A 56,477-nucleotide genomic window follows, 5' to 3' on the forward strand; every position below is an offset into this window, starting at 1 on the left:
AGCCTGCCGCGCCCCGATGGCAAGAAAACCTTTGAAGTGATCGGCATTCCGCTGCAGAAACCAGGCTTTTACGTGGTCGAGCTGGCCAGCCCCATCCTGGGCAAGGTGCTGCTGGGTAAACCGACCACGGCCTACATCCGTACTGCCGCGCTGGTGACCAACCTGGCGGCCCACTTCAAGCACGGTGCGCAATCGTCACTCGTGTGGGTAACGTCGCTGGACAAGGGCGCGCCTGTTGCGAAAGCACAAGTGGCCGTGCGCGACTGCGCCGGCAAGCTGCTGTGGCAAGGCGCCACGGGCGCGGACGGCGTGGCGCACATCCCCGGCGAGCTGGCCAATTCCAGCTGCAAGAACAATGGCCGCTACTTTATCAGTGCGCGCAGCGGCGGCGACATGACGTTCACCCTGTCGGACTGGGTGGGCGGCATCGAAGCCTGGCGCTTCAATTTGCCCACGGACGACACGCGCGCCGACAACACTTTGCTTGCCACGGTATTTGACCGCACCTTGCTGCGCGCCGGCGAAACCGTGCACATGAAGCATTTCATCCGCAAGCACACGGCCGAGGGCATGAGCCTGGTCGACAGGAAGAACGGCCCCGGCAGCGCCACTTCCGTCGTCATCACGCACCAGGGCAGCGACCAGAATTACCAGCTGCCCCTGCGCTGGTCGGCCAGCGGCACGGCGGAAAGCGACTGGCTCATTCCCGCCGACGCCAAGCAGGGCGAATACAGCGTGACCATGGCGGGCCGCCCGTCCGGCAGTTTCCGTGTGGAAGCGTTCCGCGTGCCCACCATGAAAGCCGTGCTGCAGGGCCCGAAAGCGCCCGCCGTACAGGTGAAACAGCTGGCCCTGGATGCGCAAATCACGTATCTGGCCGGCGGCGCCGCCACCAACGCGCCCGTCAAGCTGCGCACGGTGCTGCAGGACAAGAGCGTGACTTTTCCCGATTATCCCGATGTCAGCTTCAGCAATGGCGATGTGAAAGAAGGCCTGGTGAAACAGGGCACGGGCTATGACGACGACGAGGGCGAATGGCAGGACGAAGGCAATGGCGGGCCAGCGGGCCCCGGCGCCACGGCCGCGCGCACGCAAAGCTTGACCCTGGACAAGGCGGGCGGCGCGCGCATCGTCATCGACCAGCTGCCGCAGCTGTCCGCGCCGCGTGACCTGGTGGCGGAAATGGCTTTCCAGGATGCGAATGGCGAGACGGCGTCCGTCGCCACGCGCGTGCCGCTGTGGCCATCGAACTATGTGATCGGCATCAAGCCAGACGCCTGGGCCTTGAGCAAGGATGCCTTCAAGTTCACAGTGGCCGTGCTGGGCACCAATGGCAAGCCCGTGGCAAACGCGGCCGTGGCCGTCGACTTCTTTCAGCGCAACAGCTATTCGCACCGCCGCCGCCTGATCGGTGGTTTCTATGCGTATGAAAACAGCAGCGAAATCGTCAAGCTGGGTTCCGCCTGCACTGGCAAGACGGACAACAAGGGCTTACTGGTCTGCGACGTGAAGGCACCGGCCAGCGGCAATTTGATTCTGCGCGCCCGCACGCAGGATGCGTCCGGCAACGCGGCAGTCGCCAATCGCGAAACCTGGGTGGCCGGCAGCGGCGACTGGTGGTTCAACGCCAGCGACAATGACCGCATCGACGTTTTGCCTGAAAAGAAACGCTATGAACCGGGCCAGGAAGCGAGCTTGCAAGTGCGCATGCCGTTCCGCTCGGGCACGGCGCTGATCACGGTCGAGCGCGAAGGCATCCTCGACACCTATGTGCGCCAGCTCAATGGCCGGGAACCGGTGGTGAATATCCCGGTCAAACCGAACTACGCGCCAAATGTGTATGTCTCCGTGTTTGTCGTGCGGGGCAGGGTGGATGGCGTGCAGCCGACGGCCCTGGTCGACCTGGGCAAGCCAGCCTACAAGATGGGCATCGCGCCCCTGAACGTGGGGTGGCAGGCGCATGAGCTGAACGTCATGGTGGTGTCCGACAGGGAAGTGTACAAAACGCGCGACAAGGCAGAGGTGTCCGTGCGCGTGCGTCGCGCCGATGGCAAAGCCTTGCCAGCAGGCGCGGAAGTGGCGCTGGCAGCCGTCGATACGGGCTTGCTGGAACTGATGCCCAACGATAGCTGGAAATTGCTCGACACCATGATGGCGCAGCGTAGCCTGCAGGTGGAAACGGCGACGGCGCAGATGCAGGTGATCGGCAAGCGTCACTTCGGCCGCAAGGCCTTCCCGGCCGGCGGTGGCGGCGGCAAGGGCGCCAGCCGCGAACTGTTCGACACCCTGCTGTTCTGGAAAGGTACCGTCAAGCTCGACGCCAAGGGCGAAGCCACGGTGCAAGTGCCGCTGAACGACTCGCTGACGGCGTTTCGCATCGTCGCCATCGCCAGCGCGGGCAAGGAATTGTTTGGCACGGGCAGCACGGATATCCGCAGTTCGCAAGACCTGATCCTGATGTCGGGCTTGCCGACCCTCGTGCGCGAAGGCGACCAGTTGCGCGCAGGATTCACCGTGCGCAACACCTCGGCCGCATCCTTGAGCGTGGAACTCAATGCAACGGCGGCCGGCAAGGCGCAGCCGCGCCAGAACTTGACCTTGGCGGCGGGCGAAGCGCGCGAAGTGGGCTGGGATTACCAGGTGCCGCTGGGCGCGCAAACTGTCGTGTGGGAGATTAGCGCGAAAGCGGGCAGCCATACCGATAAACTGAAAATCACGCAAAAGGTAGGCCAGGCCACGCCCGTGCGCACCTACCAGGCCACCTTGCTGCAGTTAGAGAAGCCGGTGAATATGTCGGTGCAGATGCCGGCCGGTGCCTTGCCTGGCCGGGGCGGTATCCAGACCAGCTTTGTCGCCAAGCTGGGCGGCGAGCTGCCCGGAGTGCGCGAGTACATGGCCGCCTACCCCTACACCTGCTTCGAGCAGAACACCTCGAAAGCCATCGCCCTGCAAGACCAGGACGCGTGGAACAAGCTGGCCGCCAGCTTGCCCGCCTACCTGGACAGCGATGGCATGCTGAAATATTTCCCCATCATGGAGCAGGGCAGTGACAGCCTGACGGCATATGTGCTGTCGGCAAGCAGGGAAGCGGGCTATGCAATTCCCGAGCAGACGAAGAACCGCATGGAAGAAGCCTTGACCGCATTCGTGCAGGGCCGCATCGTGCGCCGTTCCGCGCTGACCACGACCGACCTGGCCGTGCGCAAGCTGGCCGCGCTGGAAGCACTGTCGCGTTCCAACAAAGTGCCACCCGATGCCTTGGAGAGCATCAGCATCAGTCCGAACCTGTGGCCCACTTCCGCTGTCATCGACTGGAGCTTGTTGCTGCAACGCACGCCGAGCCTGGCGCGCCGCGATGCGCTGCTGGCCGAGGCGCAGCAGATTTTGCGTTCGCGCCTGAATTTCCAGGGCACGACCATGGGCTTTTCCACCGAGCGCAAGGATAACTGGTGGTGGCTGATGGTCTCCGGCGACGTCAACGCCAACCGACTGCTGCTGGCCGTGATGGACGACCCGGCGTGGAAGGATGACATCGGCCGCCTCGTGCGCGGCAGCATGGGCCGCCAGAAAAAGGGCCGTTGGGATACCACGGTGGCCAACGCCTGGGGTACTCTGGCGATTGCCAAATTCTCGGCCAAGTTCGAGTCCACGCCCGTGACGGGCGCCAGCGCCGTGAAGCTGGGCAGCGATACGCAAGCGCTCGTGTGGAACGGCGCGGCGAAAGTCGGCCCCGTGCTGCAAGCGTGGCCGAAGGGCTTGGATACCCTGGGCCTGGCCCACAGCGGCACGGGCAAGCCTTGGACCACCGTGCAAAGCCTGGCGGCCATCCCGCTCAAGGCGCCCGTGTCGAGCGGTTACACGATCAAGAAGACCATTACGCCCGTGGAACAGAAAACCTCTGGCGTATGGTCGCGCGGCGATGTGTACCGCGTGCGCCTGGACTTGTCGGCGCAGGCGGACATGAGCTGGGTGGTGGTCGACGACCCGATTCCCGCCAGCGCCACAGTGCTGGGCAATGGCCTGGGGCGCGATTCGCAGCTGATGACGGCCGGCGAAAAATCCGCGGGCTGGGTCTGGCCTACGTTCGAGGAACGGGCCTTCGACGCCTTCCGCGCCTATTACGCCTTCGTGCCGAAGGGTAACTGGAGCGTGGAATACACGGTGCGCCTGAACAATGCGGGCGACTTCAGCCTGCCTGCCACGCGCATCGAAGCCATGTATTCGCCCGAGATGTTTGGCGAGTCGCCGAACGCGAATGTGAAGGTCGGGCAGTGAGAGGTAAGACTGTGAAGCGGTTGATTTTTGTCATGGGTTGCGTGCTGGCCGGCCCGGTATTCGCGCAAGCGGTGCTGACGCCGGCCCAGGTGCAGGCCGCCTACCGCAGTTCGGAAGCGCAGCTGCTGGACCGCAGTGGCGCCCCGCTGCAATCCTTGCGCGTTGACATGAAGGTGCGGCGTTTGCCGTGGGTGCCGCTGGCTGAAATCTCCCCCGCCGTGCAGCAGGCCGTGCTGCTGGCGGAAGACCAGCGCTTCATGCGCCATGGCGGCGTGGATGTGTCCGCGCTGGCCACGGCCGCCTGGGACAATCTGTTTTCAAAAAAGCCCCGGGGCGCCTCGACCATCACCATGCAGCTGGCGGGCCAGCTCGACGCGGACTTGCAGGCTCAAGCGGGCGGGCGCAGCCTGCGCCAGAAATGGGACCAGATGCGCGCGGCGCAAGCCATCGAAGACAGCTGGAGCAAGGCGCAGATTTTCGAGGCTTACCTGAATCTCGTCTCGTTCCGCGGCGAGCTGCAAGGCATCGCGTCCGCCTCGTACAGCCTGTTCGGCAAGGCGCCATCAGGCCTGAACCAGACGGATGGCATCATTCTGGCCAGCCTGGTGCGGGCGCCGAATGCGCCGCCGGCCACTGTCACGCGCCGTGCCTGCGCGCTGGCGAAGGAATGGCGCATGGACAGCAGCTGCCAGCTGATCGGCCAGCGCGTGCAGACGGCCTTGCAGCGCACGGCCCTGTACGCCGACCTCGCACCGGCGCCGCAGGTGGCGCAGCAGCTGCTCAAGCAATCGGGCGCCTCCGTGCGTAGCACCCTCGATGGCCCCTTGCAGCGCTTTGCGCAGGAAAATCTGCGCCAGCAGCTGGCGTCCTTGCGCGAGCGCAATGTCAACGATGGCGCCATCATCGTGCTCGACAACCGCAGCGGAGAAGTCCTTGCGTATGTGGGCAATGCGGGCGGCAGCCATGTCGATGGCGTGACGGCTCTGCGCCAGGCCGGTTCCACTTTGAAACCATTCCTGTATGAACTGGCCATCGAGCGCCGGCTGATGACGGCCGCCTCCGTCATGGACGATTCGCCGCTGGACGTCGCCACGGCGTCCGGCATGTATGCACCGCAAAACTACGACCGCAACTTCAAGGGTTACGTCAGCGCCCGCACCAGCCTGGCCAGTTCGCTCAACATTCCCGCCGTGCGCACGGTGCTGCTGACGGGGCAGGACGGCTTCTACAATCGCCTCAAGGAAGTGGGCCTGTCCAGCCTGACGGAACCGGCCGAATATTACGGCCCTTCGCTGGCGCTGGGCTCGTCGGAAGTGACCCTGCTGGAACTGGCCAATGCCTACCGCGCGCTGGCGAATGGCGGGCGGTACAGCACTGCCAGCCTGCAGCCGGGGCAGGCGGGCAAGGATAGGCGCCGCGTGATGGAGCCGGGCGCCGCCTTCATCGTCGGCGATATCCTGGCAGACCGCGCCGCGCGCAGCATGACCTTTGGCTTGCGCAACGAGCTGGGGACGAATTTCTGGAGCGCCGTCAAGACGGGCACCAGCAAGGACATGCGCGACAACTGGTGCATGGGCTACTCGGAACGCTACACGGTGGGCGTGTGGGTGGGCAACTTCGACGGCAAGCCCATGTGGGACGTCTCGGGCGTGACGGGCGCCGCGCCCGTGTGGCGCGACGTCATGGACTACCTGCACAAGAACGTCCCCAGCCATGCGCCAAAAGCGCCGCCCGGCGTGCTGCAGCAGATGGTGGCGTACCAGCCCGCGTTGGAAGCGCCGCGCCGCGAATGGTTCATCGCTGGTACGGAAAGCCCCGTCATCGCCGTGCTGGGCGGCACAGTGAAGCCAGCCGCCATCGTGTATCCGGCCGAGGACAGCATCCTTGCCATCGACCCCGACATCCCGCCCGCCCTGCAGCGCGTCTTCTTCCAGGCGCAGGGCAGCCATGCCTTGCGCTGGGTGCTCGACGGCAAGGATATGGGCGCCGCTCTTGATAGCATCAGCTGGCGCCCCGTGCCGGGCAAGCACGCACTGGCCCTCGTCGATGATGCCGGCAAGACGGTGGCGCGGGTGGCGTTCCAGGTGCGGGGGAATGCGCTGAGGCAGTTGCTGTAAGCAACGAGGGGGGCAATTGAATATTTCCCGTCACTTGACGATGGGTAAAGATATCTCCCTGACTAGCACTTCAGGGAATGCATTTTTCTTCTTCTTGATATTATCAAAAGCAATCACCCCATTATCTGTCCAGTCCCGTTTCACTCGCTCAAGTACAACAAAATGTTGAAATCCCCAATGCAGAATCGATGGGCATATTAAATCCCGCAGTTCATTGACTTCGCAGGAAATGGTTCTGCCCACCATGCCTAGGGCTGCACCTATATCTCTCACTTACTTCAAGGTCATACATCTGGAGGAAATTTGATATTTTCATCTCAGAAGCGAAATGTCAATATCGGCTACCATTGCTTTGGAGGTAATTGCCAAGAAGGCAAGCCCGCACTCGGATAGTTCTGTTTGACGCACAATAATTACCTTTGCGTATTAGAAATCACTAGTATATTCATGGTTAAATGAGAAACTATCAATTGCTGGAAAGTTTTAGATGGTGGGAAAGAACTTTTAAGAGGATTAATAGAAATTTTCTCTTGAACCTTGCAAGTAACTATTTCCCATATGCATCAAGGTGTCTCGTCACTTGGCAAGTCATTGAATTTTTTATCTCTTGCAATTTTTCCATCATTAGAAATAGTCGCTCTGTAGTTAAATCCAGATGATGGCACTTTCTTGTTAACTTGGAATCCTCGGTAATCAATGTGCAACCCATTACCACAGGATGTTGCAAAATTGCCAAAATACGATCTGTCCAGAAAGAATTTTGCCATTTCAGACTTCGATATATCAATTTCAAGATGAATGCCTTGCTTGATGCTGGTAGTTGAATATTTTACGGCCCCATTTTTTTTGTCTATTTCCAATTTATATATCGAATCTGTGCAGGTTGTTTTGTAAGAAACAATCTCCTCTTTTGCAACTGTGCCGGAAGATATCGTGACAATTTCGCCTGATGACTTTTCACAAAAAAGAAGTGTCAACCAGAGTATGATCGTTATATATTTTTTCATTTTTAAATATCTTTTTATATTGATGATTATCGGATATCGGTTTCGACATCCGATGATGGATTTGTGGATTCAGGGATTTTAAAGTAATTGATCGCAAGAGCACAACTGCGAGCTACGTCATTTTAATTAATTTGCGATTATAGTGTTATTTAATTGTATTTGCAAAAAATAAAAATAGATTATCTTTATAAAAAAACAGTCTTAATTTATGTTTTTTTGAATTTTATTTTGCAATAATTCATATTTATTACTTGATATTGCAAAATCAGCTCATGTTTCCGGAATATTTGGCAGATATTTGCTGCGAATTGGGAAAAGTTTGCATAAATTCGTTCGTTGGATCAAGTTGACGTACTTGTGGAATGTCGCGATTCATACTTTTGATCATGCAAACTTGCTGTTCTGCCACTGACATGCACGGAGGCGATTGATGCGGGGGCCGGGATTTTCTGGCGCATACAACAGCGCTGATTTGACGGAGAACGAAATTACTGTGAAGGGATGGGCTAGGGGCGGGCAGCCTAAATGTGTCAGGTAAGCAGGCAGGCGAGTGATAGGCGCTACGGAGGGGGCATCAGCAAACTGAGAAAATTCAACCGGAATATTGTTAGGCTAAGTTGTTCTTATCGATCCTGATGTTTGCCCGGAAGGACACTACATTCGTATTGATGCTCTATAAATGGCCGGGTATTTATCTGCCAGTAAAGACATGGCAATTTTGACAGTATTTACGAGAGTTGCTGGGAGCGCAGCACCTGAGGAAATTGTCTCCATGGATGGAACGCGGTACGCGATACCTGCATGCTGGCGGACAGTGGCAAGCGGCAAGTGACGCCGTTGACATGCGCAAGCCGTATAAGTGCGCACTTGCGTTCGATCGGCAACATGATTTTCTAATAAGCAGTGTGTCACCGATTCGATCTCTATGCTGTCAAAAATAATTACGGCGCACTGATGATTTTCGTCAATGCGATACGGTAAGCCGGCTGCACATCGCCATCCTGGTCCAGCTTGTCCGTCATGATCACGCCGTAGCCTTGCGCGTACCACACGTATTCGCCGCTTTTGCCTTTGCTTTTGCCACCGACGTCACGCAGTTCGAACTTGCAGGCATCGGGGAAGCGGCGCCCCCCAAGCTCCAGGCGTTCCCAGCCCAGGAAGGTGATGGAGAAATCGCGTTTATCCGTGCGCGTGGAGGTGGTGATTTTGTCGGACAGGCCCGCCAGCGGGTAGTGGGTGCTTGTTTGCGTGTCCGTGAACTGTACGCGCACTTCCTGGCCGGGGCGCATATTGGCGGGGATGGCCGACTGCGGCGCGTAAACGTTCTTGCTGCGCACGCTGCCGTCTTCATTGTAATGGACCGTGCCCGTCAGGAATACCTGGCCGTCGCGGATGTCCTGGTAAGACGTGGCCAGCAGCACGCCGCCGTCGAGGATCAGCTGCGTGCCCTTGAGTTTCTTGCCCTCGAACAGTTCCTCGACGTTGACTTGGGCGTCGCCATTGTTCTTGCTGAACTTGATGCCCGTGGTCAGCTCCATGCACTCGCCCACCGTGGGCGCGGCCTGTGCACCTGCGGCGGCCAGCACGCCTGCCGCAATCATCGTTTTCCATGCTGCTTTCATTGCCATCCTTGTTATTTTTTAAGGATGTGATGATAGCGTGTGGCTACTGTTCATGCGTGCACGATTGCCTTATGCTCGAGCTGCGGGCGGCATCAGGGCCACTTGCGACTGGCATCAGCAGGCCGCGCGTTTCGCGGCATGGATCGTTGCAGGAGTTAACCCATGACATTACGATTATCGATATTGCTGTCCCTGCTGTACGGCGCGCTCGCGCTGCCAGTCGCGCAGGCGGAAGATGCACCCTATGCCATGCGCGCCGCTTCGGCGCCTGTGCAAGGCGTGCTGGATCTGGGCTTCATGAATGAGGCACCCAACCGGAAATTCAAGCGGCGCGTGGACTTGTCCGCCATCACCCGTGCCGACGACCTGGCGGTCGTCAAGGCGGCCATCAATCCTGTCGTGGTTTTTTTCCAGGTAACAGGGGCGGTACGCCAGCCTGCGCATGCGATACGGATGGTGACGACCCGCAACGGCGAACTGGCCTTGCTCAAGCCTCCGCGTATCGATGACTATAATTATCTTCTTGCGCGCCGCTTGTGGAACTGGACCGTGCATGACGCACAGACCATCAGCTTGACGGTCGAGTTCGTGGGACTCAGTAATACTCAGCCCCACTATTTCAACACCTATGTCTTTGTCGAACGCTATGGCACCTGGCTGTTCGACCGTCATGTGCTGTAGTTCAGCGCGTCGTCGCTGGTGGCGATGTGGCCGCTGCGCTGGCTGCCGGGGTGTCCGGCGTGGCGACGGGCTTGCCGCGGCGGCTGCGCTTGTCCGTGCGCGTTTTGCGGGGCTTGCCGTCGTGCACCAGCTTGCCTTTGTTGTCCAGTTTGTCGGACTGATCCGATTTCTGTCCCGGATCATTCGGATTGTTGGTGTGGTTGCCCGTCTGGTTGACATTTGTCGTCGACTGGGCTTGTACCCAGGCGCCGCCGACGGTCATCAGGGTGGCAGCCAGCAAGAGAGCGGCGGTTTTCATGGCAGTGTCCTGTGCAAGTGTTGATTCGAGCTGGCATTGTCACACAGGAGTCCGCCTGCACGGGTAGGACGGCGCCTCATGCTTGTGTCGGTTAGTTGCCAATGATTATCGGAATTGCTCCGTCGAGATATCAAAGCGCTTGAGCTTGTCGTACAGGGTTTTCTTTGGGATATTCAGTGCGGCCGCCGCCTCGATGACGTTGCCATTGTGGCGGCGCAAGGCTTCCTCGATGATGGAAATCTCGAAGGTGTCGACCTGCTCGGCCAGCGACGCTTCGCGGCAGCCGGCCGGGCTCAGGGTGTCGTCGAGCAAGCCCAGCACGAAGCGGTCGGCCACATTGTGCAGCTCGCGCACGTTGCCGGCCCAGCGCTGCGCCATCAGGGACGCGATCAGTTCGCCGCTGACGAGGGCGGCCGGCTGGCCATAGCGCAGCGCCGCCTGCAGCACGAAAAACTCGAACAGCAGGGGGATATCCTCGCGCCGGTTGCGCAGCGCCGGCAGGGTCAGGCTGGCCACGTTCAGGCGGTAATACAGGTCGGGGCGGAACTTGCCCTGTTCCGCCAGCACACTCAAGTCTTCCTTGGCGGCCGCAATCACGCGGAAATTGACGGAAATGAGCTTGTTGGAACCCAGGCGTTCGACTTGCCGTTCCTGCAGCACGCGCAGCAGTTTCACTTGCAGGGCCAGCGGCATGCTTTCGATTTCGTCCAGGAACAAGGTGCCGCCGTTGGCGTACTCGATCTTGCCGATGCGCTGGCGTTGCGCGCCCGTAAATGCACCTTCCTCGTGGCCGAACAGTTCCGATTCAAAAATCGATTCGGGCAGCGCGCCGCAGTTGATCGCCACGAAAGGGTGGTCGCGCCGCTCGCTGAAGTCGTGCAGGCAGCGGGCAATCAGTTCCTTGCCGGTGCCCGTTTCGCCCAGGATGATGATGTCGGCCGACTTCGGCGCCAGGTTCAGCACCAGCTGGCGCACCTTGGCCATGGCCGCGCTGCGCCCCACGATGCGCGCCTCGATGCCCACCCGCTGCTCGAGCTGGCGGCGCAAGTTCATGTTTTCCAGCACCAGATGGCGTTTATCGAGCGCGCGCCGGCACACTTCCACCAGCAAGTCGGCGGAAAACGGCTTTTCGATGAAATCGTAGGCGCCACGGCGCATGGCGCCCACGGCCATCGACACGTCGCCATGACCGGTGACGAGGATGACGGGCAGGCTGGCATCCTGCGCCACGGCGATGTCGAGCAGTTTCAAACCATCCATGCCGGGCAGTTTGATATCGCTCAATAAAATGCCCGCAAATTCGGGCACCAGGTAAGGCAGCGCTTCTTCGGCCGTGGCGACGGCCGTCACTTGCAGCCCTGCCAGTTCCAGCGATTGCCGGGCGCCCTTGCGCACGACGGCATCGTCTTCCACCAGCAGCACTTGCATGCCTTCAAAATTATTCTCGTGCATCAGATGTGTCCTTCGTCTCTCTCCCCCGGGTCGCAGCTCAGGGTGATGGTAAATTGTGCGCCGCCCCCTTCCTGCGCGCTGCGGTTGCGCACGGCCAGTGCGCTGCCGGCCGCGCGCAGTATGCCTGCACTGATCGACAATCCCAAGCCCAGCCCGTGTTCCTTGGTGGTATAAAAAGGGTCGAAGATCTTGTCGAGCGAGGCAAGTGGGATGCCGGGGCCATTATCGGTGATATGCAGCACGGCGAGGTCGCCTTCGCGGCGCACCTGGAACCATATATGCACGGGCTCGCTTTCCGGCACGGCATCCATGGCGTTGGTGATCAGGTTGGTAAACACCTGCTCCAGCCCGATGGCGTTGCACAGCACGATGATGTCGTCCTCAAGCCAGCTTTCATGCAGGGTCAGGCGTTGCGAATGCTTGCGCGTGCGGATTTGCAGCATGGTTTGCGCAAACGCCTGGCGCACGCTGACGGGTTTGCGCGCATCGTCGCTGCGCCGCGCAAAGCCCTTCAGTTGCGAGGTGACATAGCCGAGGCGCTTGACGAGGTCGGAAATGGTGGACAGATTGTCCAGCGCATCGTCGATGCGACCGCGTGCCAAAAAGACTTTGGCATTGTCGGAAAAGGTTTGCAGGGCGGCCAGCGGCTGGTTCAGTTCGTGCGTGACGCCGGCCGCCATCTGCCCGATGGCAGCCAGCTTGCCGCTTTGCACCAGTTCCGCCTGGGCATAGCGCAGGGTCTGTTCAGCCCGCTCGCGTTCGGCCACTTCCGCCTGCAGGCGGCCATTCGCGTGCACCAGGTCGGCCGTGCGCTGTTCGACCTTGATTTCCAGCTGTTCATAGGCGCGCGCCAGGGTTTGTTGCGCATTGAGCTTGTCGGCGATGCGGCGCCGGCGCTGGCGCGCATACATCAGGGCCAGCAGCAGCAAGGCCCAGCCCAGCGCGGCGGCCATGGCCGCGTTGCGCGCCGCCTCGTTGACCTGGTCGAGTTCGGCCAGCACGGTGATTTGCCACTGCAGCGGACCCAGCGAGCGGTTCACGGCCAGGTAGTCGGCGCTGCCGGACAGGGCCGGCGTGTCGCCCGACTGCTGGCGCTCCAGCGTCATGACGCTGGCGCCGTCGGCGAACTGGCGCAGCACCTTGTGCGGCAAAATGGGCAAGTTTTCCTGCAGGAACTGGCGTTGTTCGCTGATATCGTTCTTGGCGGCCGGCGACAGGGGCGCCAGGGTCTTGAACTTGAAGGCTTGCGTGGTGGCCAGGATGATCACGCCATTCGCATCCTTGACCCAGATCTGTTCGCCCGCGCCGGGCGTGCGCCACGATTGCTCTATCCAGTCCAGGTTGACCTTGGCGGCGACGATGCCGATGATGCGCCCGTCGCGCAACACGGGCTGGGAAATGAAATAGCCAGCCTCGAAGGTGGAGAAGCCGATGCCGTAGAAGCGGCCGATGCCGCCCGCAATGGCGTTCTTGAAATAGGGACGGAAGCCGTAGTTGACGCCCACGTAGGAACTGCGGTCTTGCCAGTTGCTTGACGCCAGGGTCGTGCCCTTGTCGTCGAGCACGTAGACGGCAAAGGCGCCCGCGCGGCGGTTCATGTCGACCAGGTAGGCGTTGATCTGCGTGACTTTGTCGGCGCTGGGCTGCTCCAGCAGCTGCGCCACGGCATCGCTCTGGGCTACGGCCAGGGGCAGAAATTCGTATTTGTTGAGGGCGCCGCCGATGGACGCGGCATACAGTTCAGCGCGCGAGTCGAGCGTACGGTGCAATTCATCGAGCTGGCGCTGCTTGACCCAGGCATACGACGCCCATGTCAGCATGACCAGTGAACCCACGGCCAGCAGGGGGGCGAGCGCGGGTCTCAGGGGCCATTTGCCGAATGCCATGGTGCTCCGTGTGTCGGGTTGATCTTGCGTGCGCCGCAAAGTAGGAATGGTAGTGTACGGCGGGATTCACCCGAATGGGTGAATCCTGGTTTACGACTGACATGCAAATTTGCAGTGTCTGACAAAACCGTAGCGAGCGGAAGGAAGAGGTGGCCGAGAAGCGGAACCGTACGCTAGTACGGTGAGCATCGCAGGCCGCCTATACCGACGCGCAGTAGGTTTGGTCAGACACCACTAATCAGCGGTGCTGGCCATCGTTTCTGCATTATGGTGCCTTTGCTGCTCTTCCATCACCATCTCGCCCAGCATGCGCTTGAGGCGGTTGAACTCCGGGTCGCTCGGGTCGCGTGGGCGAGGCAGGTCGATGGCCACGTCGCGCTTGATGGTGCCGGGACGGTAGGTCATGACGATGGTGCGGTCGGCCAGGTAGATCGATTCCTCGATCGAGTGCGTGACGAAGACGATAGTGGTGCCGAAGACTTTCCAGATTTTCAGCAATTCATCTTGCAGGTTGCGCCGCGTCAAGGCGTCCAGTGCGCCAAACGGTTCATCCATCAGCATGATGGGCGAATCGAGGGCCAGCACGCGGGCAATGGCCACGCGCTGGCGCATGCCGCCGGACAAGTCTTTCGGGTAGCGGGCACGGAATTCCGTCAAGCCCAGCATGCTCAGCAGCATGTCGACCCGTTCGCGGATTTCGGCCGGCGTCTTGCCGGCGATTTCCAGGCCGAAGGCGATATTGCTCTCGATGGTCATCCATGGGAATAGCGCGTATTCCTGGAACACCATGCCGCGGTCAGGACCGGGCTCGGTGATCAGCTTGCCGCCGGCCAGGATCTGGCCGGAAGTCGGCTGCGAGAAGCCGGCGATGGCATTGAGCAGGGTCGACTTGCCGCAGCCGGATGGCCCCAGCAGGCAGATGAACTCGCCGCTGGCAATTTCCAGGTTGATATCCTTGAGGGCGATGACGTCGGCGCCGCCCGTGGTGAAGATTTTATTGACTGCATTGATATTGATCGTGGTCATGGCCGTTCCTCTCAGTGTTCCAGGCCGCGGTGCCACTGCAGCAAATGATTATTCAGGGCATTCATGGCCATATCGATGGCCAGGCCGAACAGGCCGATGGTAAACATGCCGGCGATAATTTTGTCAGACCAGAAATACTCGCGCGCTTCCAGGATGCGGAAGCCCAGGCCGCTGTTGACGGCGATCATTTCCGCCACGATCACGACGATAAAGGCCGTGCCCATGCCGATACGCGCGCCGGCCAAAATATACGGCGTGGCCGCTGGCAGGATGACGCGGCGGAACATCGTCATCTGGCTGGCGCCCAGGTTGCGTGCGGCGCGGATATAGATGCCGTCGACCTGGCGCACGCCGGCGATGGTATTCATCAGCACGGGGAAGAAGGAACCGATGCTGATCAGGAAGAAGGCGGGCGGATTGCCCAGGCCGAACCACAAAATCGCCAGCGGGATGTAGGCGATGGGCGGAATCGGGCGCAGCACCTGCACCAGCGGGTCGAACAGTTTATAGATGGTCTTGTTGGTGCCCATCAGCAAGCCCAGCGGCAAGGCCAGGCCGGCGCCGATGGCGAAGCCGCCCAGCACGCGCGAGAGGCTGGCCCACGCGTCGTGCGGCAGTTCGCCGGAGAACATCCACACCAGGTAGTTGCCCGCTTCCGGCGTGTACGCTTGCATGGGAATCAGGTATTCATACCACTTCACCAGTACGGCCACGGGCGAGGGCAGGATTTGCGGATTGATCCAGCCAAACGTGGACAGTGCTTGCCAGAACAGCAACACGACCACGGGCACGATGGCACCGTGCGCGAAGCGTTTCATCATTTGAATATTCATCGTGACACTTTCAGATTAGCGTGGTCGTGTTTAGCGTGCTACGTAGGACTTCTTGGCTTTTTCCAGCAAGTCCAGCTTGACCCAATCTTGGGCGGCAGGCGCCTTGGCCATGCGGCCCACGCCAAATTTCACCATGTAGTCGGTGGTCAGCTGCACGTGGCTTTGCGTGATGTCTTCCGTGAAGATGGCGTTGTCGATGGCATCGCGGTAATCCTCGGACGTGATCTGGTTCTTGAACATCGATTCGCGTACGTATTTTTCCGCCAGTTTCGGGTCGGCCAGGAAGGCGCGGGTGGCGGCGACGAAGCAATCCATGAAGCGCTGGGCCACGGCCGGCTTTTCCTTGTACATCTTTTCCGTCATCACGAGGGCGCGCACGGGCTCGCCCAGCGGCGTGTCATACGGCTTGATGATGGCCGCACCGTATTTCTTGTGGATTGCCTGGGTCGAGTACGGCTCGGACTGGCTCATGACGTCGATATCCTTGGTCAGCAGCGCCTGGTTCAGGTCCGGGTAGCCCATGTACAGGATTTGCACGTCCTTGCCCGGCTTGTCGGACCAGGTCAGCTTGGCCTTGGTGAGTTCGGCAAACAGCAGGATTTCCTGTGGGCCGCCGCGCGTGACGCCGACTTTCTTGCCTTTCAGATCGGCAATGCCCTTGATGTTCAGGTCGGGACGCCCGACGATTTGCACGCCGCCCTTGGCGAAGCCGCCCACCAGGTACACGGGCAAGCCCGTGGCGCGGCCCGTGATGGCCGCTTCCAGCGCGCTGGCGGACACGTCGATTTCGCCGGCGATCATGGCCGGCACGATGTCGAGGCCCTTGGCGAAGATGCGTTCTTCGATCTTCAGGTCGTATTTGGGCGCGATTTCCTTCATGTAGGCGACGGCGCCGTAATGGGCGAATTTCAGGTTGCCCAGGCGTACCAGGTCGGCCGCGTGGACGGCCAGCGGAAATTGTGCGGCCAGTGCGACGGCCACGGCCAGTGCCTTGGTGTTCAGTAAGGACGAGATGCGGAAGGTGCTTGCCATGCTGTTGTCTCCAAAAAGTAGATGGTTTTTATATAGTGGGTCAGGCTGCCGCTCTGGTGGCGGTTATGAAAATATAAAAGCATCTTCCGTGCCAGTGGAGCGCATTTTGGCGTTTATTGCAAGTGATTGTTTATAAAGGTTTAATTTGATTTTATTGAAAGTGGGAAATATGGATATTCCGTCTTTCCGCACGGCGAGGGTAAAGCTCGTGCGGAATGCCGCATTCTTGGCGGGTGGATTTCATGCTGGCCGGTGCTGCGCCTGCCGTGGAACCTTCATGGCGTGACCGACTCCAAACGTAAAAAAACGCGTTGCAAACAGGCTGGCAACGCGTAACTCCCCCGAGGAGTAGGGGCGGCGCCGCGCGGGCGCCTGCGGGATCGCCGTATGGCGGCCCTCGTCTGACTTATTTTGGCGTGGTGGCGGGCGGCAGTGCTGGCGCGGTGGCCGGATCGGTCAGCGGCGCGGGCGGTGTCACGTGGCCTGGACCCGTCTCCGGCATGGCCGGGGTCACGGGAGCAGGCATCACTTGTGGGGCGGACGTGGGGTTGGGCGCCGTTTCGGGGAGCGGCGCTTCTGCCGGTTTTTTACAGGCGGACAGGGTGACGAGCAAGGCGGCGGCCAACAGGGCAGGTATTTTCATGATGTTTCCTTTGCAAGAGTCGAAGGTTCGCGATGCGGGCGGCGGCGCCGCGCGAAGCTTAAATTTATTGCAAGATTGTCGACGCATCTGTTCGCTACTTCACCATGAACGCAGAAATATCACCGTGTTTAGATGCCGTATGGAAATAATTCAGTAGGGAAATATTTTTCACTTTCTTGCTTCTAATGTTCGTTAACGCACAGACCAAGGAAGAGCAGGGTGGCATTCTGTGCCCAGACGCTCAGGATTCGTGGTGTTCTGGTATAAAAATTGCCAAGAACTTAACAATCCGGGCTACCGGCAATCGTTTAAAAGGAGTATTCAAATGCATGCAATGACTCAGTCTCACGTGAAGAGCGAATTAAAGGCAGCGCACCAGGAACTTCGTAGCCCCGAAAAAGGCTCGCAAATGGTAGAACGCGCAGCACCCATCCCCCCGGAGCGCATGAATCCCATTTCCATGGCACCGATAGAGCGCGTGCGTTCGACGTCGGCCACCCTGCGCCGCATCGAAAACATGCAAAAACTGATCGGCGAACTGTCGCTGCACGAGATGCTGGCCGATGAAATCGCCTGGTTCCTCAAGTTTTCGCCATCGGGTGCCCGCAAATACATCCGCGACCTGCGCGAAGCGGGCGTGATCGAACTGGCCCGCTACATCGAAGGCACCGCCACTTATCTGGGCAAGGCAGTGTACCAGCTGACGCCAGATCCAGAGCGCGTGCGTGCTTTCCTGGCCGCTATCGTCCAGCCAAAACGCGAAGGCGCGCCACCGCGCAAGGATCGTCCCGGCCTGCGCGAGCAAAGCATGGCTGGCAGCGGCCGCCACTTCCACATCCTGGCCGATGACACGCATTACGCCATCCGCGTCAACCGCGGTCCCGTGACGCGCGATCCATTGGTTGCCGCCCTGTTTGGTGCGCCTCAGCAGAAGGCTGCAGGGTAAACAATATTGCGCCTGACCGGCCGCGCGGCGGCTGGCGGGCCTGATGCTTGTCGTGTGCATTATCGGAAGCATGTTGAAAGCCGGGTTAAGCCCCGGCTTTTGGCGTTGGACCAGGCCCTTTGATCTTGGCGGATTGAAAAGATGTTAATCAACCCCATGTGGGCTGGACTGCCCGCCCGTCCCGATGCGGGTTCATTCGAAGGAGCTTGTCCTTGTCTGCCTACGCCGTTTCCCTTGGTCTCATTTCCCTCCTTGTCCTGAAGCGGGCCGTCCCATGAATCCGCTGCTATGGATCGTCCTCGTCACGGCCGCCATCGTCTTTTCGCTGTGGTTCCCCCGCTGGCGTTTGAGGCGTGCCCTGGCCAGGCCCTTGCCGCCCGAAGGCCTGGCCGTGCTGGAAAAGAATATTCCCGTGTATGCGCACATGCCGGCGCCGCTGCAGGAACAATTGCGCCGTCTCGTCGTGCAATTCCTGTACCAGAAGAAATTCGTCGGCTGCGGCGGCCTGGAGATCACCGATGAGATGCGCTACACCATCGCCGGCCAGGCCTGCCTGCTGCTGCTGAATCGTCAGACGCAGGTGTATCCTGAACTCGATACCATCCTTGTGTATCCCACGGAATTCATTGTCACGCGCAATGAAGTGGGGCCGGGCGGCGTGGTGACGCCATCGGCCAACGGCCTGCTGGGCGAATCCTGGGGCGATGGCCGCGTGGTGCTGGCCTGGGACCACGTGCAGCGCGGGGCCGCCGACTGGACTGATGGCCACAATGTGGTGCTGCATGAATTTGCCCACCAGCTCGACAGTGAATCGGGCGCCGCGAATGGCGCGCCTTACCTGCCCAGCGTGTCCAGCTACCGCAGCTGGGCCACGGTGCTGTCGCGCGACTTCGACAATCTGCGCCACGACGCCATGGTTCAGCAGCAAAGCGTGATGGACCATTACGGCGCCACCAATCCCGCCGAATTCTTTGCCGTGGCCACGGAAACCTTTTTTGAAAAGCCCTACCAGATGGCCGAGCACCATGCAGAGCTGTATGCGCAATTTTTGCAATACTACAAGGTCGACCCGCGCGACTGGATGGCGCCGCCCGTGGAAGCCGAGCACATGGCTTCGCCATTTCCCAACTTTGCCCAGCATTGGTAGCCGGCCTGCATTTCAGCCCAGCAGCCGCTGTTTCAGCGCCGGATAGCTGCTGCGCGACACGGGGATGCCCGTGCTGGTCTGCGTGTCGAGCGCGTATTTTCCGCCCGCGGCGATCTGCAGCCGCTTGAAACCCAGGCTGTTGACGATGTAGGAGCGGTGCACGCGCAGGAAGTGGGGCGGCAGCAAGGCCATGAGCTTGTCGATAGGCAAGTCGTGAAAGCAGTGCTCGCCGCTGCGCAGCACGATATTGCTGTAGTGGCCATCGGCTTGCACGTGGTCGATGTCTGCCATGGCGATCCATTCCAGCGCGCCCCGTTTCTTGACGGCCAGCGAGGCCGCTTCCGTGTGCCGCCCGGTATAACGTTGCAGCGCCTTGTGCAGGCGCTCGCGGCTGAAAGGCTTGGCGACGAAGTCGAGTACGCCGAATTCGAACGCGGTGATAGAGCGTTCCGCGTGGGCCGAGACGATGATGGTCTGGAACGGGGCTTTTTGAACCTGGCGCAGCAAGTCGTAGCCGTCCGCGCCGTGCAGGTGCAAGTCCAGCAGCAACAAGTCATAGTCATGCTGCCGCAAGGCGGCCAGCGCCTGTTCCACATTGTCATGTAGCGCCAGCGCCGCCAGGCGTGCGCCGAAATGCGCGCGCACCTCGCGTTCCAGGCCTTGCGCGATCAGCGGTTCATCTTCCAGTATCAAGACATGCATGGTGCCACCGGCAAGGTGAAGGTGAGGCGCCAGCCTGCTGGCTGTTGTTTGCTGGCAAATTCGCTGGCATAGCTTGCGGCATCGCCGAAGACGGCATGCAGGCTGGCGCGGATGTACTGTTCACCCACGCCGCTGCCCGCATGCGGGCGCGCCTCGCCTTCGGGCAAGATCAGGGTAAGTACTTGCGTCTGCGCAAGCCTGGCAATGTGCAGGACAAACAGGGCGCCCTGGCGGTAGCGGTTGTGGCTGAACGCATTTTCCAGCGCCGTCAGCAGCATGGCGGGCGGCACGGTGATGCCCGCCGCCTCGCCATCGAACTGCAAACGGCACGGCTGCTGCAGCCGCGTGCCCATGATGCTCAGGTAATTCTCGCACAGGGCCAATTCCTGCGTCAGGGCAATGCTGGGCTGCTGGGCAAACTCGTTGAGCATGCGCAACTCGGCGCCCAGCGCCTCGATGAAGGTTTCGGCCGCCTGCGGCGATTGCGCATTGAGTTCGCTGATCAGGCTGAGGGAATTCATCAGGAAATGCGGTTGCATGCTTTTGCGCAAGAGCTGGTTTTCCAGTTGCTGGGCGCGCGCCGCCTTGCTACGTTCGTGCAATAGCTGTGCCAGCAATTGTGCGCACAGGGGCAGCAGTAAAAAGCACACGACGAGGGCGAAGCCGCCTTCGGCAAACTGGCTGCCCGTCAACAGGAACAGGGCGCACGAGGCCAGCGCGATCAGCGCGCCGCCGCGGCTACCCGGCAGGCGGCGCCACAGGGCAAGCAGGTTGAGCGCCAGGCTCGCTGCCAGGCCCGTCAGAAACATCAGCCAGCAGCGCGCGTCGAAATGCGCGGGCAGCGCGCCGGCCAGCGCGATGCATGCCAGCAGCACTGCCGCCGCCAGGGGCCAGCGCGGCAGGCGCCAGGCCGTATAAAAATACAGGGGCAGGAAGGCGGAAAACAGCCAGGTCAGGGCGCTGACGGCATACAGGCGCGGCAAGTGCCAGGGATAGGCATAGCCGGTCAAGCTGCGCCAGATTTCCACCACCAGCAGCAGCGCCGCCACCAGGCACAGCGCGGAAAACATGGACCAGTGCCGTTGCCGCTGGTACAGCACCGTCAAGGCCAGGAAGAGCAGGGCGACGGCGCCCAGCGCCCCGGCCAGTAGCAGCGGCGGCAGCCGGTACCAGGCCAGCCCCGCGCGGTAGTCTTGCCGGTCGACCAGGTACAGCGCATAAAATGGCGACGCCAGGTGCGCCTGCACCTGCTGCGTCGATAACAGCAGGTGCAGGTGGTGCTTGCCGGCGGTCAGCTGCTGTGGCGTCAGGTGGATGGCGAAATCGATGTCACCCGCACGTTCCCCGCTGGCCTGACGGGCCGGTTGGCCATTGCTGCCGATCAATACGCCATCCAGCCACAGCTCGCTGGAAGCCAGCGCGGACAGTACCAGCAGCTGCGTCGACGATGGCGTGGCGGCCAGGGTAACGTCGCGTTCGACGCACAGCAGCTGGCCTGGCCGGACCAGCTGCTGCAGTGAGGCGGCTGGCGCAGATGGTGTGTTGCCGCAGGTGCGCCAGCCTTCGTCCAGCCATAGCGGCTGCATGGCGCAGGCAAAGGTGGGCAAGGCCAGGCAGCAAGCGAGGCAGTACCGCAGCAGGTAGTGGAAGTAGGAGGGCATGGCGGGCATTGTAGCTGCTCATTTGCGACCCCTTTGCAACATTTTCATCAACTTCGGTGCCGTTCGTGCGGGGCAAGTGCATTTCGTGCACCGCCCGCCAAAAATGTGTAAAAGACACTTACCATGCATCAGCGCCGCGTGGTGGACGCGGCCCTCACGAGGAATGATTGACTATGCAAAGCAGCAAACATTACGGTTTCGCCGGCGCACTGGCGCTATTGTGCGGCGTGGCGCAGGCCGCTTCCGAACCTGCTCCCGCTCTGGCCGCGCGCCTGGCGGACTTCGACGGCTGGGCGGCCCAGCGCATGGCCACGCAGCGCTTGCCGGGCGTGACCGTCGGTTTCAGCCAGGGCGACGTGGAATGGGTGAAGGGTTACGGCTATGCCGACCTGGAAAACCGCGTGCCGGCCACGGCCCGCTCCAGCTACCGGCTGGCGTCCGTCACCAAGCCCATGACGGCGGTGGCCATTTTGCAACTGGTCGAACAGGGCAAGGTCGACCTGGATGCGCCCGTGCAAACCTATGTGCCGTACTTCCCCGTCAAACCGTTCCCCGTGACGGTGCGCCAGCTGCTGGGCCACCTGGGCGGCATCGATGCCTACCGCAACAGCCAGGTGGAACAGCATTTCAAGGAGCACAAGGATACGCGCCAGTCCATCGCCGTCTTCGAGCAGTTCGACCTGATCGCCGAACCGGGCACGCGCTTCCGCTACACCAGCTATGGCTACAACTTGCTGGGCGCCGTCATCGAGGGCGCCTCGGGCGAAAGCTATGGCGGCTACATGCGGCGCCATGTGTGGGGGCCGCTGGGCATGGATGCCACCGTGCTGGATGACCCGGACGCCGTGATCGCCCATCGCGTGCGCGGCTACCGGCTGGCCGGCAAGGAGTTGAAGAATTCCGAATTCGTCGACATCAGCAGCCGCTTTTCGGCCGGCGGCACACGCGCAAGCGTGCCCGACATGCTGGCGTTCGGCAGGGGTGTCCATGCAGGCAAGATACTGTCGGCGGCCAGCGTGGCCGCCATGGTGCAGCCGATGGCCACGCGCGCGGGCCGCTTGACGCACTATGGCATGGGCTGGGAAATCTTCCCCACGGGTGGGCGCTACGCCATCGCCCATAGCGGCCAGCAGCCGGAAACCGTCACCTATCTGTACAGCTTTCCCTCGCGCAAGCTCACCATTGCCGTCGCCGCCAATCTCGAGCGCGTCAATCCGGAAGCGTTCGTGCAGCGCCTGTTCGAGGTGGTCACGGGCGAGCCGTGGCAGCTGAAAACGTATATCGCCGATGCGGGCGCGCAGCGCGCTTACCAGGTGGCGCAGGGCCTGTTCGAGGAGGGCCGGGCGCATGCCGAGCGCACGCATGAATCTTATGCCGATGCGGCCGCCACGCGCCTAGCCTTTACGCAAATCAACGGGCAAGCGCTGGCGCCGGACGCCACGGTGGCGCGCCCCTTCATCGAGGCGGCCCGCCATCCCGCCGGCGGAAGAGTCTTCCTGGCGGCCGGCGCCAGCATGGCCGAGGCGCTGCGCCAGTCGGGCATTGACCTGGACACCTACTCGCGCGGTGGCGCGCTGGCGTTTGCGCGCGACTATGTCCTGTTGTCGCGAAGCAAAGCGGCCGGCACCTTGCCCCGTTTTGACCCCGCCTTCGAGCAAGCCATGGTGGCCCTGGCCGCCAGTTGGGACCGCACGGCCGCCATCGCCTGGCCAGCCGCACCTGCACCCGCCTCCGCCTCCATCGCCGCAATCGATAGCCAGCTGCGTGCGGCCTTCCACGGCCAGCGAGCCTATCCCGATTTCGTGCCCGAGCTGCAAGAACTGGCGCAAGCGTCGGCCGGGCGCGGCGAGGCGGAATCGGCGCTGGCGGCCAGCCGCCTGGCAGTGGAGCTGTATCCGCTCAGCGACCGCGCACATGCGCTGCAGGGCTTGACCTTGCTGGGCGCCGGCAAGCGGGAACCGGCCCTTGCCGCCCTGCGCCTGGCGCTGGCCCGCGATCCGCTGGGTGCGGCCAGTCCGGCGGCGCTGAACCTGGAAGCTTACCGCTTGAAAGGCAGCGGCGCCGTGGCGCAAGGCATGGCCGTGCTGCAGGCGGCCGCCAGCCTGCATCCGCGCGATGCGAATCTGCAGGACAGCCTGGCCGAGTTTTATGTCGAGCAAGGCTTGCGCCCGCAGGCGGTAGCAGCGTATCGCCAGGCGCTGCAGCTCGATCCCCGCTATCCGGGCGCTGTGGGCGCCAGGGCGGCAATCATTCGCCTCGGTGGCGAGACGAAGGCGCTGGCGCCTTAGATGAATTCTGCATAAACATGGGTGAAAAGATTCCTTTTTGGAAATAAGCGCGCCGCGGTCTAATGGCGGCATTCGTTATCCACCAGAGGAATTCCATGCAGACCCGTCTTCACTTCGCCGCGCTTCTTTTCACCTCCATCGCCTTCACGCAAGTGGCGCAAGCGGACCAGCTGGCCGCCATCAAGGCGAAGGGCGAGCTGGTCTGCGGCACCCTGGGAACGGACGAGCCGAACAGTTTCATCGACGCCAAGTCGCGCCAGCTGGTCGGCTATGAAGTGGACCTGTGCCGCGCCATCGCCCAGGGCCTCGGCGTCAAACCGGTGATCAAGCAGCTGGCCGTGGCTGCCCGCATCCCCGAATTGCAGCAGGGTCGCATCGATATCCTGACAGCGTCCCTGACGCACAACAAGGAACGTGAAGCCTTGATCGACTTTTCCCTCTCCACGTTTTACACGGGCCAGCGCGTGCTGGTCAAAAAAAGCAGCAATATCACGACGGTCGCTGGCCTGGCCGGCAAGAAAGTGCTGACCGTCAAGGGCGGCACGCAGGAACCGAATATCCGCAAGGCCGTGCCCGGCGTGGACGTGGTGACGTTCGAGACGGCGGGCCAGGCCTATCTGGGCTTGCAGCAAGGCAAGGGCGTCGGCTATGTCGACGATGAAGTCTCGCTGCTGAATAATTACGCCAAGCTGGGCGCCGCGCAAAAGGATTATCTTGTGCTGCCGCAAAACATCAGCCAGGAAGTGTTTGCCTTCGGCATCCGCAAGGGCGAGACGGGCGTGAAAACAGCCGTCGACCAGGTGCTGCGCGGGCTGGAAAAATCGGGCGAGGCAGAAAAACTGTTTTTCAAATGGTATGGTCCGACCAGCAATGTGAAATTTCAAAAACGCACATTCAAGATCGAATCGGACAAGATCGACGCCTGAACCTCGCCTGACTCTTCCGCATGTTTGATCTGAACTTTTTGCTGTCCGGCGACTACCGCGACTGGCTGGTTTCCGGCTTGCTGCTGTCATTGCACCTGATGGGCATCACCTTGCTGCTGGCCCTGCCGCTGGCGTGCGGTGTCGCCATGCTGCGCCTCGCCCCGTCGCGCCTGCTCAATGCCCTGGGCGCCGCGTATGTCGAGCTGATCCGCAACGTGCCCTTGCTGGCGCACTTCCTGTTCTGGTACTTCGGCGCACCAGAACTGCTGCCCGACACGTGGAAGGAGCGCTTGTATGCCGGCAATATCGAAGCCGTCAGCGCCGTCACTGCCCTGACTTTATACACGGCCGCCTACATGGCGGAAGACATCCGCAGCGGTATTCGCGCCATTCCTGTCCAGCAATTCGAGGCGGGCCGGGCGCTGGGTTTCAGTTTTCTCGCCACCATGCGCCTGTGCATCGTGCCGCAGGCGCTGCGCCTGGCCGCGCCACCGCTGCTGTCGCAAACCCTGAACCTGTGGCAAAACACCAGCATTGCCACCGTCATCGGCGTGGCCGAGCTGATGTACCAGACGCAGCGCGTGGAAGCGGCCTCGTTCCGCAGCGTCGAGGCGTTCGTCTTCGCCAGCGTGGCTTACCTGCTCGTCTCTCTGGTGATCGCCGGCCTGGCAGCCTTGCTGCAAAGGAAGGTGTCCTGATGCTGGAACTGTTGCAGGACTACTGGCTGTATTTTCTCGTGGGACGCTATCCCGAGGGGCCGCTGGGCGGTTTGGCGCTGACGGTGCTGCTGGCCAGCCTGGCGCTGGTGCTCAGCTTGCCCTTCGGCCTGCTGCTGGGGCTGGCGCGCCTGAGTCCCTGGCGATTGTTGCGCTGGCCTGTCGCCGCGCTGATCCACGTGGTGCGGGGCATCCCCTTGCTGCTGGTGATCTTCTGGGCATATTTCTTCCTGCCCAGCATCACCGGCCACGAAAGCGGGCAGTTCGGCACCATGCTGGCGGCCCTCGTCATCTTCGACGGTATTTACTTGGCCGAGATCGTGCGCGCTGGCGTACAAGCCGTGCCCAAGGGGCAGGTGGAGGCGGCCCGTTCGCTGGGCTTGAACTACCGGGACAGCATGCGCTCGGTGGTGTTGCCGCAGGCGCTGCGCCACATGCTGCCCTCGCTGGTCAATCAGTTCGTCTCGACGATCAAGGAAACGTCGCTCGGTACCATCATCGGCCTGGCCGAAGTGTCGTTCATCGCCTCGCAAGTCAATGGCCTGGTGCTGACGAAACCCGTGCAAGTGTATTTCCTGCTGGGCATGACGTATTTCGTCTTGTGTTTCAGCCTGTCGCGCGCCGCCTTCTGGCTCGAGCGGCGCCAGGCGCGTCTCTTGAAAGCGGCAGCATGATTAGCTTTGACAACGTCAATAAATACTATGGCGACTATCACGCCTTGAGCGGCATCAATGAACACGTCGCCAAGGGCGAAGTACTGGTCGTGTGCGGCCCGTCCGGTTCCGGCAAGTCGACCCTGATCCGCACCATCAACCGCCTGGAGGCGATCGCCTCGGGCCGCATCACGGTGGCGGGCCAGGACATTTACGCTCCGGGGCTGGACGTGAATGCCCTGCGTTCGCACATCGGTTTTGTGTTTCAGCAATTCAACCTGTTTCCCCATTTATCGGTGCTGGACAATTGCGCGCTGGCGCCGCAGCGCTTGCGCGGCCTCAGCCGGCGCGAAGCGCAAGAGCGGGCGCTGGCCCTGCTGGAACGGGTGGGGCTGGCGCACAAGGCGCACGCCATGCCGGCTGCCCTGTCGGGCGGGCAGCAGCAGCGGGTGGCCATCGCCCGCGCGCTGGCCATGCAGCCGCCGCTGATGCTGTTCGACGAACCGACCAGCGCGCTGGACCCGGAAATGGTGGGCGAGGTGCTGCAAGTGATGCGCGACCTGGCGCAGGGCGGCATGACGATGGTATGCGTCACGCACGAGATGGGTTTCGCGCGCGAGGTGGCGGACCGCGTCTGGTTCATGGATCACGGGCAAGTGCTGGAGCGGGCCACGCCCGAAGAGTTCTTTGCGCGGCCGCAACATGCGCGCGCCCAACAGTTCCTGTCCGATATCCGCAGCCCGTTCAGCGTGTCCGCATGATCGGCTGTGTGCGCAAGCGAACGGTATTTCGCTGTCGGTGAGCGCACTCTAGAAGAGTGGCGCATGGTGCGCCCGCAGCCGACCAGGAGGGCCGTATCATGTCACGCATCATTGCAGGTCATTTTCAGTTGCAGGAGCAGATAGACGCCGCGCGCGCCGCCCTGAACCAGGCGGGCTTTCCCGATAGCCGCATCAGCGCCTTCTTCGTCAACCAGCCGGGCCAGCACGACTTGCACGCGTTTGGCGGCGACCGCGACGTGTCGCCTGGGGCCAAAGAGACGCCGGAGGGCGTGGTCGAAGGCGTGGCCGTCGGGGCCGCCGTGGGCGCGGGCATCGGCGCGGCCGCCACCCTGGCGACGGGGCCGCTGGGCCCGGTGGTGGGAGCGCTGGTGGGCGCCCACGTGGGCTCGCTCTACAGTTTCAATAAAATGAAGGAGGCGGGCGAATCCGAGAAGCATGGCGACAAGAACGGCGAAAACCGCCGCCAGCCACGCCATCCGGGCATGCTGATTGCCGTGGCACTGGGCGGCCTCGACGAGCGCGAACGGGCGCTCGAGGTGATGCACCGGCTGGGCGCCGAGCATATCGAGGAAGCGGAAGGCACGATTGCCAATGGCGACTGGTACGACTTTGATCCGCTCAGCATTCCCGTGCTGGTGGCGTGAGCCTGCGCACCAGCCGTGCAATATGCTTAAATGCCGCGCCGTACGAATTTTAGGTATGATCCTTGTTAGTATTGGTAATCAATGCCGACAGGGATAGTTTCCGCGCGCCCGTAGTGACACTGGACCAAGGTGACTGCCTGTAGTACTTGCCTCGCATGCTAACGAGTATGAATAGGAGGTCGCGTCATGACACAGGCATGGTTCATTCTGACACGGGCCGATGGGCGCGACATCTGCGCGCCCTCGCCGGCACAGCTGGCCGATGCGCTGGCCGAAGTCTACCGCGGCGGCGTCACGCCGGACGGTAGTCCGGCCGCTGTCTTGTTACGCTTTGGCTACGACGACGGCTTGATGTATCAGGTCGAGGTCGCTAGCGGAGGCGAAGTTACTTTCGAGGAATGGTCGGACCGCGATTGCGAAATCGCCCTGGCCAGTCCGCGCCATATGTCAGCCCTGCCGCAGGACGCCGCTCTGCAGCTGTGGCAGTGGCTGACGCAGCGCCAGGTGGCGAAGATCCGCAGCCAGCCCTGGCAGGGCGGTTAGCCCTGCCGTCTCTCCCAAGGCCTAGTGCGCCATCAGCACGGGGATCGTCATGCTTTGCAGTATCGTGCGCGTGACGCCGCCCAGGATGGTCTCGCGCAAGCGCGAATGGCCATACGCTCCCATCACCAGCAAATCGGCCGACAGGTCGGCCGCCTGCGACAGCAGCGCTTCGCCGATATCGCCGCGCCGCACGCCACCGCCATCGAGCAAATGCAGGCGCGCCTCCACGCCGTGCCGCGCCAGGTAGTGCGTCAGCTCGGCGCCCGGCTGTTCGCCATGCTCGGTGGCATGCACCTGGGCATCGAAGATGGCTACGTGGACTTGCCCCGCGCGCTGCAGCAGGGGCAGGGCGGCGCTCACTGCGCGGCTCGCTTCCTTGCTGGCATTCCAGGAAATGAGCACATTGCGCGCGGCCGCCGGCGGCGCCAGCAGGGGAAGCGGCGGCGCATACGGCACGATCAGCACGGGGCGGCCCGAATGCAGCAGCACATAGGCGGGAAAGTCGCGCATCACGGACGGCGATTTATCCTTGGCATTGTATTGGCTGATGACGACCAGGTCCGCATAGCGGGCCAGCTGGCTGATGCCGCCCGCCGCCTCGTCGTCGAGCACGCGCTGTTCGAACGAGGCGACGCCGGCCGCGCGCACCTGTTGTTCGAAACCGTCGAGGGCGCGCGTGGCCCGTTCGCGCAGGAAATTGAGGTGCAAGCTCAGGTTCGGGTCGGCATCGAGGTCGGGCTGGTTCTGGTACAGCAGGCGCGACACGCCCGTCAGCGCTACGCCCGTCAGGTGGCCGCCGCAAGCTTGGGCGATGCTGGCGGCCGTTTCGATGCGGGCTGCGCGCCCGGCGCTGTCGTCGATGTGGAGCAATACGGTCTTATACGTCATGGCCTGGCCTCTCGCTGTGCAGTAGTGGCCATTCTGGCACAATCCGGGGTGCCGGCCGCGCACGACTGCATCAGGCTGAGCACTTGATCTGGCGCAAAGCTGGCGATAAGAACTGCTCCTACACTTGATCCCACGCAGAATAACCATAACAAGCGGGGAGGGACAGCAATGAGGGAACAGAAGGTAGCGCTGGTCACAGGCGGCATGGGTGGGCTGGGCACGGCCTTGTGCCGCCGGCTGTATGCGGCGGGCTTTGCCGTCGTGGCGGCGCACACGCCTGGCAATGCGCGCGTCGGAAGCTGGCTCGACGAGCAACAGGCGCAGCAGTATTATTTTCATCCCTTGCCGCTCGACGTGAGCGATTTCGATGCCTGCAGCGTAGCCGTGGCAGGCGTGCTGGCGCAGTTTGGCCGCATCGACGTGCTGGTCAACAACGCCGGCATCACGCGCGACCAGAGCATGCGCAAGATGGAATTGCCGCACTGGGCCGAGGTCATGCGCACCAATCTCGACAGCCTGTTCAACATGAGCAAGCAGGTGCTCGAACCGATGCTGGCCAAGCGCTGGGGCCGCATCATCAATATCTCGTCCGTGAATGGCCAGAAGGGCGCATTTGGCCAGTGCAACTACGCGGCCGCCAAGGCGGGCGTGCATGGCTTCAGCAAGGCGCTGGCGCTGGAAGTGGCGCGCCACGGCATCACCGTCAACACGGTCTCGCCCGGCTACCTGCGCACGCAGATGGTGACGGCCGTGCCAGCCGATATCCTGGAAACGAAGATTTTGCCGCAAATTCCCCTGGGTCGCCTGGGCGAACCGGACGAGGTGGCGGCCCTGGTGGCCTACCTGGCGTCGGACGAGGCGGCGTTCGTCACGGGCGCAAACATCGCCATCAATGGCGGACAGCACATGAGTTAATCAAGCCGAGTCAAGCAAGTTGAGTCAAGCAAGCTGAGTCAAGCAAGCTGAGTCAGGCGAGCTGAGTCAGGCAAGCGTGCAGCTTGCAGCAGGGCAATGGCAGTAGAGGAGACCCGTCCACCCAGCCGGCACACAGACGCTGGCGGACAGACGGATGGCAGTTGCTAGACAACAGGGGGCAGGGTAGTGATGCCTTGCCCTTTGTTGTTGCGCAGTCATGGTGGCGAGCGCTGGGCTTTTTCCAGCCGTGTCTGGCAATCGATGCACAGGAGCGCCTCGGGGCGCGCATTCAGACGCGACAGGCCAATGGCTTCGCCGCAGTTGTCGCACAGGCCGTAGCTGCCATCGGCAACCTTGACCAGTGCGTGCTTGATGATGGCCAGCTGTGCCTGATTGTGCTCGGCCGCTTCGCTGACGAGGTCGTTCAAGGTGCGCACGCTGGCGTTGTCGGCCGGCGAGGCTTCGATTTCATTGAGCAGCGAGGCGCGCGCATCCGCTTCGGCCGCTTCGTTCTCTATCTGTTCCAGCAACGCCAGCTTGCGTTGCTCCAGCACGCCTTGCAGGTGCTGCAGCTGGTCTTGCGGCAATCCATTCATGGTCATCACCCGGTAAGAGCTTATTGTCATCATGGTAATCCAAGATTGGCAGCTCTGCTTGCGCCACTACCTGCGCCGCGTTTGACGCGACGCAGGCAGGCATGGGCCGTTCTAAGCTGGGTCCTTCAGGCAGTTGACCATCCAGGCGACGCCGAACTGGTCTTTCAGCATGCCGAAGCGCTTGGCCCAGAATGTTTCCTCCAGCGGCATCTGGATATTGCCGTCCCGCGCTAGCGCGTTGAAGGCCTGTTCCGCTTCCTCGGGCGTGTCGAGGGTCAGGCAGACGGCGCTGCCGCTCATGCCCTTGGCGCCATCTTCGGTACATCCACCGTCCGAGCCCATCAGCATGGTGGGACCCAACTGCACGGAGCCGTGCATGATCTTGTCGTACCAGTCTTCCTTGACTTGGTCCTGGGCTGGCGAGCCCCGATACGGCATCAGGTACAGCCTGTCGCCATGCAGGTGCTGGCGGTAGTATTCCAGCGCTTGCGCGCAATTTCCATTGAATTGCAAATACGGTTCGATACGCATATTGGCCTCCTCTGGTTGGCCCGCCGACACGATTGCCAGGCCGGGACGTCCCAGTATAGGCGCTCGCCGGCCAAATTCAATCAGTCCGGCGCCATCTCCTGCAACCGCTCACGTACCTTGCCCAGGGTGCCGAGGATGCGCTCGGGATTGCCGGCGAGGACGGCGCTGCCCAGGTGCAACAAGCTCGTCGCCAGGCTGATCCAGTGCCGCACGTCGTCGTTGCGGGCGATACGCAGGCGCACCGTGTCGAGCAGGCCGCTGAGGTGGCGCTGCGCCGTTTCCAGGCCGGCCACCGTATGCCCGGCGGCATCGGCATACAGCTGGTTGGCTTGCTGGCGCAGTGCCACTTCCAGGGCGAAGACGGCCTGTGCCTGGCTGTGGCTGATACCGTTTTCTCCCTGGCTGGCGCGCTTGCGGATGGCGCGCATGACGGCACCATGCAGGGTGATGGCCGCCTGCGACAGGCTATCGGCCAGTTGCTCGACGCGCATGGCGCTGCTGAGAGCCGCTTCGCGTCGTTCGCTGCTTAGCGATCCGTCCATCGTGCCTCCGTGGTGGTGAGGGCGGCAGCGAGCTGGGCGTGTTCGCGCCCCAGTGCCGCCAGTTTCCGGCGCGCCAGCGTATGGCGCAGGCCAATCAGGCGATATTCCTCGGCTTTGCTTTGCTGCATGTTTTTCGCCAGCACGGCCAGCAGGCGCTGCTGCGGCGTGTCGGCATACGCGATGTCCACGTCCAGCAAGCCGAGCACGATGTCGCGCTCGTTATCACCGCTTTTGTCGTACAGCAGCAGCAAGTTGTCGAGCGCGGCCAGCAGGGCTTGCAGCGGCGCGTCGCCGTCGTGCAGCACTTGTGCCAGGTGCGCCTGCTGGCTGGCCGCGCCGCCAAGGCGCGATAGTTGCTGCAGCAACAGGGTGTAGGCGCTGACATGGCGGTCGTCGATGCCGCTGCCAGGCCAGGCGCGGATGGCGGCGCCAGCACCAGCCAGTTCGGGCTGCACGTCATACGCATCGGCTTGCGCCAGCCGGCCCAGCGCCTGCAGGTACAGGCGCACGGCTTGCGTCAGGCGCGCGACATCCGCTTGCGCGGCGTGGCGCTGCGCATCGAGCAGCCGTTCGCGCGCGTCTTCGGCCGGTGATAGAAAGGGACGGGCGCGCTGGTAGCTGTCCACGTGGCGTTGCGACAGTTCGCTGAAGGCGTTCAGGGCATCGGTGCCGGCGGCAAGGGCGCGTACTTGCGCGAGGTCGGTACGTGGAGTGGTGCAGCCGCACAGGACTGCAACCAGGCAGAGGCGCAGGCAAAGGGTGCGGCGATGGCGGGCGGGCAGGGCGAACACGTCACCTCTCGACAGTAAATACTGTATGGAAAGGTATTGTCGTGTCGCACTGCGCTGCCCGCCTTGTGCGGGCGCAAGCGCGTTGCGATCAGTTGCCTATCGCGCGCGCAATGTTTGATGTGCCCGTCAATTGCTCTCGCCAGCCCAGTCCGGCCACGGTATCGCTGGCGGGACGGTATTCGCAGCCGACCCAGCCTGCGTAGCCGACCTGGTCCAGCAGCTTGAACAAGTGGCGATAGTTGATCTCCCCCGTGCCCGGTTCGTGACGGCCCGGCGTGTCGGCGATCTGGATGTGGCGGATCAGGGGCAGCATGGCGCGGATAGTATTGCTCAGTTCGCCTTCCATGCGCTGCATGTGATAAATGTCGTATTGCAAGAAAATATTGCTGCGCTGACAGTCGGCGATGATGTCGGCCGCCTGCTGGCTATGGTTCAGAAAGTAAGCGGGCATGTCGTAGTGGTTGATCGGCTCGATTAGTACGTTGATGCCGTGTGGACGGCAGGCGTCGGCCGCACATTGCAGGTTGCCGATCAGGCATTGCCGCGCCCGCTCCTGGCTCATGCCGGGCGGCACAATGCCAGCCATGCAGTGCAACTGTTTCGCCCCCAGCGCTAGCGCATAGTTGAGCGCCAGTTGCACGTTGCTGTGGAATTCCTCGCGCCGGCGAGGATCGCAGGCGATGCCCCGTTCACCATGTTCCCAGTCGCCGGGCGGAAAGTTGAACACGGCCAGTTGCAGGTGGTGGCGTTCCAGCCGCATGGCGATCTGGCGCGCCTCGACGGCATAGGGAAACAGGAATTCGACGGCATCGAAGCCCGCTTCCCTGGCGGCGGCAAAACGGTCCAGGAAGGGCAGTTCGGTAAACATCATGCTGAGGTTGGCAGCGAAGTTCGGCATGGCAGCACGCAGGTGAGGACGATAGGCACTATCCTAGCCCAAATTGGCAATTGGTGGCGTGCATAAAAAAACCGTTCCAGAAGCAAGTTCTGGAACGGTCTTATCGTCTTTTTAATCAAGACAAACGCCGCCTGAAAGCGTAGCGAGCGGCAGTGATATTGCGTCGAGTCGCGCAGCCGTACTGGAGTACGGCGAGCAAGGCAAACGCAATAGCGCCCCGCGCAGCAGCGTTAAGGCCGCGGTTTAGCGGCCGCGGCCGCCGGAACGGTGATTCGCTGCCGAACGCGGCGCATTGCCGCTACGGTTGCCACCACCGCCGCCCGCTGGGCCGGCGCTGCGTGGCTTGGCGCCGCTGCCGCCGGTTTTCACGCGCACCACGGCGCCTGCTGGCGCGCGGCTGTTGTTGCGGTGACCACCGGTGCCGCTGCGCAATTGCACAGGCTGGGCGCGGGCGTTCAGGTCTGGCTCGAAGCCTTCGATGACTTCGCGCGGCAGGGTTTGCTTGATCAGCTTTTCGATGTCTTTCAACATTTCGTGCTCATCCACGCAGACCAGCGACACGGCTTCGCCCTTGGCGCCGGCACGGCCCGTGCGGCCGATACGGTGCACATAGTCTTCCGGAATGTTCGGCAAGTCGTAGTTGACGACGTGCGGCAACTGGTCGATATCGATACCGCGCGCGGCGATGTCGGTGGCGACCAGCACTTGCAAGGTACCATCCTTGAACTCGGACAGCGCGCGCGTGCGCGCCGACTGGCTCTTGTTGCCGTGGATGGCCAGGGCGCCAATGCCGTCCGCGCCCAGCTGCTCGACCAGTTTATTGGCGCCATGCTTGGTGCGCGTAAACACCAGCACTTGCGTCCAGTTGTTCGATTTGATCAGGTAGGACAGCATCGGGTGCTTCTTGTCGCGGTCGACGGGATGGATCTTTTGCTTGATCACTTCCACGGTCGAATTGCGGCGCGCCACTTCGATCATGGCTGGCTTGTTCAGCAAGCCGTCGGCCAGGGCCTTGATCTCTTCCGAGAACGTGGCCGAGAACAACAGGTTCTGGCGTTTTGGCGGCAGCACGGCCAGTACTTTCTTGATGTCGCGGATGAAGCCCATGTCGAGCATGCGGTCGGCTTCGTCGAGAATCAGGATTTCCACTTTCGACAGGTCAACCGTGCCCTGGCCCATGTGGTCCAGCAGGCGGCCCGGCGTGGCGACGAGCACGTCGACGCCGTGTTTGAGCTGCTTGATTTGCGGGTTGATGCCGACGCCGCCGAAGATCACGGTGGAGTTCAGCTTGGTGTATTTGCCGTAGGTGCGCACGCTTTCCTCGACCTGCGCGGCGAGTTCGCGCGTCGGTGCCAGGATCAGGGCGCGGATCGGGCGCGTGGAAGTGTTGCTGGTGATGGCCGCGCCATTCGCGTCAGTCGACAGGCGGTGCAGCACGGGCAGGGTGAAGCCGGCCGTCTTGCCGGTGCCGGTCTGTGCGCCGGCCAGCAAGTCGCCGCCAGCCAGCACGGCGGGAATCGCCTGCGACTGAATCGGGGTCGGCACGGTGTAGCCGTGTTCGGTAACGGCACGTACGATAGCGTCGGACAATCCGAGGGAGGAAAAGGACATGGTAACTTTATTGTGAGATCGGCCTGTCGCCATCGTGGGGCGCCAGTCGCAGGCAATCAGATTAGGGGTCGAAAGACAGCGGCAAGGGGACTGGTCATATGTGCCGCACACGCGAAGTATAACAGCATGGCAAAAACGCGCCTGTTTTGTTTCAGGTTTGCAATGCCGCAAGTAAAGAAAAGTAAGGGCGCGCTTCGTATTGTCGTTCTTCCCTATTATTCCCTGCAGCACTCCATGCGCGGGACTCACCGTGGCGCCGGGGTGTTCATTCCTGGAGGAATATCATGCGTATCGCCGATCTTCGCATCGCCACCCGCCTGTATGGCGGTTTCGGCACCATCGTCCTGTTGCTGGCCGCCCTGGTCACTGTCGCCACACTGAATGTCTCACGGCTGGGCGACGCCAATGCCATCAATACCCACACTTACCAGGTACTCGCCGAAAACAGTGCGATCCTGGAAAGCCTGATCAACATGGAAACAGGCCAGCGCGGCTACGTGATCACGGGCGCGGAGGCATCGTTGGAGCCCTACAAGGCGGGTCAGGCCGGGTTTGGCACGCACCTGGCCACGGCGCGCGCCTTGACTATCGATAACCGGGCCCAGCAGGAGCGCCTGGCGAAGCTCGATGTTGCCAAGCAAGCCTGGCTGGCTGGCGCGCTCGAGCCCGTGATCGCCATGCGGCGCGCCGTGGCGCAGGGCACGGCCGCCATCGAGCCTGTACTGGCGCTGGTGAACGAGGGCCGGGGCAAGCAGGGCATGGATGGCATGCGGGCACTGCTGGGCGAAATCGGCCAGGCGGAAACGACGCTGCTGGCGCGGCGCTCGGAAGCGGCGGCGGCCTTGCAGGCGCAGGCGCATTGGACCTTGCTGGGCGGCGGCGCGGTGGCGCTGATCCTGGCCGCCATGATCGCCTGGTGGCTGGCGCGTAACATCAGCACGCCGTTGCGCTCGGCGATCAACGTGGCCAGGCAGGTGGCGCAGGGCGACTTGACGGTGCAGGTGGAAGTGCGCTCAAAGGATGAGACGGGCGAGCTGATGCAGGCATTGAAAGACATGACGACAAGCTTGCTGCGCATCGTCACCGAAGTGCGCGGCGGCACGCAGGCCATCGCCACGGCATCGCGCCAGATTGCCTCGGGCAATATCGACTTGTCCGCGCGCACGGAACAGCAGGCCAGTTCCCTGGAAGAGACGGCGTCGTCGATGGAGGAACTGACCAGCACGGTACAGCAGAACGCGCAGAATGCCAGCGAGGCCAACGGCCTGGCGGCGTCGGCCTCGGCCGTGGCCGGCAAAGGCGGCGCAGTGGTGGCGCAAGTGGTGGACACCATGGGGTCGATCAACGACTCGTCGCGCAAGATCGTCGACATCATCGGCGTGATCGACGGCATCGCCTTCCAGACGAATATCCTGGCCCTGAACGCGGCCGTCGAGGCGGCCCGGGCGGGTGAGCAGGGGCGCGGCTTTGCGGTCGTCGCCACCGAGGTGCGCAACCTGGCGCAACGTTCGGCCAGTGCCGCCAGGGAAATCAAGGCTCTCATCAACGACTCGGTGGCGCAGGTGGAGAGTGGCGCGCGCCTGGTCGACGAGGCGGGCCACACCATGCGCGAGATCGTCGATAGCGTGCACAAGGTCAGCAGCATTGTCGGGCATATCTCGGCCGCCAGCGACGAGCAGCGGGCCGGCATCGAGCAAGTCAACCAGGCGATCAGCGAAATGGACCAGGTGACCCAGCAAAACGCCGCGCTGGTGGAAGAGGCTGCGGCAGCGGCGGAATCCATGCAGGAGCAGGCCGCCCGTCTGGCCGATGCGGTGAGCGTGTTCACGACAGCGCAGGTGGACGCCATTCCGGCGCTGGCTCCCCGTCCCATCGTGCGCCATCCCGCGCCCGTGGTGGCAGCGCGCGCGGTGGCCCGTCTTCCCGCCAGGGCAGTGGCGCCCCGCGCGCCACAAGCTCTGGCGGGGAAACAGCGTTCGGGAGGGGATGAGTGGGAAGAATTCTAATGATTCAGCGCATGCGACAGATGTCGCAAATAGCGCTTGCGCGCGTGTGACTGTTGTCGCATAATTGTGTCAATAGTCACTAGAAGGAATCACCATGAGTACGCCCTCCGTCACTGAACTATCGTTATTGAAAGCCCTGTGGAAAGAGCAGCCGCTTTCCGCGCGTGAGTTGCACGCCCGCGTGGAAGATGCGCTGGGCTGGTCGTTTTCATCCACGCGCAAGACCCTGGAGCGCATGCTGGACAAGGGCATGCTGCTGCAGCGCAGCGTGCACGGCGTACTCGTCTATGAAGCCAATGTGGACAAGGTGGCCACCCTGGCCGCGTTCGCCCATGACTTCGGCCGCCGCGTGATGGAAATCGATAGCCCCTTGCCGGTCAGTATGTTTACAGGCAGCAAACTGGTGGACCAGCAGGAACTGGCGGCGCTGGAACAACTGCTGCACGACTGGCCTCTCGACAGCAAGGAGTAAGCGATGAGCTTGTTTACCCTGACTTTGCTGCAGGCAACGGCTGCCTGCCTGCTGAGCGGCTGGCTGCTGCAAGGCTTGCTGTACCTGGGGCAACGGCGCTGGCCTGCGCTGGCGGCGCAGCGCAGCGTGTGGCTCGGCGCGCAATTGGTGCTGGCCGCCGTGTTTGTGCTGCCGCTGTTGCCTGACACGCGACAGCTGAGCGTGGTGCCCGGGGTGAGCGTGCCGGTTTCCCTGGCCAGCGCAACGCCCGGCATGGCGATGGCCATGGATGCGCCAGTTGCCGGGCTGCCATCCGGTGCTGCGTGGCTGTCCCTGGTTCCGGCCGCCTGGAGCCTGGTCTATCTGCTGGGCGTCGCTTGCACAGCCTGGCGCTGGCAGCGTGGCCGCGCCATGTTGCGCACCTTGCTCCGGCTGGCGCAGCGGCGCCGGCTGCATGGCATGGATGTGCTGGAAGTGGATGCGCCTATCTCGCCGATGCTGGTGGGCGTATGGCGGCCGCGTCTGCTGCTGCCGGCACACCTGGCGCAATTTACGCCCGAACAGCAGCAAATGGTGATCGCCCATGAGTTGACCCATGCACGCCGCCGCGACCCCTTGCTCCTGCTGCTGGCCACCATGCTGCAGGCGCTGCTGTGGTTCAATCCGGCCGCACGCTGGCTGTCCGGCAAGCTGGCTTGGGCGCAGGAGCTCGGTTGCGACCGCCAGGTACTGGCTGGCCGCCCTGCGCGCCAGCGCCAGCAATATGCGGCGGCGCTGGTCAAGCAGCTGGGCCTGCAGGCCCAGCCGCTGCCAGGGTTGGCGTTTGGCGGCGGCCGCCTGGCCGAGCGCCTGCTGCGGATGCGTGACGGGCAGGATCGCTTGCCTCCGGCCTTGCGGGCACTGACGGCGCTGCTGCTGTGCGCCATCGGCGCGGCCAGCCTGGCGCTGCAGCCGGCACTGGCGTGGGCGGTGGCTGCCGCACCGGCAGCCGTGCTCGCTGCGCCAGCCCCGGCGCCAACTGTCTGGCGCAATCCCCTCGATACCATGCGTGTGACCGGCTTCTTTGGCGTGGTGCGCGAGATGACGCCGCAAGGACATAGCGGCATCGATTTGGGCGCCAGGCGCGGCACGCCCGTGCATGCGGCGGCCGACGGCATCGCCAGCGTCAGCGAAGATGCGCGCCTCGGCAAGGCCGTCCGCATTGATCATGGCGGTGGCATCGAGACGCTGTATGCGCATCTCGACCGGGTCACGCTCACGACCGGCATGGCCGTCACGGCAGGGCAGGCCATCGGCTCAGTGGGCGCCACGGGCCTGGCGACGGGGCCGCATTTGCATTTCCAGGTCAGCCATAACGGGCGCTTGCAGGATCCGCAGCAGTGGCTGGCCGGCCTCGATGCCAACGCCAGCGCGCGCGCCTTGCGCATGCGCAAGGAGCAGTTCGGCCGCTGACGCCTGCAGGCCGGGCCGGCGCGGCGCGCCTGGCCCGGTGACCGTTCCTCCTTTTTGGAATTCCCATGCGATTGAGTATTCTCTTGTGCAGCCTCGCGCTGCCGTTGACGGCGCACGTCCGTGCCGACGACACCCTTCCTTCCGTGACAGTCAGTGCGGGAAAAATGGACCAGCGCCGCAGCGACTCTGTCGCCGGCATCGTCGTCGGCCACGATGAACTGATACGCCAGGGCGACCGCGTGCTGTCCGATGCCTTGAAGCGCCTGCCCGGCGTTACCATCGGCGCGCCGGCCGGCACGCCTTCGGGCACGACTGGCGGGCAAATCCAGCTGCGCGGGCTGGGACAGGGGTATACCCTCGTCATGCTCGACGGCGTGCCCGTGCCGGCCGGTTTTTCGCTCGACTCTCTGGACCCGGAACTGGTCGAGCGCGTGGAAATCATGCGCGCCGCCACGGCGGAGTTTTCCGCGCAGGCGATCGCCGGCTCCATCAACATCGTGCTGAAAAGATCTGGCAAGCGGCGCGAGCGCACCTTCAAGCTGGGTAGCTCGGCCAGCAACGGCATGTCCGCCGGCAGCGCTGGCGTGCAATGGACGGACCGGGACGGGCGCCTGTCGTATGCGCTGGCCGGCACGCTAGGCCACACAGGGCGCCGGGGTTTGCTCGATGAATGGAACCGCGAATATGCTGCCGGTGGCACGCCCACGGTAGTGCGCCACATGCCGCTGACCGAGCGCGTGACCAGTGATACGTTCGAGCTGGCGCCCCGATTGCAATGGGCGCTGGCGGGCGAGGGCAGCCTGGCCTGGCAAAGCCTGCTCAATGTCCGCCGCCTGGCCAGCCGCCGTCATGTGGTGGAAACGGCTTACCTGGGCGGTCATACCGGGTATCCGGACAACGACGCCGCCTTCAATCAGGACAGCAGCACCGTGCGCAGCGATCTGCACTGGCTGCGCAAGCTCGAACATGGTGCCAGCCTCGATGTAAAACTCGGCCTCGATGTCAACCACCGCAGCAGCGATTATCTGTTCCAGGGTGTCGGCGCCGTGCCCGGGCCGGCGAATGTGCGCCTGGTCGATGCGGGCGTGGACGATGTGGGCGTGCAGGCCAGCGGAACTTATCGCCGGACTCTGGGCGAGGGGCACGCGCTGGCGGCGGGCTGGGAAGCGGGCCACCGGCGGCGCGCGGATTTTCGCCGCGAGCGACAGCTGGAACCGGGCGGGCCGCCTGTCTTGCCGGAAGAAGAGTATGTGGCCACGGTGCGGCGCCTGGCTCTGTTCGCGCAGGATGAATGGGAGGTGTCCGCGCGCTGGTCGCTGTATCTGGGCCTGCGCTGGGAAGCCTGGCGCACGGCCAGCGCCACCGGTGGCGCGGAGCCCGTCGACGTGCGCGCACAGGTGTGGAGCCCCGTGCTGCAAAGCCTGTGGAAGTTCGCTGGCAAGGATCAAGTGCGCCTGGCCATCACGCGCACCTACAAGGCGCCGCAGATTTTCCAGCTGATCCCGCGCCCCTATATCGTCGACAACGGCAATAGTCCCACGAACCCCGACAACCAGGGCAACCCTGCGCTGCGCCCTGAACTGGCATGGGGCCTGGATGCCGCCTACGAATACTACCTGGGCGAGGGGGCCATGTTGGGTGCCAGCGCTTCGCTGCGCACGATCAGCGACGTCATGCTGGACCGCCTGCACCTGGCCAACGGGCGCTGGGTGGCCGGGCCCGTCAACAATGGCCGTGCGCAGGTGCGCAGCATCGAGCTGGAAGCGAAGCTGCCGTTGACGGCGCTGTTTGCCGGTGCCCCTGCGCTGGACCTGCGGGCGAATCTGGCGCGCAACTGGTCCGCGGTGGACGCCGTCCCCGGCCCATACAACCGCCTCGATGGCCAGCTGCCGTGGAGCGCCAACCTGGGCGCGGATTACCAGCTGGCCAACAGGCCGCTGACCCTGGGCGGCAACCTGCATTACCAGGCGGGAGGGCTGTCGCGCGAGTCAAGCCAGCTGCTGGCCTGGCAGGGCGCCCGGCGCGAGCTGGATATTTATGCGCTGTGGAAGTTCAGCGAGCAGCTGCGCCTGCGCGTGTCGGGCGCCAACCTGCTGCGGCAGCCTGAGCGCACGCGCAGCCTGTATGCGGATGGCGCGGGCAGTGCCCTGCGCACGGTCGCTGCGGGCACCTACCGCAGCTGGCGGGTGATGCTGGAAGGCGCCCTGTAGCTTCAGTCGTCGATCTCCTCGACGGCATGCGGCACGCCCTGCGCATCGAGGTAGGAGCGCAGGGCGTCCAGGCCATGCCACGCCTCCGGGCGCAAGGACTGGCAGATATACAGGCCGGCATTCGTCAGCCTGACGTCCGTGTCGGGCATGTTGCTGGGCGCCTGCGGCCGCGCCGCAAGCAGTTGTTCGAGGTGCTGGCGCTGGCCCGGCGTCAGGCTGGCCGTGATCCTGAATTCAAATCCCATGTTTTTCTCCGTGTAGTTGGTCTCGGTGTGCTTATTTTGTATCATCGAAAAAATCGAATATAGCTTGGTATTCTTTCCGTTTTTGTTTTCAATTTGATGCATGCATACTGCATATCACTGACCCGCAGCATGCTGGCGCAAGAAGAAAGGCGCTACATTGCGCGGGAGGGACACGATTATTTTTATATTCAATTATTTTCACGAGGAAAACATCATGCCTGTCGCCACCGCCCAAGCCGCACAAAAACTGCTGACCCCGAACGATCATACCCTGATCATGATCGATCACCAGTCGCAGATGGCGTTTGCCACCCGCTCCATCGACCTGGCCCTGCTGCGCAACAATGCGGCCCTGGTGGCCAAGGCGGCGGCCGAATTCACGGTGCCGACGATCCTGACGACGGTGGCCGCCAAGTCCTTCTCCGGCCCCATCTTCGACGAAATCCAGTCCGTCTTCCCGGAACAGGCGCCGGTCGACCGCACCAGCATGAACACCTGGGAAGATGCCCGCATCGCCGACAAGGTGAATGGCTACGGCAAGGACAAGATCGTGCTGGCGGGCCTGTGGACGTCCGTCTGCATCGTGGGCCCCGCGCTGTCGGCGCTGGAGCAGGGATTCGAGGTGTACGTGATCGCCGATGCCAGCGGCGACGTGTCCGATGAAGCGCATGCGATGGCCATGCAGCGCATGATACAGGCGGGCGCGCAGCCGATGACGTCCGTGCAATACTTGCTGGAACTTCAGCGCGACTGGGCCCGCGGCGAGACCTACAACGAGACGGTGGCGACGGCCGTGGCGCACGGCGGCGGCTATGGCCTGGGCTTGATCTACGCCAAATCCATGTTCAACGCCAGCGAAGGCCATTGAGATTTTATTGATATCACGCCACCGCCGTCCTACGGCGGGGCGGTATCATTCACCTGAATCGGGAGTTCCCATGCACGCTAGCACGATTTTACTCAATGGCCGTTTCCATACGGTCGACAGGACGCAGCCGCTGGCGTCCGCCGTCGCCATCGCCGATGGCAAATTTCTCGCCGTGGGCGACGCTGAAGACGTGATGCGCCATCGCGGTCCCGCCACGCAGGTGATCGACCTGGATGGCCGCACGGTGATTCCCGGCCTGAACGACTCGCATTTGCACCTGATACGAGGCGGCTTGAACTACAACCTGGAATTGCGCTGGGAAGGCGTGCCCTCGCTGGCCGACGCCTTGCGCATGCTGAAAGATCAGGCGCTGCGCACGCCAAATCTGCAATGGGTGCGCGTGGTGGGCGGCTGGACGGAATTCCAGTTCGCGGAAAAACGCATGCCCACTCTCGATGAAATCAACGCGGCCGCGCCCGACACGCCCGTCTTCATCTTGCACTTGTACGACCGCGCCCTGCTGAACCGCGCCGCCCTGCGCGCCGTCGGCTACGATAAAAATACGCCGAACCCGCCGGGCGGCGAAATCGTGCGCGACGCTGCCGGCAACCCCACCGGCTTGCTGATTGCCCGCCCGAACGCCATGATTTTATATGCGACCCTGGCGAAAGGCCCGAAATTGCCGCTCGATTTGCAAGTCAACTCCACGCGCCAGTTCATGCGCGAACTGAATCGCCTGGGCATCACCAGCGCCATCGACGCGGGCGGCGGCTTCCAGAATTATCCCGAGGATTACGCCGTCGTCGATGAGCTGGCGCAAAAAGAGCAGCTGACCATCCGCATCGCTTACAACCTGTTCACGCAGAACAAGGGCGCGGAATTGCAGGACTTCCAGAAGTGGACCGGCATGGTGAATCCCGGCGACGGCACGGACTTTTACCGGCATAACGGCGCCGGCGAAATGCTGGTGTTTTCCGCCGCCGATTTCGAGGATTTCCTCGAACCGCGCCCGGAGCTGGCGGCCGGCATGGAAGACGAGCTGGAAAAGGTCGTGCGCCACCTGGTCGAGCAGCGCTGGCCCTTCCGCCTGCACGCTACCTATGACGAATCGATCAGCCGCATGCTCGACGTGTTCGAAAAGGTCAACCGCGACACGCCTTTCGGGGGCTTGCACTGGCTGTTCGACCACGCGGAAACCATCAGCCCCAAAAATATCGACCGCGTCAAGGCGCTGGGCGGCGGCCTGGCCATCCAGCACCGCATGGCTTTCCAGGGCGAGTACTTTGTCGAGCGCTATGGCGCCGACGCAGCCAAGGCGACGCCGCCAGTGCAGCGCATGCTGGATGCGGGCGTGCCCGTGGGCGGCGGCACGGATGCAACGCGGGTCGCCAGCTACAACCCGTGGACGGCGCTGTACTGGCTGGTATCGGGGCGCACCGTGGGCGGGCTGGCCCTGACGGATGCAGCGGGCAGATTGTCGCGCGATACGGCGCTGGAACTGTGGACGGCGGGCAGCGCCTGGTTTTCCAGCGAACAAGGCAAGAAGGGACGTATCCGCGAAGGCATGCTGGCCGACCTTGCCGTGCTGTCGGCCGATTATTTCACGCTGCCGGAAGAGGCGATCAAGTCCATCGAATCCGTGCTGACCATGGTGGGCGGCAAGATCGTCTACGGCCAGGGGGCATTTTCCTCCCTGTCGCCGCCTTTGATTCCCGTGCTGCCCGAATGGTCGCCCGTGCGCGCGGTGCCGGGCCATTACCGTCCTGCAGCCAAGCCGGCGCAAGCCTTGCTGCCGCACCAGTGCGCGGGCGCCTGCGGCGTGCATGCCCATGCCCACGACAGGGCACGCAAGTCGGCCGTGCCGATTGCCGACTTTTCCGGTTTCTGGGGCACGCTGGGCTGCAGCTGCTTCGCGTTCTAGGAGGCGACATGCGCTACCGGAAAGTGATGCTGGGCCTGCTGCTGGCCTTTGTCGTGGGTTTTGTCTGCCAGTTGGCACGCATCCCCGTACCGGCGCCGCCCCTGCTGGGCGCCGCGCTGCTGGTGTTTCTGACCAGCTGCGGCTACTGGTTGACGGACCTGTACCTGCAGCGCCGTGCATTGACGGGGGAGGCGCCATGAACGTGATGCTGGCCGGCTCCGTGCTCGGCGTGCTGGTGGGCGTGGCATGCCGCTGGTTCGACCTGCCATCGCCCGCGCCACCCACGCCGACAGGCGCGGCGATGGTGGTGGCCATGACCCTGGGTTTTGTCGTGGCGGGGCATTTCAGCCCCTGAATGCAAAAAAACCGGCCAGAGCCGGTTTTTTCGTGGGAGCTGCTTGTGTTACATCAAGCGAATGGCGTCAGCAAGGTAATCATCTGGCCAAAGATCTTCGGGCTGGCGGCGATGACGTCGCCCTTGTACAGGTAGTCCGATTCGCCGCTGAATTCACCGACGATTCCGCCCGATTCCGTGATCATCAGGGCGCCGGCGGCGATATCCCATGGCTTCAAGCCTTTTTCGTAGAAGCCGTCCAGGCGGCCGCAAGCGACGTAGGCCAGGTCCAGTGCGGCCGAGCCGGCGCGACGTACGCCCTGGCTGCGTTCACCCATGATCGCGTACATCTTCAGGTATTCATCCAGCGCGCGGGCGCTGCCGGCCACGTAGCCGGTGCCCAGCAGGGCGTTCGAGATGCGGTCCAGCTTGGTCACGCGGATGCGTTTTTCGTTCAGGTAGGCGCCGGCGCCCTTGGTGGCCGTGAACAGGTCGTTGCGTACCGGATCGTAGATGACGGCTTGCGTGACGACGCCGCGATGCGCGAGCGCGATCGAGATGCAGTATTGCGGGAAACCGTGGATAAAGTTGGTGGTGCCATCGATCGGGTCGATGATCCACTGATATTCATTCTCGTCGTGCGAGTTGGCGGAAGCTCCCGATTCCTCAGCCAGGAACGCGTGGTCCGGGTAGGCTTTGGACAGCACCTCGATAATGGCTTGTTCAGCCGCCTGGTCGACGTCAGTGACGAAATCGTTATGTTGTTTTTCCGTGACGACGACGCGGTCGAGGTCAAAAGAGGCGCGATTGATGACGGCGGCGCCGCGGCGGGCGGCTTTGATCGCCGTGTTGAGCATTGGGTGCATGTGAGCTTCCGTTAAAAGCACGCGACCGCCCAGCGTCGCCTTTCGGCGCCGGTACGATAGAGTGCAAGAATGAATTAAAGAGCGGAGCGGTGCCGAAGTGGTTAAAATCCCGGCCTGGAGTCAGCGTTTTGTGACTCCGTTTCCCGAAATTTCCTGTATCGATACCGCGCAATAGCGCTATTTTAAATGAATCTGCCCGAAATCAACACGTCTCTTTTCAAACGCCTGCGATTTATTCTTGTCGAAACTAGTCGTCCTGGCAACATTGGCGGCGTCGCGCGGGCCATGAAAACGATGGGTTTTTCCGATCTGGTGCTGGTCAATCCCCGTTTTCCCGATGCCTTGACGGACGCGGAAGCGGTGGCCTTCGCCAGCGGCGCACAGGATATTTTGTCCGGCGCGCGCATCGTTGGCTCGATCGCCGAGGCGCTCGAAGGCTGCAACTACGCGGCCGCTGTCTCGGCCCGCCTGCGCGAATTCTCGCCGCCCGTCACGGCCCCGCGCGCCATCGCGGCCCAGCTGGCGGCCGGCACCGAGCTGCACGCGGCCGTCATCTTCGGCAACGAGCGTTTCGGTTTGCCCAACGAGATCGTCGAGCAGTGCAATGTGCTGATCAACATCCCCGCCAATCCCGAGTATTCCTCGCTGAACCTGTCGCAGGCGGCGCAGGTCGTCGCCTATGAATGCCGCGTGGCGGCCCTGGGTGATGGGCAGCTGGCCAGCCCCGTCGGTTTCCATGGCGACGCAGCCAGCCTGGCGCAGGTCGACGGCATGTACGATCACTTGCAGCAGGCGCTGGTGGCGATCGATTTTCTGGACGCCGACAACCCGAAAAAACTCATGCCCCGCTTGAAACGCCTGTTTTCGCGCACGGGGCTGGAAACGGAAGAAGTCAATATCCTGCGCGGCATCGCGCGGCATATCCTGGCGATGGCGAAAAAAGGCCCATGATAGAAACCCGGCTGCTGCGCCAGTTCATCGCCGTCGCCGAGGAACTCAATTTCCGGCGCGCGGCCGAACGGCTGCACATGGCGCAGCCGCCGTTGTCGCAGGCTATCCTGCGGCTGGAAGCGGCGTTGGGCTACCCCGTATTCGAGCGCAGCAACCGCAAGGTCAGCTTGAGCCCGGCCGGCAGCACTTTTCTTGTCACGGCGCGCCAGGTGCTGGCCAGCCTGGAAGAGGGCGTGGCCGCCACGCGCCGCGTGGGGCAGGGCATCGAGGGGCACTTGCGCCTCAGTTTCATCCACATCACGCCGTATGCCCACGTATTGCAAGCCTTGCGCGCCTTCCGCGCCGCTTCGCCCGCCGTGCAATTCACCTTGCGCGAAGCGTCGACGCAGCAACAGGTCGAGTGGCTGGAGCAGGGTGAGGTGGATATCGCCCTGCTGCGCGCGCCGGGGCGCAGCACGCCGGGCTTGCGCTTCGAGCGCCTGTCCGGCGAAGACATCCTGGTAGCGCTGCCGTCCGGCCACCGCTGCGCGGGGCAGGCGAGGGTGGATCTGGCAGACCTGGCCGGCGCCGATTTCGTCGCCTCGCCACGCGAGTTGGGCCAGGGTTTTCATGACCAGCTGGCCAGCCTGTGCCTGCACGCGGGCTTCGTGCCGCACGTGGTGCAGCAGGCGCGCCGATTGCAAACGGTGCTGGGCCTGGTAGCGGCCGGTTTCGGCGTGGCCCTGCTGCCGGCCAGTCTGGCCGCGTCCATGCCCGCCGGCGTCGTCATGCGCCCGCTGCACAGTGCTGCGCCCGAAGCTTTGCGTCAGCTTGACCTGTATATGGCGTGGGACCCGCAGCGCCATTCTCCCGTGCGCGAGCGGCTGCTGGCGCAACTGCGGCTGTCTGCACCCAGTGTGACGTTAGATTGAGACGTTAAGCGTCTCGTTTCAAGATAAATAAGATATTTTACAGATGATGGCCCAGGGGCCAGCATGGCGTTTTTGCCTGTCCTGGAATCGCCATGTCCCTAGCTTCTGCCTCCGCCGCGCCCCGCGCCGCCACCGCACTGCCGCCCGCCATTTATCTGCTCTCCCTGTGCAGCTTTGCCTTCGGCCTGTCCGAATTCATTGCCGCCGGCATGTTGTCCGGCATGGCGCGCGACTTGCATGCCAGCGTGGCCGCCGCCGGTGGCGCCATCGCCGCGTATGCGCTGGGGGCGGCCATCGGTGCGCCCGTGCTGACGGCCATGCTGGCGCGCCGGCCCACGCGCCAGGTCCTGGTAGCCACGATGGCCGTGCTGGCGGTCGGCAGCTTGGGCATGGCGCAAGCGCCGGCACTGGGCGCGCTGCTGGGCGTGCGCTTTGTCGTGGGCCTGGCGCATGGCGTGTTCATGGCGGTGGCCTCGCACGCGGCCACGAGCCTGGTCGACCCTTCCCGTGCGGGGCGCGCCCTGTCCATCGTCTGGCTGGGCCTGACCCTGGCGCTGGCCGGCGGCGTGCCGCTGGGGACCTGGGTGGGCGCCGTCTCGTCCTGGCGCTGGGTATTCGCCGCCATCGGCGTGCTTGCCCTGTGCGGCGGCGCCGGCTTGCGCTTCGCCATGCCTGCCGCGCGCCAGGAGACGGTTGTCGCATCGCCGCTGGCCAGCCTGCGCGCCATCGTGCGGCCGCCCCTGCTGCTGGCGGCCGGGGTGGCGGCGCTGGTCAGCGTAGCCGCCTTCAGCTTTTTCACGTATATCTCGCCCTTCCTGCTGCAACTGGGCGGACTCGATGCGGGCTGGCTGGGCGCCGCCATGCTGTGCTTTGGCGCGGGCGCCATCGGCGGCAACCTGCTGGGCGGCTGGTGCGCGGATCGCCCATCCGCATTGAGATCCACCATGCTGGCCCTGGCTGCGCTGGCGTGCAACCTCCTGGGGTTTTATGTGCTGCGTGCCCAGCCGCTGGCCATGCTGGCCCTGTGCGGCACTTTGGGCTTGCTGTTCTTTGCCCTCGTCACCCTGTCGACCATGCGTTTGCTACGCCTGGCGCAGCAGCATTGCCCGGGCAGTGACGCCGTGGCGGCGGGCTTGAATATTGCCGCCTTCAATGCGGGCACGGCCGCTGGCGGTGCGCTGGGCGGCGCGCTGATCGTCGCCTTCGGCTTGCCCAGCATCGCCATCGGCGGCGCGCTGGCGGCGCTGCTGGCCATGCTGCTGTTATGGTTTGCGTCGAAAAAATAGACGCGACGCTCTAGGTTTTGCGTGCGGACAGCCCATGCCTTTGGCGTACACTTGCCTGCAAAAGGCCGTACAAAACAAGGGGAGACATGGTGGTGGAGACATGCTGATGCGACGCAGATCGTTTCTGAAACTGGGCTTGCTGGGCGCCTGTGCGCTGGCCGCCGGCGGCGCCGCGTACCGCGCGCTGCGGGGGCCGGCGCCACCGGGCCGTTTTGTACTCGATGGCGAGGCGCGCGCGGCGCTGGCGGCCATCGTGCCGGCCATGCTGGGCGAGGCCTTGCCACAGGGGGGCGATACGCGCAGCAAGGCGCTCGATGGCGCTATCGCCGGGGTGGAAACGGCCATCCACGGCCTGCCCCTGGCGGCCCAGCAAGAGGTGCAGGACCTGTTTGGTTTGCTGGCGCTGGCACCCGCGCGGCGCTTCGTTGCCGGCGTGCACGGTGGCTGGCCCGGGGCCGACCCGGCCCAGGTGGCCGCTTTCCTGCAGTCGTGGCGTACGCACCGCCTGGCTACCCTGCAGACGGCTTATCTGGCCCTGCACGACCTGATCCTCGGCGCCTGGTACGCCGATGCCGCCCACTGGGCCGCCATCGGCTATCCGGGACCGCTGCCCGAACTGAGCTGACATGGACACTATGAGCACATCTCCCATTCCCGACCCCATCGCCATCGGCGTGGCCAGTGGCTGGAACGTCACCGACGCCAGCACCCTGGCCTCCGACCGAAGCCTGGAAGCTGATGTCGTCGTCATCGGCAGCGGTGCCGGTGGCGGCGTGACGGCGGAAATCCTCGCGCTGGCTGGCCTGAAGGTCTTGATCGTCGAAGAGGGCGGCTTGAAGTCCTCAAAAGACTTCAAGATGCGCGAAGCGCAGGCCTATCCTGCGCTGTACCAGGAATCGGCCGCGCGCAAGACGCGCGACAAGGCCATCAACATCCTGCAGGGACGCACCGTGGGCGGCTCCACCACCGTCAACTGGACCTCGAGTTTTCGCACGCCGCCCGGCACCCTGGAATACTGGCACAAAAACTTCGGCCTGGCCGGCTACACGGTGGATGCGATGGCGCCGTGGTTCGCCATGATGGAAAAACGCCTGCACGTGAGCGACTGGGCCGTGCCGCCCAACGAAAACAACGATCTGCTGCGCCGTGGCGCCACGGCGCTGGGCATCCCGACGGCAGCCATCCGGCGCAATGTGAACGGCTGCTGGAACCTTGGCTACTGCGGCATGGGCTGCCCGACCAACGCCAAGCAGTCGATGCTGGTGACGACGATCCCCGCTGCGCTGGCGCTGGGCGCGGGCCTGCTCGTGCATGCGCGCGCCGAGCGTTTCATCTTCAAGGGCGAGCGCATCGACAGCCTGCAAGTGACCGCGCTGGACGCCAGCGGGCAGGTACCGACGGGCGTGCGCCTGACCGTGAAGGCGAAACATTTTGTGCTGGCCGGCGGCGCCATCAACTCGCCGGCGCTGCTGCTGCGCTCGCAGGCGCCTGACCCGCATGGCTTGCTGGGCCGGCGCACCTTTTTGCATCCGACGGTGATCTCGGCGGGCCTGTTCCCGCAGCGCGTCGACGCCTACGCGGGCGCGCCGCAAACGATTTATTCCGACCATTTCCTGCACGTGGCGCCCATCGATGGTCCTATCGGCTACAAACTCGAAGCGCCGCCTTTGCACCCGCTGCTGATGGCCACCACCATGGGCGGCTTCGGTGATGAACATGCGCGCACCATGCGCGAATTCCCCCATGCGCACGGTTTGCTGGCGTTGCTGCGCGACGGCTTTCACCATGATTCGGCGGGCGGCAGCGTGTCCATCGACAGCTTCGGCGCGCCCGTGCTCGACTATCCGCTCACGCCATTCATCTGGGATGGCGTGCGGCGCGCGCTGCTGTCGATGGCGGAAATCCAGTTCGCCGCTGGCGCGAAAAGCGTGTATCCCGTACACGAGCTGGCCAGCCACTACACCAGCTGGGCTCAGGCGAAACAGGCCATTAACGGCTTGCCATTCAAGGCGCTGCTGGCCAGAGTGGTGTCAGCCCACGTGATGGGCGGCTGCGCCATGTCGGACGATGCGCGCCTTGGCGTGACGGGGGCCGATGGCCGCTACCACGGCGTGCGCAACCTGTCGGTGCATGACGGTTCGCTGTTCCCCACCTCGATAGGCGCCAATCCGCAGCTGAGCATCTATGCGCTGGCCGCGCGCCTGGCCAGCGGCCTGGCGCAAGCGTTGACGGGCAAGCCCGCGCCCGTTCCCGTTTCTGCTGCGACGACGGCATGATCTCGCGCATCCTCAAGTGGCTGATGCTGCTGCAAGTGCTGGCCGTGCTGGCAGTGGCATATCTGGCCATGCAGGCATGGGGCGTCGCCTCTCCCGCCATGGCCGTGCTGCTGGCGCTGGCCATGCTGCTGGCCGCGCGTGCGCTGATCGTGGCGCGCAATTTCTGGCAGAGCCGACGCGCCGGCAGCCCCGTGCCAGCGCAATATCAGTTGGGTGTGCTGGGCGTCGCGCGCCTGTTCCTGGGCGAATTGCGCGCCACCTTGTGGACCTCGTCGTGGGACATGCTGCGGCCGCGCCTGCAGGCGCCTGGCGCCGCCACGGATGCTGGGGACTTGCCGGTGCTGCTGATTCACGGCTATGTGTGCAACCGCGGCTACTGGACGCAGCTGAGCCGTCAGTTGGCGCGGGCCGGCATCGCGCATGACGCCGTCGACCTGGAGCCCATAGCCGCCGATATTGAGGATTTCGTGCCGCAAGTCGAGCAAGCCATTACCCAGCTGTGCGCCCGCACGGGCAGCGGGCAAGTCATTCTGGTGGCCCACAGCATGGGCGGCCTCGTGGCGCGCGCCTGGCTGCGCCGGCATGGCGTGGCCCGCGTGGCCCGCATCATCACCATCGGCACGCCGCACCATGGCACGGCGCTGGCCAACCTGGCGGCGGGCAGCAATGCGCGCCAGATGAGCCGCATCAATGGCGCACCGGACGCCTGGCTGTCGCAGCTGGCCGCCAGCGAGACGCCGGAACGGCGCGCACTGATCACTTCGATGTATTCACATCACGATAATATTGTCGCGCCTCAAACTTCCGCCCATTTGCCCGGCGCGCGCAATCTGGCCTTCGGCGGCATCGGCCATGTGGCGCTGGCCAGCGATGCGCGCGTGCTGCGTCAGCTCTTGGCACAAATCACTATCAAGAACGAAGTCACCCAGCCCCCGTCTTGCGCCCACTTTTCCTGAATCTTGTTGTGTTTTGTCTGCACGGCAAGACTGACTCTTTTGACTCTGCTGTTGCCTGTATTTAACAGCGCAAGGGACAGATAATGCTGTTTTCCACTGGCGTACTGTATTAAGCTAGCGTCGGAAGACAGCCGGGAAAAATTTACTCCCGAGGCCGCTTGTGCCGTTCCGCAGGCGACTTGCGGCCACCTATTTCTCTGAATGTATGGCAAGATGTTGCAGGATTGTTATGTAGGCCGCGCATGCGGAAAATCGAACGCAGGCAGAAAATGAGTCCATGCAGTTTTTATTGGGGGTGCTAATTGTCCGCACGTATCCTGATTATCGAAGATAACGCCACCAATATGGAATTGATGGTGTACCTGTTGCGTGCCTTCGGGTACACACCACTGGCCGCCTATGACGGCGAAGAAGGCGTGCGCATGGCACGCAGCGAATTGCCGGACCTGATCATCTGCGATGTGCATTTGCCCAAGCTCGATGGCTATGGCGTGGTGGCCGAGCTGAAGAAAGACCCGCTGCTGCGCAAGATCCCGGCCCTGGCCGTGACGGCGCTGGCCATGGTGGGCGACCGCGAACGCCTGCTCGAAGCGGGTTTCAATGGCTATATAGGCAAACCGATTGAGCCGGACCTGTTCGTGGCGGAGCTGGAATCTTTTTTACCCGGGGCGCCGTCGACGCCAGTTAAAAACGACATAGCTACCATCTTGATCGTTGACGATCATGTGCTGAATCGCGAATTCCTGACAGCACTGCTGGGCTACGGCGGCCACCGCCTGCTGGAGGCGGCCAATGGCGCCGACGCGCTGGAGATACTGCGCACCGAGCGGCCGGACCTGATCATCTCGGACATCCTCATGCCGAACATGGACGGCTACGAATTCGTCACGCGCGTGCATGCCGATCCCGCGCTGACCGACGTGCCCATCATCTTTTATACGGCCACCTACCGCGAGCAGGAAGCGATCTTGCTGGCGCAGGCATGCGGCGTGCGCTGGGTGTTGCCCAAGCCGTCCGACCCCGAGGTGATCGTGCGCACGGTCAATGAGGCGCTGGGACTGATGCCGGCGGCCGCCCAGGCGCCCGTTGTGCCGGGCGCGGGCGATGGTGCGGCCCCTCCCGCCACTGGCAAGCTGGCCGGCATCGATCACCAGGTCAGCGGCTACCTCGACGAAGTTGAGTCCAGCAGCCAGCAGATTTCGCAGCTGGCCAGCCAGAGCGAAGGCCATGCCGCCATGCCCGAAGACCTGGGCATCATGACCGAGCGCCTGTCGCGTTCTCTGTCGAGCCTGCAGGCGGTGAGCCTGCGCCTGACGGCCCTGATCGAACTGGGCATCGAGTTGGGTGCAGAACGCGATCCGCGCGCCTTGATCGAGGCGGGTTGCAAGGTGGCGCAGAATATTTGCGTCTCCAAGTACGCCTGCATCGGCGTGCTGGAAGAGGGCGCCGAAAAGCTCAGCTATTTTTCGTCGTGCGGTGCAGAGAAAGACCTCGAGCGTATCGCCAGCGCACCGCGCACGGGTATCCTGAACCGCTTGCTGGAACAGCGCCAGCCCTACCGTGTAAATGGCTTGAAGGGCGACCCCGGCGCGCTGGGTCTGCCCGACACGCACCCGCCCGTGCACTCCTTCCTGGGCGTCGCCATCGCCTCGCGCGAGCGCAGTCACGGCTGGCTGTACCTGGTCGACAAGCTGGGGGCGAACGAGTTTTCCGAAGTCGACGAGCGGGTGGCCGCCACGGTAGCGGCGCAGATCGCCGTCGCCTATGACAACCTGCTGCTGTACGACGAGATCAAGCGCCACCACGAGCAGCTGACCCTGGACATGGCGGCGCGCATCCGCCTCGATGAAGACTTGCGCCGCTTCCGCCTGGCGATGGATGCCACGGCTGACGCGATTTTTCTCGTCGACCGCGCCGGCATGTGCTTCGTCGACGTCAACCAGACTGCCTGCCGCATGCTGGGCTTTGAACGCGAGGATTTCCTGCGCGTGGGGCCGGGGCGCGCGAACGAGGGCGAGACCCAGTTGGAAGAGCTGTACAACAAGCTGCTGGCCGGCGACCAGGGCGGCCCGATGACGGAATTGCAGCTGCAGCGCAAGGATGGCTCGCCGCTGTCGGTGGAAGTGCAGCGGCGTACCCTGCGCTCGGGGCAGAGCTGGATTCTGGTGGCCGTGGCGCGCGACATCACCGAGCGCAAGGATGCCGAGCAGCGCCTGATGAAGCTGGCCCATTTCGATACGTTGACGGGCTTGCCGAACCGCAGCCAGTTTTACGCCTCGCTGACCCACTCGCTGTCCCAGGCGGCCGAACACCAGTGGGCCGTCGCCGTGCTGTTCATGGACATCGACCGCTTCAAGAATATCAACGACACCCTGGGCCACACCATCGGCGACGACCTGCTGCGCCAGTTTTCCAGCCGCCTGGTCGATTGCCTGCGCGTGCGCGATACCATCGGCCGCTTTGGTGGCGATGAGTTTGCCACCATCCTGGTGCTGCCAGAAGGCGCCCAACATGCCGTGGGCGTGGTCGACAAGATCCGCGAAGCGATGCGCAAGCCTTTCGACTTGCAGGGCCACGAGGTGACGGTGACGGTCAGCATCGGCATTTCGGTGTTCCCCGAAGACGGCGTCGATGCGGACACCCTGATTCAGTACGCCGACACGGCCATGTACCGCGCCAAGGAGGCCGGGCGCGATGCCTTCCGCTTCTTTACGGCGGAAATGAATGCACAATCGATGGCGCGGCTGGACATGGAAAATGCCCTGCGGCGTGCCATCGACAACGAGGAATTCGTACTGTTCTTCCAGCCCAAGGTGAATATCATCTCGGGGCGCATCAGCGGCGCCGAGGCGCTGATACGCTGGCGCCGCCCCGGCCACGGCATGGTCTCGCCGGCCCTGTTCATCCCCCTGCTGGAAGAAACGGGGCTGATTGTGCGCGTCGGTAACTGGGTGCTGGACGAAGCCTGCAAGAAGATCAGCGAATGGTGTGCCAGCAGCATCGGCCCCGTACACCTGTCGGTGAATGTGTCGGGTATCCAGTTTTTCGTCGGCGGCCTGGAAGAAGAGGTCCTCAAGGCGATCAGCAAGCACGATATCGCGCCCGACCTGCTGGAACTGGAGCTGACGGAAAGCTCGCTGATGTCGAATGCCGAGGAAACCATCGCCGTGCTGCGCAACCTGAAGGCGCTGGGCATCCAGATTTCCATCGACGATTTCGGCACCGGCTATTCCAGCCTGGCCTACCTGAAGCGTTTCCCCATCGACAAGCTGAAGATCGACATCGCCTTCGTGCGCGAAGTGACCAGCAATCCGGACGACGCGGCCATCGTGCTGGCCATCATCAGCATGGCGCACAGCATGAAGCTGGAAGTGATCGCCGAAGGCGTGGAAAACGATGCGCAGCTGGCCTACCTGCGGCGCCACGGCTGCGACGAGATGCAGGGTTATTATTTCAGCCGCCCCGTGCCGCAGGAAGAATTCGAGCAGATGCTGATGGGCGGCAAGCTGCTGCAGGCGCCGCAGGATGCCGATGGCGACGAGCAGCAAACCTTGCTGATCGTCGACGACGATGTTTTCATGCTCGACGTGCTCAGCGACTTCCTGGCGCAGGACGGCTACCGCATCCTGACGGCGCAGACGGCCGCCGAGGGCTTCGACATCCTCGCGCGCCACAAGGTGCAGGTGATCCTCTGTGACCAGTGCATGCCGCTCATGAGCGGCACCGAATTCATGGAGCGGGTCAAGCACCTGTGTCCCGCCACCTTCCGCATCATGCTGTCGGCCTTCGCCGACCTGACGCCCATCATGGCGGCCATCAACCGTGGCGCCGTCGACCGCTTCTATACCAAGCCGTGGAAAGGCGCTGTGCTGCGCGAGAATATTCGCGAAGGCTTCCGCCTGCACAAGCTGCTGCATGGCCCGGTGAAAGCGGCCGCCTAGGGGCGGGCCATTGGGTGCGCTGGCGTACGTTTAGAAGCAGCTTTCTATCGAATTAGACTCCCGTCTCTAGTTTTGCTCACTAGAATAAAAAGCATCCATGAAGTGGCATGGCCTTTCATATGACGGGAGCGGGCGATGGTGAAGAAATTGAAGGAGTTGACGGAAGACAAGGAATTAGCGAGCGCCGTGCGCGCGTCCGCGCAGCAGATCTGGCAAGCGGGCCTCGGTGCCTTCGCCAAGGCGCAGGAAGAGGGCGGGCGCGTGTTTTCCAAGCTGGTGAAGGACGGCACGGAATTCCAGAAGCGCGCCGAAGACAAGGTGGCCGATGTCAGCGACAGCGTCAGCAAACTGGCCGATGGCGTGGGCAAGCAGGCCAGCGGCTCCTGGGACAAGCTGGAACAGGTATTTGAAGAGCGCGTGGCGCGTGCCCTGGCCACCATCGGCGTGCCCATGCAAAACGATATCGCCGCGCTGCATGCCAAGATCGATGCCTTGAGCCTGCAGGTGGCAGCGCTGTCCGGCAAGGCTGCGCCGGCGCCCAAGCCGAAGGCTGTGGCCAAGCCCGCCGTGAAAGCGGCGCCGAAAGCAGCACCGAAGGCGGCCGTCGCCAAGGCCCCGGCCAAGCCGGCAGCCAGGGCCGCGCCGCGCGCCGCAGCCCAGCCAGTGAGCAAGCCTGCTGCGAGAGCGGCGGCGAAGAAAAAAGCGCCGCCAGCCTGAGCCGGCGCAGCATTCCTCCAGCCTGCTCGCGCAGGCTTTTTTTTGCCCGGACTTTTCGCCGGCGCCGTGGGGCGGCGTGTTTCATTACGGCTATCTAAGGTGGTATGCTTGAGGCAGAACACTGAGAGATTGCCCGCCATGCTACAAAAAGCACCACGCCGTACCCGCGAACGCATCCTGGAGTTGTCGCTACGCCTGTTCAATGAGTTTGGTGAGCCGAATATCACGACGACCGTGATTGCGGAAGAGATGAATATTTCGCCGGGAAACCTGTATTACCACTTCCGTAACAAGGACGACATCGTCAATTCGATCTTCGTCCAGTTCGAGGCGGAAATCGAACGCATCCTGACCGTGCCTGACGGGCGCCGCTCGAATATCGAGGATGTCTGGCTGTATTTGCACCTGATGTTCGAACTGATCTGGCGCTACCG

The 56,477-nt window shown here is 63.1% G+C and carries 51 protein-coding genes (2 of these 51 cut by a window edge); 30 read left to right on the plus strand and 21 right to left on the minus strand.

From position 1 onward, the window contains the following. On the plus strand, window positions 1–4,275 hold the 3' portion of the coding sequence (locus tag CLU92_RS01090) for an alpha-2-macroglobulin (RefSeq protein WP_257560781.1). The gene continues 1,488 nt to the left of window position 1, outside the view; only the last 4,275 of its 5,763 coding nucleotides appear in the window; its start codon lies off the left edge, out of view; the stop codon is at window positions 4,273–4,275. Window positions 4,276–4,307: 32 nt separating this feature from the next. Continuing rightward, window positions 4,308–6,392 carry a penicillin-binding protein 1C gene (gene pbpC / locus CLU92_RS01095; protein ID WP_101480365.1) on the plus strand — a complete coding sequence of 695 codons (2,085 nt, stop codon included), beginning with the start codon at window positions 4,308–4,310 and terminating at the stop codon, window positions 6,390–6,392. Between the two features lie 30 nt (window positions 6,393–6,422). On the opposite strand, the gene CLU92_RS01100 is transcribed toward pbpC, so the two are convergent. From CLU92_RS01100 to CLU92_RS01105, 3 genes are all read right to left on the minus strand, one after another. Beyond that, window positions 6,423–6,638 (minus strand): cysteine peptidase family C39 domain-containing protein, encoded by a 216-nt coding sequence (locus CLU92_RS01100; protein WP_101480366.1) that lies wholly within the window; start codon window positions 6,636–6,638, stop codon window positions 6,423–6,425. Window positions 6,639–6,955: 317 nt separating this feature from the next. Beyond that, on the minus strand, window positions 6,956–7,399 hold the full coding sequence (locus CLU92_RS27310; RefSeq protein ID WP_143452508.1) for a hypothetical protein: 444 nt from the start codon (window positions 7,397–7,399) through the stop codon (window positions 6,956–6,958). A gap of 941 nt (window positions 7,400–8,340) precedes the next feature. Continuing rightward, window positions 8,341–9,021, minus strand: coding sequence for a hypothetical protein (locus CLU92_RS01105; RefSeq protein ID WP_143452509.1), 681 nt, complete (start codon window positions 9,019–9,021; stop codon window positions 8,341–8,343). Window positions 9,022–9,183: 162 nt separating this feature from the next. Here CLU92_RS01105 and CLU92_RS01110 point away from each other — a divergent pair, with 162 nt between their 5' ends. Further along, entirely contained in the window at window positions 9,184–9,702 is a 519-nt protein-coding gene (locus CLU92_RS01110) for a hypothetical protein (RefSeq protein WP_143452510.1), read from the plus strand. Window position 9,703: 1 nt separating this feature from the next. Here the strand turns inward: CLU92_RS01110 and CLU92_RS01115 are convergent, their stop codons facing one another. From CLU92_RS01115 to CLU92_RS01145, 7 genes are all read right to left on the minus strand, one after another. Then, entirely contained in the window at window positions 9,704–10,000 is a 297-nt protein-coding gene (locus tag CLU92_RS01115) for a hypothetical protein (RefSeq protein ID WP_101480369.1), read from the minus strand. Between the two features lie 105 nt (window positions 10,001–10,105). Next, the gene (locus CLU92_RS01120) at window positions 10,106–11,452 is read right to left on the minus strand and encodes a sigma-54 dependent transcriptional regulator (protein WP_101480370.1); all 1,347 of its coding nucleotides are present in this window, start codon (window positions 11,450–11,452) and stop codon (window positions 10,106–10,108) included. Then, the gene (locus CLU92_RS01125) at window positions 11,452–13,338 is read right to left on the minus strand and encodes an ATP-binding protein (protein WP_101480371.1); all 1,887 of its coding nucleotides are present in this window, start codon (window positions 13,336–13,338) and stop codon (window positions 11,452–11,454) included. Before CLU92_RS01125 ends, CLU92_RS01120 begins: the two co-directional genes overlap by 1 nt. Before the next feature lie 234 nt (window positions 13,339–13,572). After that, a complete protein-coding gene (locus CLU92_RS01130) occupies window positions 13,573–14,364 on the minus strand; it encodes an ABC transporter ATP-binding protein (RefSeq protein WP_100876234.1) in 792 nt (263 codons plus the stop codon). Between the two features lie 11 nt (window positions 14,365–14,375). Then, entirely contained in the window at window positions 14,376–15,185 is an 810-nt protein-coding gene (locus tag CLU92_RS01135) for an ABC transporter permease (protein ID WP_373917182.1), read from the minus strand. Window positions 15,186–15,227: 42 nt separating this feature from the next. Next, complete coding sequence (locus CLU92_RS01140; protein ID WP_101480373.1) at window positions 15,228–16,229, minus strand: ABC transporter substrate-binding protein; 1,002 nt, start codon at window positions 16,227–16,229, stop codon at window positions 15,228–15,230. A 406-nt stretch (window positions 16,230–16,635) separates the two neighbouring features. Continuing rightward, window positions 16,636–16,872, minus strand: coding sequence for a hypothetical protein (locus CLU92_RS01145; protein WP_101480374.1), 237 nt, complete (start codon window positions 16,870–16,872; stop codon window positions 16,636–16,638). A 445-nt stretch (window positions 16,873–17,317) separates the two neighbouring features. On the opposite strand from CLU92_RS01145, the gene CLU92_RS01150 reads away from it, so the two are divergent. Further along, on the plus strand, window positions 17,318–17,818 hold the full coding sequence (locus CLU92_RS01150) for a winged helix-turn-helix domain-containing protein (RefSeq protein WP_257560787.1): 501 nt from the start codon (window positions 17,318–17,320) through the stop codon (window positions 17,816–17,818). Between the two features lie 274 nt (window positions 17,819–18,092). After that, complete coding sequence (locus CLU92_RS01155) at window positions 18,093–18,965, plus strand: zinc-dependent peptidase (protein WP_101480376.1); 873 nt, start codon at window positions 18,093–18,095, stop codon at window positions 18,963–18,965. A 12-nt stretch (window positions 18,966–18,977) separates the two neighbouring features. Here the strand turns inward: CLU92_RS01155 and CLU92_RS01160 are convergent, their stop codons facing one another. Next, entirely contained in the window at window positions 18,978–19,667 is a 690-nt protein-coding gene (locus tag CLU92_RS01160; RefSeq protein ID WP_101480377.1) for a LytTR family DNA-binding domain-containing protein, read from the minus strand. After that, window positions 19,655–21,337 carry a histidine kinase gene (locus CLU92_RS01165; RefSeq protein ID WP_101480378.1) on the minus strand — a complete coding sequence of 561 codons (1,683 nt, stop codon included), beginning with the start codon at window positions 21,335–21,337 and terminating at the stop codon, window positions 19,655–19,657. The genes CLU92_RS01160 and CLU92_RS01165 overlap by 13 nt, the downstream gene beginning before the upstream one ends. Before the next feature lie 164 nt (window positions 21,338–21,501). Here CLU92_RS01165 and CLU92_RS01170 point away from each other — a divergent pair, with 164 nt between their 5' ends. The 7 genes from CLU92_RS01170 to CLU92_RS01200 all read left to right on the plus strand — a co-directional run bounded on the left by CLU92_RS01170 (window position 21,502) and on the right by CLU92_RS01200 (window position 27,880). Further along, window positions 21,502–23,616, plus strand: a complete 2,115-nt coding sequence (locus CLU92_RS01170; RefSeq protein ID WP_101480379.1) for a serine hydrolase domain-containing protein — start codon at window positions 21,502–21,504, stop codon at window positions 23,614–23,616. A 95-nt stretch (window positions 23,617–23,711) separates the two neighbouring features. Continuing rightward, window positions 23,712–24,542 carry a transporter substrate-binding domain-containing protein gene (locus tag CLU92_RS01175; RefSeq protein WP_101480380.1) on the plus strand — a complete coding sequence of 277 codons (831 nt, stop codon included), beginning with the start codon at window positions 23,712–23,714 and terminating at the stop codon, window positions 24,540–24,542. A gap of 20 nt (window positions 24,543–24,562) precedes the next feature. Beyond that, window positions 24,563–25,240, plus strand: a complete 678-nt coding sequence (locus tag CLU92_RS01180; RefSeq protein ID WP_101480381.1) for an amino acid ABC transporter permease — start codon at window positions 24,563–24,565, stop codon at window positions 25,238–25,240. Then, the gene (locus CLU92_RS01185) at window positions 25,240–25,932 is read left to right on the plus strand and encodes an amino acid ABC transporter permease (RefSeq protein ID WP_101480382.1); all 693 of its coding nucleotides are present in this window, start codon (window positions 25,240–25,242) and stop codon (window positions 25,930–25,932) included. Before CLU92_RS01180 ends, CLU92_RS01185 begins: the two co-directional genes overlap by 1 nt. Next, window positions 25,929–26,672, plus strand: a complete 744-nt coding sequence (locus tag CLU92_RS01190; RefSeq protein ID WP_101480383.1) for an amino acid ABC transporter ATP-binding protein — start codon at window positions 25,929–25,931, stop codon at window positions 26,670–26,672. Before CLU92_RS01185 ends, CLU92_RS01190 begins: the two co-directional genes overlap by 4 nt. A gap of 98 nt (window positions 26,673–26,770) precedes the next feature. After that, window positions 26,771–27,337, plus strand: a complete 567-nt coding sequence (locus CLU92_RS01195; RefSeq protein ID WP_101480384.1) for a glycine zipper domain-containing protein — start codon at window positions 26,771–26,773, stop codon at window positions 27,335–27,337. Window positions 27,338–27,523: 186 nt separating this feature from the next. Next, window positions 27,524–27,880 carry a hypothetical protein gene (locus CLU92_RS01200; protein ID WP_101480385.1) on the plus strand — a complete coding sequence of 119 codons (357 nt, stop codon included), beginning with the start codon at window positions 27,524–27,526 and terminating at the stop codon, window positions 27,878–27,880. A gap of 21 nt (window positions 27,881–27,901) precedes the next feature. On the opposite strand, the gene CLU92_RS01205 is transcribed toward CLU92_RS01200, so the two are convergent. Further along, window positions 27,902–28,768 carry a universal stress protein gene (locus CLU92_RS01205; protein ID WP_101480386.1) on the minus strand — a complete coding sequence of 289 codons (867 nt, stop codon included), beginning with the start codon at window positions 28,766–28,768 and terminating at the stop codon, window positions 27,902–27,904. Window positions 28,769–28,936: 168 nt separating this feature from the next. Here CLU92_RS01205 and phbB point away from each other — a divergent pair, with 168 nt between their 5' ends. Then, entirely contained in the window at window positions 28,937–29,683 is a 747-nt protein-coding gene (gene phbB, locus CLU92_RS01210; RefSeq protein ID WP_101480387.1) for an acetoacetyl-CoA reductase, read from the plus strand. A 215-nt stretch (window positions 29,684–29,898) separates the two neighbouring features. Here the strand turns inward: phbB and CLU92_RS01215 are convergent, their stop codons facing one another. The 6 genes from CLU92_RS01215 to CLU92_RS01240 form a co-directional block, all read right to left on the minus strand. Beyond that, window positions 29,899–30,312: a TraR/DksA family transcriptional regulator gene (locus CLU92_RS01215; RefSeq protein ID WP_243858197.1), complete on the minus strand. Its 414-nt coding sequence runs from the start codon at window positions 30,310–30,312 to the stop codon at window positions 29,899–29,901. Window positions 30,313–30,390: 78 nt separating this feature from the next. Further along, window positions 30,391–30,810 (minus strand): VOC family protein, encoded by a 420-nt coding sequence (locus tag CLU92_RS01220; protein WP_101480389.1) that lies wholly within the window; start codon window positions 30,808–30,810, stop codon window positions 30,391–30,393. Between the two features lie 80 nt (window positions 30,811–30,890). Next, complete coding sequence (locus tag CLU92_RS01225; RefSeq protein ID WP_101480390.1) at window positions 30,891–31,352, minus strand: hypothetical protein; 462 nt, start codon at window positions 31,350–31,352, stop codon at window positions 30,891–30,893. Next, a complete protein-coding gene (locus tag CLU92_RS01230; RefSeq protein WP_101480391.1) occupies window positions 31,337–32,143 on the minus strand; it encodes a hypothetical protein in 807 nt (268 codons plus the stop codon). Before CLU92_RS01230 ends, CLU92_RS01225 begins: the two co-directional genes overlap by 16 nt. 88 nt (window positions 32,144–32,231) lie before the next feature. Beyond that, a complete protein-coding gene (gene otnI, locus CLU92_RS01235) occupies window positions 32,232–33,041 on the minus strand; it encodes a 2-oxo-tetronate isomerase (protein WP_101480392.1) in 810 nt (269 codons plus the stop codon). 243 nt (window positions 33,042–33,284) lie between these two features. Further along, window positions 33,285–34,652, minus strand: coding sequence for a DEAD/DEAH box helicase (locus CLU92_RS01240; RefSeq protein WP_101480393.1), 1,368 nt, complete (start codon window positions 34,650–34,652; stop codon window positions 33,285–33,287). Window positions 34,653–34,936: 284 nt separating this feature from the next. On the opposite strand from CLU92_RS01240, the gene CLU92_RS01245 reads away from it, so the two are divergent. The 4 genes from CLU92_RS01245 (at window position 34,937) to CLU92_RS01260 (ending at window position 40,771) form a co-directional block, all read left to right on the plus strand. Next, window positions 34,937–36,658: a methyl-accepting chemotaxis protein gene (locus tag CLU92_RS01245; RefSeq protein WP_101480394.1), complete on the plus strand. Its 1,722-nt coding sequence runs from the start codon at window positions 34,937–34,939 to the stop codon at window positions 36,656–36,658. 94 nt (window positions 36,659–36,752) lie between these two features. Beyond that, window positions 36,753–37,130, plus strand: a complete 378-nt coding sequence (locus CLU92_RS01250; RefSeq protein ID WP_101480395.1) for a BlaI/MecI/CopY family transcriptional regulator — start codon at window positions 36,753–36,755, stop codon at window positions 37,128–37,130. Between the two features lie 3 nt (window positions 37,131–37,133). After that, the gene (locus tag CLU92_RS01255; RefSeq protein WP_101480396.1) at window positions 37,134–38,561 is read left to right on the plus strand and encodes a M23/M56 family metallopeptidase; all 1,428 of its coding nucleotides are present in this window, start codon (window positions 37,134–37,136) and stop codon (window positions 38,559–38,561) included. Between the two features lie 65 nt (window positions 38,562–38,626). Beyond that, window positions 38,627–40,771 (plus strand): TonB-dependent siderophore receptor, encoded by a 2,145-nt coding sequence (locus CLU92_RS01260; RefSeq protein ID WP_101480397.1) that lies wholly within the window; start codon window positions 38,627–38,629, stop codon window positions 40,769–40,771. Between the two features lie 2 nt (window positions 40,772–40,773). On the opposite strand, the gene CLU92_RS01265 is transcribed toward CLU92_RS01260, so the two are convergent. Continuing rightward, the gene (locus tag CLU92_RS01265) at window positions 40,774–41,016 is read right to left on the minus strand and encodes a hypothetical protein (protein WP_143452511.1); all 243 of its coding nucleotides are present in this window, start codon (window positions 41,014–41,016) and stop codon (window positions 40,774–40,776) included. A gap of 214 nt (window positions 41,017–41,230) precedes the next feature. On the opposite strand from CLU92_RS01265, the gene CLU92_RS01270 reads away from it, so the two are divergent. The 4 genes from CLU92_RS01270 (at window position 41,231) to CLU92_RS01285 (ending at window position 44,160) form a co-directional block, all read left to right on the plus strand. Further along, window positions 41,231–41,884 carry a hydrolase gene (locus CLU92_RS01270; RefSeq protein ID WP_101480399.1) on the plus strand — a complete coding sequence of 218 codons (654 nt, stop codon included), beginning with the start codon at window positions 41,231–41,233 and terminating at the stop codon, window positions 41,882–41,884. Between the two features lie 70 nt (window positions 41,885–41,954). Beyond that, a complete protein-coding gene (locus tag CLU92_RS01275; RefSeq protein WP_101480400.1) occupies window positions 41,955–43,805 on the plus strand; it encodes an amidohydrolase in 1,851 nt (616 codons plus the stop codon). 8 nt (window positions 43,806–43,813) lie between these two features. Further along, the gene (locus CLU92_RS01280; RefSeq protein WP_101480401.1) at window positions 43,814–44,005 is read left to right on the plus strand and encodes a DUF1427 family protein; all 192 of its coding nucleotides are present in this window, start codon (window positions 43,814–43,816) and stop codon (window positions 44,003–44,005) included. Further along, entirely contained in the window at window positions 44,002–44,160 is a 159-nt protein-coding gene (locus CLU92_RS01285) for a DUF1427 family protein (RefSeq protein WP_101480402.1), read from the plus strand. The genes CLU92_RS01280 and CLU92_RS01285 overlap by 4 nt, the downstream gene beginning before the upstream one ends. A gap of 53 nt (window positions 44,161–44,213) precedes the next feature. On the opposite strand, the gene CLU92_RS01290 is transcribed toward CLU92_RS01285, so the two are convergent. Then, the gene (locus tag CLU92_RS01290) at window positions 44,214–44,996 is read right to left on the minus strand and encodes an inositol monophosphatase family protein (RefSeq protein WP_035826389.1); all 783 of its coding nucleotides are present in this window, start codon (window positions 44,994–44,996) and stop codon (window positions 44,214–44,216) included. A 195-nt stretch (window positions 44,997–45,191) separates the two neighbouring features. On the opposite strand from CLU92_RS01290, the gene CLU92_RS01295 reads away from it, so the two are divergent. The 9 genes from CLU92_RS01295 to CLU92_RS01335 all read left to right on the plus strand — a co-directional run. Continuing rightward, on the plus strand, window positions 45,192–45,956 hold the full coding sequence (locus CLU92_RS01295) for an RNA methyltransferase (RefSeq protein ID WP_101480403.1): 765 nt from the start codon (window positions 45,192–45,194) through the stop codon (window positions 45,954–45,956). After that, on the plus strand, window positions 45,953–46,867 hold the full coding sequence (locus tag CLU92_RS01300) for a LysR substrate-binding domain-containing protein (RefSeq protein ID WP_101480404.1): 915 nt from the start codon (window positions 45,953–45,955) through the stop codon (window positions 46,865–46,867). The genes CLU92_RS01295 and CLU92_RS01300 overlap by 4 nt, the downstream gene beginning before the upstream one ends. A gap of 92 nt (window positions 46,868–46,959) precedes the next feature. Then, window positions 46,960–48,153, plus strand: a complete 1,194-nt coding sequence (locus CLU92_RS01305) for an MFS transporter (protein ID WP_257560796.1) — start codon at window positions 46,960–46,962, stop codon at window positions 48,151–48,153. Window positions 48,154–48,253: 100 nt separating this feature from the next. Then, window positions 48,254–48,778 carry a hypothetical protein gene (locus CLU92_RS01310; protein ID WP_101480405.1) on the plus strand — a complete coding sequence of 175 codons (525 nt, stop codon included), beginning with the start codon at window positions 48,254–48,256 and terminating at the stop codon, window positions 48,776–48,778. A 10-nt stretch (window positions 48,779–48,788) separates the two neighbouring features. Continuing rightward, complete coding sequence (locus CLU92_RS01315) at window positions 48,789–50,429, plus strand: GMC family oxidoreductase (RefSeq protein WP_101480406.1); 1,641 nt, start codon at window positions 48,789–48,791, stop codon at window positions 50,427–50,429. After that, window positions 50,426–51,385: a triacylglycerol lipase gene (locus CLU92_RS01320; protein ID WP_101480407.1), complete on the plus strand. Its 960-nt coding sequence runs from the start codon at window positions 50,426–50,428 to the stop codon at window positions 51,383–51,385. The genes CLU92_RS01315 and CLU92_RS01320 overlap by 4 nt, the downstream gene beginning before the upstream one ends. 302 nt (window positions 51,386–51,687) lie before the next feature. After that, complete coding sequence (locus tag CLU92_RS01325) at window positions 51,688–55,326, plus strand: EAL domain-containing protein (protein WP_101480408.1); 3,639 nt, start codon at window positions 51,688–51,690, stop codon at window positions 55,324–55,326. Between the two features lie 135 nt (window positions 55,327–55,461). Continuing rightward, the gene (locus tag CLU92_RS01330; protein WP_101480409.1) at window positions 55,462–56,043 is read left to right on the plus strand and encodes a phasin family protein; all 582 of its coding nucleotides are present in this window, start codon (window positions 55,462–55,464) and stop codon (window positions 56,041–56,043) included. Window positions 56,044–56,181: 138 nt separating this feature from the next. Then, window positions 56,182–56,477: the start of a TetR/AcrR family transcriptional regulator gene (locus CLU92_RS01335; RefSeq protein ID WP_101480410.1), read on the plus strand. The gene runs 376 nt beyond the window's last position; 296 of the gene's 672 nt are visible here — the first part of the coding sequence; its start codon is at window positions 56,182–56,184; its stop codon lies beyond the right edge, outside the window.

The sequence above is a fragment of the Janthinobacterium sp. 61 genome (genome assembly GCF_002846335.1).
Classification (GTDB): Bacteria; Pseudomonadota; Gammaproteobacteria; order Burkholderiales; family Burkholderiaceae_D; genus Janthinobacterium.

Bases quoted from the DNA above. Each gene is read 5' to 3' on its own strand.
- pbpC (WP_101480365.1), top strand. From the start codon at position 4,308: ATGGGTTGCGTGCTGGCCGGCCCGGTATTCGCGCAAGCGGTGCTGACG.
- CLU92_RS01100 (WP_101480366.1), bottom strand. From the start codon at position 6,638: ATGGTGGGCAGAACCATTTCCTGCGAAGTCAATGAACTGCGGGATTTA.
- CLU92_RS27310 (WP_143452508.1), bottom strand. From the start codon at position 7,399: ATGAAAAAATATATAACGATCATACTCTGGTTGACACTTCTTTTTTGT.
- CLU92_RS01105 (WP_143452509.1), bottom strand. From the start codon at position 9,021: ATGAAAGCAGCATGGAAAACGATGATTGCGGCAGGCGTGCTGGCCGCC.
- CLU92_RS01110 (WP_143452510.1), top strand. From the start codon at position 9,184: ATGACATTACGATTATCGATATTGCTGTCCCTGCTGTACGGCGCGCTC.
- CLU92_RS01115 (WP_101480369.1), bottom strand. From the start codon at position 10,000: ATGAAAACCGCCGCTCTCTTGCTGGCTGCCACCCTGATGACCGTCGGC.
- CLU92_RS01120 (WP_101480370.1), bottom strand. From the start codon at position 11,452: ATGCACGAGAATAATTTTGAAGGCATGCAAGTGCTGCTGGTGGAAGAC.
- CLU92_RS01125 (WP_101480371.1), bottom strand. From the start codon at position 13,338: ATGGCATTCGGCAAATGGCCCCTGAGACCCGCGCTCGCCCCCCTGCTG.
- CLU92_RS01130 (WP_100876234.1), bottom strand. From the start codon at position 14,364: ATGACCACGATCAATATCAATGCAGTCAATAAAATCTTCACCACGGGC.
- CLU92_RS01135 (WP_373917182.1), bottom strand. From the start codon at position 15,185: ATGATGAAACGCTTCGCGCACGGTGCCATCGTGCCCGTGGTCGTGTTG.
- CLU92_RS01140 (WP_101480373.1), bottom strand. From the start codon at position 16,229: ATGGCAAGCACCTTCCGCATCTCGTCCTTACTGAACACCAAGGCACTG.
- CLU92_RS01145 (WP_101480374.1), bottom strand. From the start codon at position 16,872: ATGAAAATACCTGCCCTGTTGGCCGCCGCCTTGCTCGTCACCCTGTCC.
- CLU92_RS01150 (WP_257560787.1), top strand. From the start codon at position 17,318: ATGAATCCCATTTCCATGGCACCGATAGAGCGCGTGCGTTCGACGTCG.
- CLU92_RS01155 (WP_101480376.1), top strand. From the start codon at position 18,093: ATGAATCCGCTGCTATGGATCGTCCTCGTCACGGCCGCCATCGTCTTT.
- CLU92_RS01160 (WP_101480377.1), bottom strand. From the start codon at position 19,667: ATGCATGTCTTGATACTGGAAGATGAACCGCTGATCGCGCAAGGCCTG.
- CLU92_RS01165 (WP_101480378.1), bottom strand. From the start codon at position 21,337: ATGCCCGCCATGCCCTCCTACTTCCACTACCTGCTGCGGTACTGCCTC.
- CLU92_RS01170 (WP_101480379.1), top strand. From the start codon at position 21,502: ATGCAAAGCAGCAAACATTACGGTTTCGCCGGCGCACTGGCGCTATTG.
- CLU92_RS01175 (WP_101480380.1), top strand. From the start codon at position 23,712: ATGCAGACCCGTCTTCACTTCGCCGCGCTTCTTTTCACCTCCATCGCC.
- CLU92_RS01180 (WP_101480381.1), top strand. From the start codon at position 24,563: ATGTTTGATCTGAACTTTTTGCTGTCCGGCGACTACCGCGACTGGCTG.
- CLU92_RS01185 (WP_101480382.1), top strand. From the start codon at position 25,240: ATGCTGGAACTGTTGCAGGACTACTGGCTGTATTTTCTCGTGGGACGC.
- CLU92_RS01190 (WP_101480383.1), top strand. From the start codon at position 25,929: ATGATTAGCTTTGACAACGTCAATAAATACTATGGCGACTATCACGCC.
- CLU92_RS01195 (WP_101480384.1), top strand. From the start codon at position 26,771: ATGTCACGCATCATTGCAGGTCATTTTCAGTTGCAGGAGCAGATAGAC.
- CLU92_RS01200 (WP_101480385.1), top strand. From the start codon at position 27,524: ATGACACAGGCATGGTTCATTCTGACACGGGCCGATGGGCGCGACATC.
- CLU92_RS01205 (WP_101480386.1), bottom strand. From the start codon at position 28,768: ATGACGTATAAGACCGTATTGCTCCACATCGACGACAGCGCCGGGCGC.
- phbB (WP_101480387.1), top strand. From the start codon at position 28,937: ATGAGGGAACAGAAGGTAGCGCTGGTCACAGGCGGCATGGGTGGGCTG.
- CLU92_RS01215 (WP_243858197.1), bottom strand. From the start codon at position 30,312: ATGATGACAATAAGCTCTTACCGGGTGATGACCATGAATGGATTGCCG.
- CLU92_RS01220 (WP_101480389.1), bottom strand. From the start codon at position 30,810: ATGCGTATCGAACCGTATTTGCAATTCAATGGAAATTGCGCGCAAGCG.
- CLU92_RS01225 (WP_101480390.1), bottom strand. From the start codon at position 31,352: ATGGACGGATCGCTAAGCAGCGAACGACGCGAAGCGGCTCTCAGCAGC.
- otnI (WP_101480392.1), bottom strand. From the start codon at position 33,041: ATGCCGAACTTCGCTGCCAACCTCAGCATGATGTTTACCGAACTGCCC.
- CLU92_RS01240 (WP_101480393.1), bottom strand. From the start codon at position 34,652: ATGTCCTTTTCCTCCCTCGGATTGTCCGACGCTATCGTACGTGCCGTT.
- CLU92_RS01245 (WP_101480394.1), top strand. From the start codon at position 34,937: ATGCGTATCGCCGATCTTCGCATCGCCACCCGCCTGTATGGCGGTTTC.
- CLU92_RS01250 (WP_101480395.1), top strand. From the start codon at position 36,753: ATGAGTACGCCCTCCGTCACTGAACTATCGTTATTGAAAGCCCTGTGG.
- CLU92_RS01255 (WP_101480396.1), top strand. From the start codon at position 37,134: ATGAGCTTGTTTACCCTGACTTTGCTGCAGGCAACGGCTGCCTGCCTG.
- CLU92_RS01260 (WP_101480397.1), top strand. From the start codon at position 38,627: ATGCGATTGAGTATTCTCTTGTGCAGCCTCGCGCTGCCGTTGACGGCG.
- CLU92_RS01265 (WP_143452511.1), bottom strand. From the start codon at position 41,016: ATGGGATTTGAATTCAGGATCACGGCCAGCCTGACGCCGGGCCAGCGC.
- CLU92_RS01270 (WP_101480399.1), top strand. From the start codon at position 41,231: ATGCCTGTCGCCACCGCCCAAGCCGCACAAAAACTGCTGACCCCGAAC.
- CLU92_RS01275 (WP_101480400.1), top strand. From the start codon at position 41,955: ATGCACGCTAGCACGATTTTACTCAATGGCCGTTTCCATACGGTCGAC.
- CLU92_RS01280 (WP_101480401.1), top strand. From the start codon at position 43,814: ATGCGCTACCGGAAAGTGATGCTGGGCCTGCTGCTGGCCTTTGTCGTG.
- CLU92_RS01285 (WP_101480402.1), top strand. From the start codon at position 44,002: ATGAACGTGATGCTGGCCGGCTCCGTGCTCGGCGTGCTGGTGGGCGTG.
- CLU92_RS01290 (WP_035826389.1), bottom strand. From the start codon at position 44,996: ATGCTCAACACGGCGATCAAAGCCGCCCGCCGCGGCGCCGCCGTCATC.
- CLU92_RS01295 (WP_101480403.1), top strand. From the start codon at position 45,192: ATGAATCTGCCCGAAATCAACACGTCTCTTTTCAAACGCCTGCGATTT.
- CLU92_RS01300 (WP_101480404.1), top strand. From the start codon at position 45,953: ATGATAGAAACCCGGCTGCTGCGCCAGTTCATCGCCGTCGCCGAGGAA.
- CLU92_RS01305 (WP_257560796.1), top strand. From the start codon at position 46,960: ATGTCCCTAGCTTCTGCCTCCGCCGCGCCCCGCGCCGCCACCGCACTG.
- CLU92_RS01310 (WP_101480405.1), top strand. From the start codon at position 48,254: ATGCTGATGCGACGCAGATCGTTTCTGAAACTGGGCTTGCTGGGCGCC.
- CLU92_RS01315 (WP_101480406.1), top strand. From the start codon at position 48,789: ATGAGCACATCTCCCATTCCCGACCCCATCGCCATCGGCGTGGCCAGT.
- CLU92_RS01320 (WP_101480407.1), top strand. From the start codon at position 50,426: ATGATCTCGCGCATCCTCAAGTGGCTGATGCTGCTGCAAGTGCTGGCC.
- CLU92_RS01330 (WP_101480409.1), top strand. From the start codon at position 55,462: ATGGTGAAGAAATTGAAGGAGTTGACGGAAGACAAGGAATTAGCGAGC.